The sequence below is a fragment of the Pedobacter aquatilis genome, assembly GCF_030409415.1.
In the GTDB taxonomy this organism is placed as follows: Bacteria; Bacteroidota; Bacteroidia; order Sphingobacteriales; family Sphingobacteriaceae; genus Pedobacter; species Pedobacter aquatilis.
This window is the reverse complement of sequence record NZ_JAUFPW010000030.1, coordinates 57,672-115,342: the sequence shown is the minus strand read 5'-3', so window position 1 is coordinate 115,342 and position 57,671 is coordinate 57,672. Positions and strand designations below refer to the sequence as shown.

Sequence of the window (57,671 nt, the reverse complement as noted above, 5' to 3'; positions counted from 1 at the left end):
CACTCTGTTTCAGCTGGTTTGGATTATCCTGGCATTGGTCCGCAACATGCGCATTTATTTAAAACAGGCCGTGGAAAATATGTTTCCATTACCGATGAGGAAAGTTTGGATGCAGGCTTATTGCTTACTCAATTAGAAGGTATCATTCCGGCAATTGAAAGTGCACACGCTTTGGCTTATCTAGAGAAAATGGAATTTAAAGGCGGCGAAAATGTAGTGATTTGCCTTTCTGGCAGAGGCGATAAAGATTTAGATACTTACATTAAATATTTTAATTTATAATTAAAGTCGTCATTGCGAGGCACGAAGCAATCTCTGTATGAATATTGCTTCGTAACTCGCAGTGATGGAATGATTGAGGTTTTATGAACAGAATTAAACAACTTTTCCAACAGAAGAAAAATATATTATCGATTTATTACACCGCTGGTTATCCTAACTTAGGCGATACCATTCAAATTGCAGAAGCTTTGGAAAAGTCGGGTGCAGATATGCTTGAGATTGGTTTTCCATATTCAGACCCAGTTGCCGATGGTCCTGTGATACAGGCCAGCAGCAAGAAATCTTTAGACCAAGGCATGAACTTAAAATTGCTTTTTGAGCAGTTAAAAGATTTGCGTAAAAACGTTACCATACCTGTTTTATTGATGGGTTATGTAAATCCGGTTTTGCAATTTGGTGTAGAAAATTTTTGCAAAGCTTGTGCAGAAGTAGGGGTAGATGGCTGCATCGTGCCCGATTTGCCAATGGTTGAGTACGAAGAATTTTACCAGACATGTTTTGAGGAACATAATTTAAGCAACGTGTTTCTAATTACGCCACAAACGGCCGAAGAACGTATTCATAAAATTGATGGTTTAACAAATGGATTTATTTATTTACTGTCATCATCAGCTACAACTGGTAAAAATCTGGAGGTAGGCGATACAACGGAAACATATTTCAGCCGCATTCAAAATATGAATCTGAAAAACCCAACCATGATTGGTTTTGGCATTAGTGATAAGAAAACTTTCGATAAGGCTTGTACTTATGCTAACGGAGCCATTATCGGAACTGCTTTTGTTAAGGCAATTGCTGATGGAAATTTAGAAGAAAGTGTGAGTAGTTTTATGAAAGAATTCAAGGGTTAGTTAGGGCGCTCGTCATTGCGTGGTGCAGCTCGCTCCGATATAGGATAAGCAATCTAAAAATGACAGATTGCTTTGTGCCTTTTGATTTTAAAAATTATTGAAGCGCAAAACCTGTGTATTTTGGGTTGCGACAGTCCCGCCACCGCTTCAAGTCCTCATTTCGCTGCGCTACATTGTGGGCTTTCCGCTTTGTCGGGGCTACTTAATTTAAAACTGTGCAAATTTGTAAAGCGAAAAAGTGTTCATCATTGCGAGGCATGAAGCAATCTAATTGGAAACATGTTAAGCGTTGGCTTCGTGCCTTGTAATGAGTGAATGAACTACTTCACCCAATCCTCATAACACATCTCAAACTTTACTTCACCTTTGTTTACCATTCCAACATTCTTCCAGCCTTGTTGGGTGTAAAATTGTTCTGCTCTTGTATTTGGAGCAGTACCTAACCAAACCGTTTGCTTCGTTTGAATGAAATACCAATCTATCATCAACCGATGTAATTCTTTTCCTATGCCCTTTCCTTCAAATTCTGGACGGAGAAAAAGCGCCCAAATGTTGCTTTCTTCTAAATCGACAATAGAAAAGCCGACAATTTGATTATCAATTTCGCAAACCCAACCTTTGCCTTTTTTGGTGATAAATTCTTCGCAATCTGCATCTGTAACTAATGCCGGATTGGATAGGGTATTTTCCTTAACAGTATGCCTAACAATTTGGATTTGTGGTATGTCTGATATTTTTGCTTCGCGATAAATCATATACGAATATAAAGTTTATTTAAATATTTCGCCATTTCGATAGGAGTGAGAACCTCTATTGCTCAGTGAGGCTAAAATAATTTAGTTAGGTTCAAAGATTTCTCAGTTCCTTTGCGCTGCATTCGAAAAGACGACCGTCCTGAATATGAAATTTATTGTTAGATCTCACATTACCTAAGCCACTATAAAAGAGAAGATTCGCAAATTGCTTAGCAAACTTTGATGGTCAGCTCCCCTCCTTATTTTCAAGGAGGGGTTGGGGGTGGTTTTCTTTGTTTATCGGTTAAACGCGGGAATGGCTGGCGATATGATAGTTTGTAGTTTTAACATTCCATTTTTATATTCTAAACCAAGCCACCTAAACCCGACCGAAATGGAAATACTTTTTTATTTGCAGAACATTGGTTCATCAGCATTACAGTTGCCGTAAAAAAGATTGCAATAAAGGGCGGGGCTGCTGTTTCAAAAGGACTACAAATTTTGCTTTCCAAAATCTTAAAAATGTTAGCTTGTTAGGTTTTAGCTTTCAGAGAAAAAATAACCCGATGTAATCATGGCTTTCAAATAGCTTTAAAGTGTGTTTTTTGCTCGCTAAATTCTATTTGACAATAAAATGATTGTTGATTTCGGAATTGGTTATACATTTGCTTAACAGTGTTAAATTATTTATCACTAAATATTCCACATCATGGGAAGCAAAGAAAGAATTTTACGCTTAAAAGAAGAAACCAGAACAAGTATTCTGGATGCGGCCTTGAACATTGTTCAAACGGAGGGTTGGCAGGCTTTAAGTATGCGTAAAATTGCTGACCAGATTGAATATACTGCTCCAATTATTTACGAATACTTTTCGAATAAAGAAGGCATTTTGTTGGAGTTGACCAGAAGAGGTTACCAAATTTTAGGCAAAGATATTCGCGAGGCCCGCGATAAACACGAAAACGCTGAGGATAAAATGGAAGCCATGTGGGTTGCCTATTGGAACTTTGCTTTCTCACATAAAGAGTTTTACCAATTAATGTATGGGGTAGACATGGTTTGTTGCACTGTTAAAAATTCCATGCAGGAAGCAGAACAGGTTTCAAATATGCTTGGCGATGTAATTGAATCTTTATTTGTTAAAAAGCCGGTATCAGATGATGATATTTGCATGAAATATTATACTTATTGGTCGATTATTCATGGTTTGATTTCGATAAACCTAGTAAGGCCAAATGGTAGAACCACTGATGAATTAAACCAACAAATTTTAAAAGATGCTATTAAGGGCATCACATTATCAATAAACAATTAATTTTTTTTACAAAGTAATTTAACACTGTTAGATTATTTATACACTTTAAATCCACTATAATTTTTAATCATATGAATGCTATCCACCGCTTGTTTATTTTACTTAACACTGTTAAGAAATTTAATAGTGTTAACTCACTGATTCTAATTTCTTCGATTTCTATTATCCTTGCCAGCTGTAAATCGGCTCCAGAGCAATCTGCTGCAGCACCGCCACCGCCAGTTTTACCCGTGAGTATGGTTAACGAAAGCACGCAAACCACTTATATCGATTATCCTGCTGCTATACAAGGTGCGGTAGATATTGATGTTCGTCCGCAGGTTAGCGGATATTTGCAGAGCGTTTTGGTTAACGAGGGTGCTTATGTAACTGCCGGACAAACACTTTTTAAAATCAACGAAAATCCTTATCGCGAAGCTTTAAATAATGCAAAGGCAAGTTTACATGCGGCCGAAGCCGCTATTTTAAATGCTCAGTTAGAAGTAGATAAGTTAACACCACTAGTGCAAAACAAAGTCGTATCTGAATTTCAGTTAAAAACTGCAAAAACGGCTTATAAAATTGCCCAGGCAAATGCCGAGCAGGCAAAAGCCAGTGTTGCTTCGGCCAAAATTAATCTAGGCTATACCAATGTTAAGGCAACGGTAAGTGGCTACATCGGCCGTATTCCTAAAAAACAGGGAAGTTTGGTAGCACCAACCGACCAGGATGCGTTAACCCAATTGTCAGATATCCACGAAGTACATGTTTATTTTTCTCTAGCGGAGAACGATTTCAATAGTTTCAATGCAAACTATCCTGGCAAATCACCCGCTGATAGAATTAAACATTTGCCAGCAGTTGAATTGCTTTTATCGGATAATACGACCTATCCCGTTAAAGGAAAAATCGATATGATTGATGGTCAGTTTGACAAAAATACTGGTGCTATAACTCTAAGGGCAAGTTTCCCAAATGCTAATGGCGTGTTACGTTCAGGAAATACGGGCAAGGTTCGTTTAGGCTTACAGCATGATGATGCAATTTTGATTCCACAGGCTGCTACTGTAGAAATGCAGGATAAAGTCTTCGTTTTTTCAGTAAATAAAGATAATAAAGTAAGCAAATTGCCAATCACTGTAATAGGTAAAAGCGGTAGCAATTACTTAGTAAAAAATGGTGTAAAATCTGGCGACCAAATTGTATTAAGCGGTTTAGATCGTTTACAAGAAGGACAAGTAATTACGCCTGAGAAAGGAACAGATAAAGCAGCGAGTTTGAAGAAAGATTAAAGCTGAAAGACTAAAGTAGAAAGCTGAAAGTTGGGTTAGTCTGAGGACCGAAGTTGGGAGTCAAAAGTTGAAAAACTAAAGCTTAAAGCAAATAGCCAAAATATTCTCAATGCCTTATATGGTGAAAACCTAAAGCACAAAAATAAAATAATAGAAAAAATGTTCAAGATATTTATACAAAGGCCTGTATTGGCAACCGTTATCTCAATTTTATTGGTAATATTGGGTGTACTTGGCCTAACGAAACTGCCTTTACAACAGTTTCCTGATATAGCACCACCGTCGGTTTTGGTTACCGCGGTTTATCCTGGTGCAAATGCCGAAACGGTTTTACGTTCGGTTGCGCCATCACTCGAAGAATCAATAAACGGCGTAGAAAACATGACATACATGAGTTCTACCGCCAGTAATGATGGCTCATTGGCGATTACGGTTTTCTTTAAGTTAGGTACCAATGCAGACCAGGCCGCGGTTAACGTTCAAAATCGCGTGGCACAGGCAACCAGTCAATTGCCTGCCGAGGTTGTGCAACAAGGCGTAACTACGGCAAAGCAACAAAACAGTTTCATCATGGCAATTGGTATGTATACGGATGATGAATCGAAGTACGACCAGACTTTCGTGGCCAATTATGCACAAATCAATATTATTCCAGAGATTAAACGTATTCCCGGTGTTGGTTCGGCGGCTATTTTTGGCGGTGTGAAAGATTATTCAATGCGTGTTTGGTTAAATCCAACGCAAATGACTACTTATAAAGTTACCCCAAATGAAGTAATGAAAGCCATCCAAGATAAGAGTTTAGAGGCTGCACCTGGTAAATTTGGCGAGAAAAGTAAAGAGGTTTTTGAATACGTAATTAAGTACAAAGGTAAATTAACCAAACCCGAAGAGTATGAAAATATAGCTATACGTGCCAATGCGGATGGTTCTATTCTACATTTGAAAGATGTAGCGAGGGTAGAATTAGGCGCATATTCTTACAATAGCATTACGCGTATTAATGGTAAAAAAGCTATTGTAATTGGTATTATTCAATTGGCGGGCTCTAATTCGAATGATATTCAGGTGGCCATTAATAAGCTGATGGAAAAATCTGAAAAGAGTTTTCCGGCAGGGATAAAAAAGAATATTTTCTACAGTACAAAAGTAGCTTTAGACCAATCGATAGAGCAGGTAGAACATACTTTGGTTGAAGCTTTTATTCTCGTTTTTATTGTGGTGTTTTTGTTCCTGCAAGATTTCAGGTCGACCTTAATACCAGCAATTGCTGTTCCAGTTGCTATTTTGGGCACATTTTTCTTTATGCAGTTATTCGGTTTCTCGATAAACTTGTTAACTCTTTTCGCCCTGATTTTAGCCATTGGTATTGTTGTGGATGATGCGATTGTGGTCGTTGAGGCGGTGCATGCAAAGATGGAGCATAAAGGCTTGGGTCCGAAAGCGGCTACGCATGAGGCCATGCATGAAATTACCGGAGCAATTATTTCCATCACTTTGGTTATGGCGGCCGTGTTTTTACCGGTAGGTTTTATGGAAGGTTCCACAGGTGTTTTCTATCGGCAGTTTGCCTTTACCATGGCTATTGCAATCGTAATTTCAGCAATTAACGCATTAACTTTAAGTCCTGCTTTGGCTGCTTTATTCTTAAAAGATAATCATGCAACGCATGGCGATAAACCAACGGTTAAACCAAATTTTAAACAAAGATTTTTTGACGGATTTAATCACAGTTTCAATTCCCTTACTAATCGCTATGTCGGTGGTTTGAAGTTTTTGGTTCGCCATAAATGGTTAAGCATGGGTGGTTTAGTGTTGATTACCTTGGCTACAGTTTTCATGGTAAAAACTACTCCAGCAGGATTTATTCCTACTGAAGACCAAGGGTTTATCGCCATTGCAGTAAATACACCATCGGGTACATCATTAGAAGGCACTCAGAAAGTAATGACGGAAGCTGAAAGTGTATTAAGCAAACTAGATGCTTCAAGAGATGTGACGGCGATATCGGGTTTTAACCTGTTAACCAATTCAACAAGTCCATCTTCGGCGGTGGTTTTCGTACTCTTGAAACCAAATGAAGAACGTGGTGCGGTTAAAAACATCGAAGAAATCATGAATCAGGTTCGCGGTACATTAGGGGCCATTTCGGGTGGTAGTTTCTTTGTGTTTAGCTTTCCTACAGTTCCGGGTTTTAGTAATGTTGAGGCTCTGGATATGGTACTTCAAGATAAAACAGGTGGAAAGCTGGATAAGTTTAGTGGTGTATCGCAACAGTTCATTGGCGAGTTAATGAAACGCCCGGAAATTGCCGTTGCTTTTACAAGTTTCAAAGCCGATTATCCGCAATTGCAACTGGATATTAACGATGAAAAAGCTGACCAGCTAGGCGTTAATGTGAAAGATATTTTGCAAACCATGCAAACTTATTTTGGTAGTGCACAAGCGTCGGATTTTAATCGTTTTGGTAAATATTATCGTGTTGTTGTTCAAGCCGATGTGCAAGATAGGGCAGACCCATCATCAATCGACCGTGTTTTTGTGAAAAGCAATCGTGGCGAAATGGTGCCGATTAATACACTGGTAAAATTGAGCCGTATTTATGGTTCAGAAACGGCTTCGAGATACAATCTATTCAATTCTATCTCTATAAATGCAATTCCTAAACCGGGTTTTAGTTCGGGGCAGGCCATTAAAGCAATTGAAGAAGTGGCTGAAAAACAATTGCCATCAGGCTACAGTTATGAATTTTCTGGACAAACGCGTGAGGAAATTTCTTCAGGTGGGCAATCTACCGTGATATTCTTACTGTGTCTGGTATTTATTTACTTCCTTTTGTCAGCTCAATATGAAAGCTACATTCTGCCTTTAGCAGTTATTTTATCAATCCCTGCCGGAATATTTGGTGTATTTGTAGCCATTGGTTTAACAGGTATTCAAAATAATATTTATGTACAAGTTGCGCTGATTATGCTCATTGGTTTGCTGGCGAAAAATGCGATTCTGATTGTAGAATTTGCCGTTCAGCGAAGAAGAAGTGGACAGCCATTGGTGGCTTCAGCATTAGAAGCTGCAAAATCGAGGTTACGTCCGATTATTATGACTTCTTTAGCTTTTATCGTCGGGTTAATCCCGATGATGAGTGCAACGGGTCCATCAGCACAAGGTAATCACTCCATCAGTATTGGCGCAGCAGGAGGGATGATTTCAGGCGTAATTTTAGGTTTGTTCATCATTCCGGTACTCTTTGTCATCTTCCAGGCATTACAAGAAAAAATTTCAAGAAAATCTAACGAGGTTGTTCATTACCATGAAGAAAAACCTTTAAATCATGTAGTTTATGAAACGGTTTAATATTTTAAGCATTCTGCTCCTTGCATTAATCTGGAGCGGATGTTCAGTATCTAAAAATTTAGCTTTACCACAAAGTTTAGCGCCAAAAATGTTTAGAAACACTGCACCAACAGATTCTTCGAGCATTGGCGATTTGCCCTTGAAGAACTTTATTAATGACTTAACTGTACAAAATTTAATCGATACAGCTTTGGTTCGCAATTACGATATGCAAATTGCATTAAAAAATATAGATGCTGCCGAAGTACTTTTCAAGCAATCGAAATTAGGTTATTTGCCAGAATTAAAATTACAGGTGGCGGCAAGTTCAAGTCGCCCATCTGATAACAGTTTAAACGGGTTGAGCCTGAACCAATTTACAGGTTCTACCCATATAGAAGATTATAATGCCAACCTTGGCGTATTTTGGGAAGCCGATATCTGGGGTAAAATCCGCAATCAAAAAGCAGGCGCTTTAGCTAGTTTTTTACAAACCGAGGAGGCTCGTAAAGCGGTTCAAACCCGTTTAGTTGCCAATGTAGCACAGGGTTATTATAATTTATTGATGTTGGATGCGCAATTGGAAATCGCCAGAAAAAACCTCAAACTGAATGATAGCACGCTGAGAATTATCAATTTGCAGTTTGATGCTGGTCAGGTTACATCTTTGGCAATACAACAGGCCGAAGCGCAACAGTTAAATGCATCGCAGTTAATCCCACGTTTGGAGCAAAATGTTACGATTCAAGAAAATGCTTTGAGTGTTTTAATTGGTACCTTGCCAAAGGCGATTAATAGGTCAAGCCGCTTAGATAAAATGGCTATTCCTCAGGATTTGAATGCTGGTTTTCCATCGTCATTATTAAGCAGACGGCCAGATATTAAATCGGCAGAATTAGCGCTTAATGTGGCAAATGCCAAGGTTGGTGTGGCTAAAGCAAGTTTGTATCCATCTTTGGTAATTACGGCCAGTGGCGGTATTAATTCATTCAAAGCCAGTAATTGGTTTAACGTTCCAGCTTCTTTATTTGGTTTAGTTTCTGGAGGGATTACACAACCTATTTTCCAAAGAGGACAGCTAAAATCTAATTTAGAACTAGCAAAAATAGACAGAGAAAAAACAGTTATAACATTTCGTCAGTCTGTTATTAATGCCGTAGGCGAAGTATCTGATGAATTAACCAAAGTTGAAAAATTAAAAACGCAGTACAGCATCGCTGAAAAAAGAGCACAAACTTTACAGCAAGCCTCTAAAAATGCCAGCTTATTATTCAAAAGCGGTATGGCAAATTATTTAGAAGTCATTACGGCGCAAGGTAATTTATTACAAAGTGAATTAGAATTAACTACCATAAAAACCGAACAACTTAATGCCGTTGTTGGTTTGTATCGCTCATTGGGCGGGGGTTGGAATTAAGTTTTTAACCTACATTAACCATATAAGAATGCTAATAATATTTAAGCTTTTGGCTTATACGTAGATTTAGTAGTCTTATATGGTTTTTAGTTTTACATAATCTGTGCATCAATTCTCCTTGAAATGTATTTGTTGAAGCGCTTAAAGTTTTATTACAAAAAATCTTCAATATTACCCTTACCCTCACGAATAATTTCAAACTCACCAGTTGTGCAATCTATAACAGTTGATGCTTCGTTATCACCGTAACCGCCGTCAATAACTAAATCAACTAATTCCTGGTATTTTTCGTAAATCAACTCCGGGTCAGTAGAATATTCTATAAGTTCGTCATCATCTTTAATTGAAGTTGATAGAATCGGGTTACCGAGTTCTTTAACAATGCAACGAGCGATGTTATTATCAGGTACACGAATACCGACTGTTTTTTTATTTGAACTTAATAATTTTGGTACATTATTATTTGCATTGAAGATAAATGTAAAAGGACCAGGTAAGGCTTTTTTCAAAATTCGAAAAGTTGTATTGTCGATTGGTTTAATGTAATCTGCAATGTGACTTAAATCGTGGCAAATAAAGGAAAAGTTAGCTTTTTCAGGTTTTATTCCGCGAATTCGGGCAATTTTTTCAATAGCTTTCGGATTGGTAATATCGCAGCCCAAACCATACACCGTATCCGTTGGATATATGATTAAACCGCCTTTTTTTAAAACTTCAACAACTTGTTCAATTGCCTTTTCATTTGGGTTTTCTGGATAAATCTTGATAAGCATAGCGTAAAAATAACAATTTATTAGTGTCAGTTGTTTAATAATCCTAATCTTTGTACTAACAAAACATAACGCTAACCCATTTAATATGAGAAAAGCTTTCGTCGCAATTGCCGCATTTTTAGTTGCCCTTACCATCATGTTAGGTCTGTATCATCCATTTTTATGGTGGACATTCCTCTTCACAGGCCCATTTGTAATTTTAGGTATTTATGATTTATATCAACCTAAGCATAGTATTGTCAGAAATTATCCTGTTTTTGGTCGATTGCGGTATTTTATGGAAGAATTACGGCCAAAAGTATATCAGTATTTCGTAGAAAGTGATACCAATGGAACGCCATATAACCGATTAAATCGTTCGTTAATTTACCAACGTGCTAAAACTGATAACGATACTATTCCTTTCGGAACACAGTTGAATGTTTACGAAAATGGATATGAGTGGTTAAGTCATAGCATTTCGGCTATTTCTCACCATGAACTAAATTTAGATCCTCGTGTTTTAGTTGGTGGGCCGGACTGTAAAAAGCCTTATTCTTCGAGTATTTATAATATTTCGGCTATGAGCTTTGGCTCTCTAAGTCAGAATGCAATTTTAGCTTTAAATGGTGGTGCCAAACTCGGTAATTTTGCACACAATACCGGCGAGGGTGGTATAAGTGATTATCACCGTGAGCCAGGAGGCGATTTGATCTGGCAAATTGGTACCGGTTATTTTGGTTGTAGAAATAATGATGGTACGTTTAATTTTGATGCTTACGCAGAACGAGCAGTTGGAGAACAGGTTAAAATGATTGAAATTAAGTTATCGCAAGGTGCTAAACCAGGTCATGGAGGTATGTTACCCGCGAAAAAGGTTACACCTGAGGTTGCTCGTATTCGCTTGGTTCCGCAAGGGAAAGATATTTTATCGCCCCCGGCACATTCTGCTTTCAGCACGCCGATAGGTTTATTGGAATTTATAAAGAAATTAAGAGATTTATCTGGCGGTAAACCGGTTGGTTTTAAACTTTGTATTGGTAGAAGAAGTGAATTTTACGCCATTTGCAAAGCGATGATTGAGACCAAAATCTATCCCGACTTTATTACTGTGGATGGGGGTGAAGGTGGAACTGGTGCTGCTCCACAAGAGTTTTCAAACTCAGTAGGGATGCCATTGCGTGAGGGTGTTGCTTTTGTTTACGATGTTTTAAATGGTTTCGACCTGAAAAAACATATTAAAATTATTGCTTCTGGTAAGGTAGCAACAGGCTTCGATTTAGTTAAAAATATAGCACTTGGAGCAGATATGTGTAATACGGCTCGTGGTATGATGTTCGCTTTAGGCTGTATTCAAGCCTTAGAATGTAATAGCAATACTTGTCCGACAGGTGTGGCTACGCAAGACCAAAGTTTAATGAAAGGACTTGTAGTTGATGATAAAAAAGTTAGGGTTAAGAATTTCCACAATCTAACGGTTGCCAGTGCGGTTGAGCTTTTGGGTGCTGCGGGATTGAGAGAACCTCATCAATTGAGTAGAGCATATATAAATAGAAGGGTTAGTTCAAATTTAATTCAAAGTTATTTAGAAAGTTTCCCTTATATCCCTGCCGGAAGTTTATTGCAAACCCCTTATCCTACACGTTTTGAATTGGGAATGGCTTTAAGTAGCTCGGCAAGTTTTGCACCAACTGATTATAAAGTTTCTGCAGTGGATTATGCACACGCAAATCCGTTTAACGATACGATACACGATGATGGTAGGTTGTAAGTTAGCTGGTTAATTGTTTAAGCGTAAATAGTTTATTAAGAGGATAATTCAAGCTTTGCAAGAGAAGTTTAGAAGTCGTAGCCTTTGGTTACAACTTTTTTGTTTCAGTTAATTTATTCTGACTTTCGTTTGAAGAATTTTTGGAATGCTCCATATATCGTCCTTACCGGACAGGCTTGTTTCTTTTGACAACAAAAGAAACAAAATTGCCGGCTCGCTAGATTTCTATTGAAGTAAGAGGTAAGGCTAGTTAGTGCATCCCAAAATCTAGACCATGCCGATTAAAAAGTTGAACGGAGATTGAGTGGTTTGGCTTAGCTGGATGAAAAAAGAGAGTGTTTAGTTAATTGTTTGAACCATTAGATACCTGTATGATTGTTGAATTGATTAATTGTGTAACTGATTAACTGGTAATTGCTGAGTTGTTGAAAGGGTAACCAAACTATTGTCTTTAATCTGCGAATCTGTGGCTAAGTAGTCATATTGAGCTTATCGAAATGCAAGCCGATCTTCTTGGGCAGAAACTCATAATAAGAAAAAAAAGGTCAGATTTTTTTTAAAACCTGACCTTTTTAATATTGTAAGTTGTTTACCCTAAACCCTAATTAAAACTCTGCGTTTTTAGGGAATCGAGGGAAAGCAATAACATCACGGATATTGGTCATGCCAGTTACGAATAAAACTAAGCGTTCGAAACCTAAGCCAAAGCCTGCATGTGGCGCAGAACCGAAACGACGGGTATCTAAATACCACCAAAGTTCATCCTGTGGTATATCTAAATCTTCCATACGTTTTGTTAAGCGATCTAAACGCTCTTCACGTTGCGAGCCACCAATCATTTCGCCAATACCTGGAAATAAAATATCCATCGCTGCAACAGTTTGTCTACCTTCTGCATCTGGCTCATTCTGGCGCATGTAGAAAGATTTAATATCTGCCGGATAATCAGTTAGAATAACTGGTTTTTTAAAGTGTTTCTCTACCAGATACCGTTCGTGCTCACTCTGTAAATCTGCACCCCACTCATCAATTAAATATTTAAATTGTTTTTTCTGATTTGGTTTAGAAGACTTTAAAATTTTGATGGCTTCTGTATAAGTTAAACGCTCAAAATCGTTCGCTAAACAGAAATCTAATTTCTCAATCAGCGTAAATTCACTACGTTCATTTTGTGGTTTCTGTTTGTCTTCTTCTGCTAAACGTGTATTTAGGAATTCCAATTCATCTTTACAGTTGTCTAAAGCATATTTAATTACATACTTCATCATATCTTCTGCAAGCTGCATGTTATCTTCTAAATCTGCAAATGCAACTTCAGGCTCAATCATCCAAAACTCAGCTAAATGGCGTGTTGTATTTGAATTTTCAGCTCTGAAAGTTGGTCCAAATGTGTAAATCTGTCCGAAAGCCATAGCTGCTAATTCACCTTCCAATTGCCCTGAAACTGTTAAGTTTGTTGCCCTTCCGAAGAAATCTTGAGAAAAATCAACTTTCCCATCATCAGTGCGTGGGGTGTTGTCAAAATCAAGTGCTGTAACTTTAAACATTTCGCCTGCACCTTCCGCATCACTTGCTGTAATTACTGGTGTATGCATATAGACAAAGCCACGCTCGTTGTAAAACTGGTGTATTGCAAATGCCAATGCATGACGAACTTTAAAAACTGCATTAAAAGTGTTGGTACGGAAACGCAAGTGTGCAATTTCACGTAAAAACTCTAAACTGTGTTTTTTAGGTTGTAAAGGAAATTTCTCCGGGTCGCTATCACCTAAAATCTCAACTGTTGTAGCTTTAATTTCTACAGATTGACCTTTACCCAAAGACTCTACCAGCTTACCCGTTGCAGAAATTGCTGCACCTGTAGTAATTCTTTTTAACAGCTCCTCTGGTAAATTATTGAAATCTAACACCACCTGGATGTTGCTCATGCAACTCCCATCATTTAATGCAATAAACTGATTATTACGGAAAGTTCTTACCCATCCCATAACCGTTACTTCTGTGTTAAATGCAGTCGATTTTAATAAATCTCTAATTTGCTGTCTCTTAATCATATTGTTATTTGTAAAAGGCGCAAATTTAGGAAAAAAATTGAGGTTAAATATTGGATTTGCTTAATTGTTTAAATTGTTTCACTGTAAGCTTTGGCTTATTGAATTTATAAAATTTACCATTCATTTATTTCTGCATAGATTTGTCTCTTGCCGTTTTAAACTCCGAACCATTTTTCCATCCGGGAAATGTCGTTTCATTACTTAGCTTATATCCAACCGTAAATAGTATGTTAGCGATTTGAGTGATTCCATCCGCATTCATATTTTTATTATATTCATCAGATGGTTGGTGATATTGCTTTTCGTTATACTCTTTTTTCTGTTTTTGTCCCCAATCAGCCCCATGTTCTACACTTGCTAAACCGTTAACAATATCGATTGCTGGTACGCCAACTTTTGCAAAATTAAAGTGGTCTGAACGATAATAACTTCCTGCACTTGGTCTTGTATCGCCAACGGCCTCTAATTTATTATCCGCTAAAACCTTCAAGATGTAATCTTCTACATCATTTTGGCCTTTTCCTTTAACAGAAATATCTTTCGTTGCACCATAAAAACCCAATGCATCCATATTCAGGTTAGCAACGGTTTTGTTTAGCGGGTATATTGGGTTTAAGGCATAATATTCAGAACCCAGTAAACCTTGTTCTTCTCCAGTAACCGCTAGAAACACAATAGAACGCTCTGGTTTCTCCTTCGTATTTTGGAAAGCTTTAGCAATGGAAAGCATTGCAGCAACTCCACTTGCATTATCTACAGCACCATTGTAAATAGAATCTCCATTTATTTTTGGTCCGATACCAAAATGATCCCAATGTGCAGTATAAATAATTGTTTCATCTGGTCGTTTACTGCCTTTAATAATGCCGATAACATTTTTTGATGTGGAATATTTTATTCTATTGCTCAGGCTTACCGTTAAGGATTGTTTTAAGGGCACTGCTTTAAAATCTTTTTTGCGGGCATATTCTCTTATGTCGCCGGTGATACCTGCATTTGCCAAAAGTTTTGTCGCTGCATCTTCTGTCATCCAGCCTTCTAGTTTGCACCTCGATACATATTTGTCTTCAGCTTGCAAATACAACCTTGCTCCGGTATTACTGTTTGTAATAACCGACCAGCCATAACTTGCAGGCTCAGTTTGGTGCACAATAATCACGGCAGCTGCACCTTGTCGGGCAGCTTCTTCGTATTTGTAAGTCCATCTACCGTAGTAAGTCATCGTATCACCTCTAAAAACAGTTTTATCTTTTGATTTGAAACCAGGGTCGCTGATTAAAACCACAACTGTTTTACCTTTTACATCTAAATCTTTGTAATCGTTCCACTTAAAGTCTGGCGCAACAATTCCATAGCCTGCAAACACAATTGGTGAATTTTTTATTTGGATAGTATTTTGGGCTCTTCTACTAAATGCTACAAATTCTTTTACGGCTTTAAAATTTAATTGCTCTTTGCCGCCAGATATTTCCATGTTTTCTGATGGGGTTGTGGTTACTTCCATCATTGGCACTTCTTGTATATATGAATCTGCATTGCCAGGTTCTACACCGGCATTTTTTAATTCGGTGGCAATATAATTCACGGTTTTCGTTTCTCCAATGGTAAAAGGACGTCTGCCCTGAAGTGAATCATTGGCTAATACGGCTATGTGAGATTTAATTTCTTCTGGCAATATTGGCCCAAGTTTGGTGGCTTTATCGTTTTGCCTACATGCAGTTAATGTAAAAATGGCTAATGCCATAGATAAGCAAGCATTTAAAATTTTCATAATGTTTATTTTATAAAACGAAAATTATGAAAATAAATAATAAATCTTATTCGGTTGAATTATTAGTATCATTTTGTTCTAATAAATCTTGTCTTATAAACACAATAGACATTTATAATACTTTTACTAAATGAAAAGTTTTTTAGCCAGCTCTTCCTTTTTGTTTAAGTTCTCGAAAGATTCTTTTGAGAAGTTTTTAATGAATTTTGTATAGTAATTTATGAAATTATCACCATAGAAATAAGATTTCACCTTATTTTTGGATTATTTGTGTAATTATATTTAAAATATAATATAGTTTAACTTAAATTTTCAATTATTGATGATTTTTAAGAATATAAATTAACTTATTTTATATAAAACCTTATTATTTTATAATTTATTTTCAATTATATTTAATTATTCGTGTTGAAATATAGAATGTTATGATTTTTTAAATAAAAAATACTAAATAAATGACACTTTTATTTGTAAATGTGTGAAATGTTCGTACATTTGTAATGCTCGTTAATTATTATTATATATTTGGTTTAAAAAAAGCGCTGGTAACGGCGCTTTTTTTACAAAAAAAAAGCTTATCCATAATCAACATAAACCAAACAAACTAAACAAAAAAGAAGCTTCCTTTAGAAATATCGGAAGCTTTCTTATTTATGATTGATTATTTGCAAAAAAAAAAGCTACCCAAAGGGCAGCTTCTATATTTGTTTTGTTAAATGTGTTCTGATTTAATCTTCAGAGTAAGTGATTTTATTAACGTGCTTATCAATTTCCCATCTTCCTGTACCTTCTTCGCCAATTACCTCAAATAATTCTAATGCACGACGGGCTTTGTATTCTTCTTCACGTTGTTCTTTCAAGAACCAGTTTAAAAATTCCATTGTAACAAAATCTTGTTCTTTATGGCATTTAGAAGCTAAATTTTTGAAACTTTGTGTAATAGCGATTTCTGCTTCAAGTGCATCTTCAAAAACCTCTCTAAAACCTGCAAAATCAGTTTTAACTCCAGTAACTTCAGGTGAAATTGCATTTCCGCCCATATCTAAAACATATTTGAATAGTTTTAATTGGTGCATCCTTTCTTCTTCAGATTGTTTTAAGAAGTAATCTGCAGAAAAGTCAAATCCATTTTGGTCACACCAGGATGACATTGCTAAATATAGTGATGAAGAGTGAGCTTCTTTTTTTATCTGCTGATTTAAAAGTGTTTCTATATCTTGAGATATTAAACATTTAATACGCATTAAATCTTTCATAATTTCTGTGCTTTAATAACTATACAAATGTAGTATGTATTTGTTTAGCTAAATAAATTATTTGCTATATGAAATTAGTCTAAATTGCTGATAATTAGTTATTTGTAATGAGTTTAAATAATGACAAGAAGATGTAAAATGGAAGATGTAAAATGTGGAATGGGTTCGATCAACGTTAAACGGATACTTATTGAAAGTTAATTAGATAGGAGGAGATTTTGAGTGAAAATACCTTGCAATTGGTTTTGATTAGCCTAATGAACTAAAAAACCAAACAACTAAAAAATTAATAAACCAAACGATAAAGGCAGTCGCTAATCAGGTGATTTAACTTAAACATGGTAAAAGTACCTTGTAATAAATCTTTCAAAGCAATAATTTCTAATGCGCTTAATAGATAAATATGTTCGCAGCCATTAAAGGTTACTAATTCGAAATCGGCCTTTTTAGTATTCAAAAGAAGTGATTCAATATCAATATCCTCTACAACCTTTTTTAATTTCTGAAGGGACAGGCAATTGTAGCGTGCAAACTTTCCACCAAAATCAACATAAAAACAGTTCAATTTATCTGATTGATAAACAGAGCCATAATTATTTGAGAATACGTTAACCAGTTCGTTAATATCAACACACGCTTTTTCCATTGATACAAAAGTTGCTATTATTTAGATTAAATACAAATAAAATCTAAAATAAATTGTCAGAATTTGGTATTTATTGGTTGAGGAGGATTGTTAGTATTGTTGAATTGTTGAAACTGGTGAATTGTTTGAATTTATGAATTGCTAATTGATAATTAAAATTTGAAATTCTCTCGCCCTAAATTTCACTTAACTTAAATGTTTCATTAACCCGAATTCCTTTTTCGGTTCTCCGTAAGGTGCAACATTCATTTATCGGGTCATGCTCTAAGAACAGAATGTAATTATTGTTTACAGCTTCTTCTAAAAAGGCCTGTTTTTCTGTTAAAGTTTTCAATGGAAACATATCATAAGCCATAACATAGGGTAGAGGGAGATGTCCTACTGATGGAAGTAAATCAGCCATGTAAACAATCGTGCTGCCATTATAATTAATTTTTGGTAGCATCATCGCATCTGTATGCCCGTAAGCAAAGCTGATGTTAATGTCAGGCTGAAATGCGATATTTTCTTGCTCTTTTACAAATTGAAGCTGACCACTTTCATGTATAGGCAAAATATTTTCTTTTAAAAAAGATGCTTTTTCTCTTTGATTTGGTTCAATAGCCCATTGCCAATGTTTTTCGTTGCTCCAGTAATTGGCATTTCTAAAAGCCGGAACTAGTTTTTCTCCATCACGAACAATTGCACCACCAACATGGTCGAAATGTAAATGCGTTAAAAATACATCGGTGATATCCGCACTGCTAAAGCCTAAGGAAGCGAGTGATTTTTCCATTGAATCATTACCATGCAAATAATAATGACTAAAAAACTTATCATCTTGCTTATTGCCAATCCCCGTATCAATTAAAGTAAGTTTATTATCGTTTTCTATTAAGAGGCAGCGCATTGCCCAGGTACAAAGATTATTTATATCCGCAGGATTGGTTTTTTGCCAAATTGCTTTGGGTACTACGCCAAACATAGCGCCACCATCTAATTTAAATAAACCTGTATCTATTGTGTGTAATTTCATCGCTTTGCTCGTTAGTCGTTGCTCATCATTTCGTTTAATGCTGAGTGGTGTGACGTTAAATCCGCTCAACCGATCAAATTTAAAATGTTTTAAGCGATGAGCAAAATTCTATTTGATTAAGCAGATTTATCTGGCGTAACCATTTTTAATCCAACAATAGATAGAATTAGTAATCCGATAAAGAAAATACGCCAGAAATTGGCATCTTCTTTAAAATAGAGTATTCCAACTAAAACCGTTCCAACTGCACCAATACCCGACCAAATTGCGTAAGCGGTTCCAAGTGGAATTTGTTCAATAGCCTTAGTTAAAAAAACAAAACTAATGATAACGCAAACCACAAAACCTGTAGCCCACTTCCAATTTGTAAAACCTTCTGATAATTTTAATGATGTAGTAAATCCAACCTCGAAAAGTCCGGCAATAATTAGTAAAATCCAATGCATAACGTGCTCCTTGTTTTTAATGAAAATTTTGTTAGTTAATTATCGAACAGATTGCACCGCTAAATGTTTCAGGAATAATCTAGAAAGCGGCCTATAGTTTATGTATTACGTCATTAGGAACCGCGAAGCAATGGCGCTGTAGCTAATTTAATTTCAATGATATATAGTTATTTGAAAATGAATGTTCAGTTTGTAATGGCGGCTTCCAGTCCCGCCAATCACTTTACTCATCCCGAAGAAAAATCGGGATTCGTGTTCGTTTTTGTCGGGTTTAGATACAATGGTTTGTGAGCTGATTACCCCTCAAAATGGTTACTGAATTAAGTAAAATAGACCCGGCATAACGAAAATCCTTTTGGTAAAACTTAAGAACTATACTTTATAATCACTCTTCGTAAGTTTTAAAACCAAAAGATTGTAGTATTGGCGGGCCTGCTGTAAGTGAAGAGCACAGGTTTTGCGCTACAAAATATTCTCAGCTTCATTCGAATGGTATTTTTCGTTATTGCGCAATACTGCTTGTACCAATAATTCTAGTAAGCAATTTCTCTTTGTAAAAGATTTCTCCACTACGGTCGAAATGACGGTAATGTCTATAAACAAAAAAGGAAGTTCATTAACTGAACTTCCTTCTCAATATTAATGAGATGAAATGTTACAAGTGAATCACTTCTCCGTAAGCATCAGCAGCAGCTTCCATAATGGCTTCGCTCATGGTTGGGTGAGGGTGAACTGATTTAATCATTTCATGACCTGTGGTTTCTAATTTACGGGCAACTACAATTTCTGCAATCATTTCTGTAACGTTTGCACCAATCATGTGTGCACCTAACAACTCTCCGTATTTAGCATCAAAGATTAATTTAATGAAACCATCTTTTGCACCTGCTGCACTTGCTTTACCTGATGCTGAGAATGGGAACTTACCAATTTTTAATTCGTAACCCGCTGCTTTAGCTGCTTTTTCGGTGTAACCAACAGATGCAATTTCTGGTGTGCAATACGTACAACCCGGAATGTTATTGTAATCCAGTGGTTCAGCATGTTGACCAGCAATTTTCTCTACACAAATAATACCTTCTGCAGATGCAACGTGCGCCAAAGCTTGTCCGCCAACAACATCACCAATTGCGTAATATCCTTTTACCGATGTGTTGTAAAACTCATCCGTAACAATTTTACCTTTTTCAGTTTTGATACCAGTTTCCTCTAAACCAATGTTTTCGATGTTTGCAACAATACCAGCCGCAGAAAGCACGATATCGGCTTCGATGGTTTGCATACCTGAAGCCGTTTTTACCGAAACTTTGCAACCTGCGCCGCTTGTGTCAACAGATTCAACAGAAGCAGATGTCATTACATCGATACCAACTTTTTTCAAACTGCGTAACAATTGTTTCGATACATCTTCATCTTCAACCGGAACTACATTTTCCATAAATTCTACAATCGTCACTTTTGTACCCATTGTTGCGTAGAAATATGCAAATTCAACTCCAATTGCTCCAGAACCAACAACAACCATGCTTTTTGGTAATTCTGGTAAAACCATTGCCTGGCGGTAACCGATGATTTTTTTACCGTCTTGTTTTAGGTTCGGTAACTCTCTAGAGCGAGCACCAGTTGCAATAATAATATTTTTAGCGGTTAATTCTTTTTGAGATCCATCAGCACCTTTAACCTCTAATTTGTTACCAGGTTTAACTTTGCCAGTGCCCATGATTACGTCAATCTTATTCTTTTTCATCAAGAATTGAACGCCTTTACTCATGCCATCTGCAACACCACGGCTACGTTTTACTACTGCAGCAAAATCGGCAGTTGCTTCGGTAGTTGTAATTCCGTAATCGGCAGCGTGGTTAATATATTCGAAAACCTGCGCACTTTTTAAAAGCGCTTTAGTAGGGATACAACCCCAGTTTAAACAAATACCACCTAAAGATTCACGCTCTACAATTGCAACTTTCATTCCTAATTGTGAAGCTCTAATTGCAGCTACATAGCCACCTGGGCCGCTGCCTAAAACAATAACGTCGTAATTCATCTGTTTTTATATTTATATTCTATCTGCCAGATTGTGCATACTATAACTAATGTCATCAATAAGATGAAGGGATAACTAAAGTTGTTTCACATCTATTTCAAATAGCTTTTGCTTTTTAGTTGTTCTATATTTTTTGGTAAGCTCCGAATCGGAGGAGGCTCTTATGAGAAGATTTCCCTCGCTTTGCAGGATTGCTGCATTAGCATTACACTTTAAGGGGATGTTAGTTCCCTTTCAATGCCAAAACTAAAAAAATGTTTGTTAATAAACGACTATTGAAAAATTCGTTACAATAAGTTTATAATGACATAAATACAATCATTTGAAACTGCATTATTTACGAAATGTATTTAATTGCTATCAAGTTATTGATAAAGTGAAAGTTAAATATTAAAGATTGAAGTTAATTGTTGAAAAGTTTTGACATAATTAATAATAATTTAACATTGGATGTTAAAATGTGTTAAAAATTAATAATTACATTTGCGCCATAAAATCTTTCCCCGATTTATTATTCAACAAAAAACAAATTTAAAAAACAAAGTATGAAGAAATCTTTACTTTTAAGATTAGTACTCGTTGTTGTGGCTTTTGTGGGTATTACTTTTGGTGCTAATGCACAGGTAACCACATCGTCAATGACAGGAACAATTAAGGATAACCAGGGTGCGCTTCCTGGTGCTAGTGTAAAAGCTACGCATACGCCTACAGGAACTGTTTACAGTGTATCAACCAACAACGACGGTCGTTTTACGATTGGCGGTATGCGTGTTGGTGGACCATACACCATCGAGATTAGTTTTGTTGGTTACAACCCTGCAAAACAAACTGAGGTTTACTTAAAACTTGGTGAGCCTTATGTAGTAAACACTACAATGGTTGATAACAGCTCTACTTTATCTGAGGTTAAAATCGTTGGTACTGGTACAAGTACAATTTTAAATTCAAATAAAAACGGAACTTCAACTGTTATTAACAAGGCTCAAATCCAATCATTACCAACCATTACGCGTAGTGTAAACGATTTAACGCGTTTAACGCCACAAGCTAACGGTACTTCAATTGGTGGTGGTAACTACCGTTCGAACAACTTTACGGTAGATGGTGCTAACTTTAACAACCAATTTGGTATTGGTGGTAACATTCCTGCTGGTGGTTCTCCAATTTCAATTGATGCATTGGAGCAAATCTCTATCAATGTAACGCCTTATGATGCTCGTCAGACTGGTTTTACAGGTGGTTCGGTAAGTGCTGTTACTCGTTCAGGAACGAATACTTTTTCTGGTAATGCTTTTTATACGATGCGTGGCGAAGAGCAACAAGGAAAAAGAATTGGTGATTTCAGAATTGGTACACTTCAAAAATTGGATGAGAAAAACTACGGTTTCAGTTTAGGTGGTCCGATTATTAAAGATAAATTATTCTTCTTTGTTAACTATGAGAAGAAATTAACTATTGCTCCAGGTACACAAAGAATTGCTTCAACTCCTGCAACCCTTTATTCGGTTGCAAATCCAAATGTTGTTCAAGCATCAGAAAGTTTCTTAAACGAAGTGAGTTCTTATCTGTTAAATAGATATAATTATTCAACTGGCCCTTACCAAGGATACCAAAATAGAAGTGATAACGAAAAAATGTTCGCCCGTTTAGACTGGAACATCAATAAAAATCACCGTTTTAGTGTTCGCTACAATCAGGTTGAGAGTAAATCTCCATCACCAGCTAGTACTTCAACTACGGGTTCTCCAATCGGTTCGATTACTGGATTTGCATATGCAAACTTAAGATCTGGAACGGCAAGAACTTCTGGTTTACCATTCTTCAACTCAAATTACTACCAAGCAGCAAATCTTTATTCAGGTGTTGCTGAATTAAACTCAAACTTTGGTAGTAAAGTTACTAATGTTTTAAGAGCGACTTACTCTCACCAAAACGATCCTCGTACAAGTGACGGAAATCCTTTCCCATTAGTTGATATCTTAGATGGTGTTCCGACTGGTAACAACTTTGGTAGTGTTTTAACAACTTTTGGTTATGAACCATTTTCTTACGGTAACTTAAGAGATGTTAAAACTTATACTTATAGTGATGATTTGAGTATAGCTTTAGGCAAGCATAATTTAACTTTAGGTGTTCAAGGTGAATTCAGTACAACTAAAAATGGTTTCCAACGTTTCGGAACAGGTTTTTATACTTTCAGAACCTGGAGTGATTTCATTAACAATCAGAGAGCACTTCAATATACTGTTACATACCCATTAACTGCTGATGGTTCACAAGCTTATCCTAGCTTCAAATTCAACCAATACTCAGCATATTTGCAAGATGAATTTACAGTAACTGACCGTTTAAAATTAACTGCTGGTTTACGTGTAGAACAAGCTACATATCCTGATGTTACTGAAGTTAGAACACACCCATTGGTTGCGGGCTTAAATTTTGGTGGACAAAAAATTAATACTGGCGTTTTACCAGAAAACAAAATTTCATTCTCTCCGCGTTTTGGTTTTAACTGGGATGTAATGGGTGATCGTTCATTCCAAGTGCGTGGTGGTTCAGGTATTTTTACTGGCCGTATTCCATTTGTTTGGATTGTTTCACAATCAGGTGATGCTGGTTTAATTCAATATACTCAAAGTTACACAGGTACCGCTGTACCATTATTCAATCCATCAATAGCACCACAATTATCAACTGCTGCTCCTGCTGCCGGAACTTCAATTCCTTCATCTGGTATTAGTGTGATGGCGCCAAACTTGAGGTTTCCTCAAACCTGGAAATCAAGCTTAGCCTTTGATGTTAAATTACCAGGTGGTATAGTAGGTACTTTAGAAGGTATTTATGGACGTGATTTAAATGTTGCAGTTGCTAAGAACTTAAACTTAATTAATCCAACTGTTCAGATTACTGGCTATCCAGATGGTAGATTCTTTTATCCTGTAAACAATACTGACAAATATATCAATCCAATTAATGGCTCTGGTCTGCCAGTTGCTAATGGTACTCCAAGTGGTGGCGCTAATGGTACAGTAACAGGCTTCAACGCAATCCAAATGGAAAATGTTAAAGGTGGTTACAACTGGATGGCTACAGCTCAATTAACAAAACAATTTAGCAATGGTATTTCAGCTATGATTGCATATACACGTTCTGATCAACGTAACTATGGTGATCAAAGTGGTGACCAATTAGCTGGTTTATGGAATGCTCCACAAACTCAAAATATTGCTAACATTCCAACTTTAAGTTATTCTAGCAACTTAAATCCTGATAGAATTGTTGCTAACGTATCATATAAAAAAGCTTACTTTGGTAATTTAGCTACTTCATTCTCATTATTCTATGAAGGTGCTCAGCAAGGTAGATTCTCATATGTTTACAATGGTGACTTCAACCGTGATGGTGTTTCTGGAAACGATTTGATCTATATACCTAATCAAGGTGAGTTAACCGCAGCTTCGTTTGTTGCAATTCCAGCAAATACTACCAACTATTTAAGAGCATATAGTGCGCAAGAGCAAGCTGATATTTTCGAAGCGTTCATCGCTCAGGATAAATATTTAAGCAAAAATAGAGGTAAAGTTGCAGAACGTAACGGTGGTGTATCTCCTTGGAGAAACCAATTTGATTTCAGATTAACTCAGGAAGTTTTTAAAGATTTTGGTAAAACTAAAAACTCTTTCCAATTTACTGTTGACATCTTTAACGTAGGTAACTTATTAAACCGTAACTGGGGTAATGTAAACTTTGTTAATAATTCTCAAGTTTTGGTTCCTCAAAATGTTAATTCAATTAACGCAACTACCAGACCAACATTTAGAGTTGCTAATGCATCTGGCGATATTGTAAGAGAAACGTTTGGTACTTCTCAAACAATTTCTTCTACTTATTACATGCAGTTTGGTGTACGTTATAACTTTAATTAATACTTAATTTAGTATAAATGAAAAGTCCCGATGCAAATCGGGACTTTTTTGTTTATATAAGGTTTTTGGTTATATAATTGATAATCTGAATTGGGTAACTAGAATCTAATATACAATTTAGTACTAATACAATACACCAATCTATACTTGAACTATACTTCATCTATTTAGTGGGATGAGCTAGTTGGTCAGCTGTAATATTGGTTAGTTGAAAAGTTGTGTGTCACAGTTAAAGAGCGGAAATTATGCGGTGATGCATTTGCTATTTTTGTAAGAAGAAAGAAAGCTGGGATATGAGAAAGCATCTTCAACGCATTCTTGTAAATGCACCCGTATTGCCTAAAGATGTAAGTTTGTAAACAGAGAAATCCTTGCTTTTCAAATTACAAAGATTTCTCGGCTTCGCTCGAAATGACGGTTGACAATTGTTTTAATTACAGATATGTTGAGCAATCTTTGTTCTCGCCTTCGCTCGAAATGACGGAGTGGAACTAATTATATATAAAAGTTCCTTTTTCGCTGTTGATGGTTACTTGTTTTTTATCGCTCTTTTCTACACGACCAATAATTTGTGCATCAATGTTAAAGCTTTTTGAAATTGCAATAATATCATCAGCAATTTCCTGTGGCACGTATAGTTCCATTCTATGTCCCATATTAAATACCTTATACATTTCCTTCCAGTCCGTTCCAGATTCTTCCTGAATCAGTTTAAATAGTGGTGGTACAGGAAACAGGTTATCTTTAATTACATGCACATCATCGTTAACGAAATGAAGCACTTTAGTTTGTGCGCCACCGCTGCAGTGTACAATGCCGTTAATTTTGTTTCTGTGCTGCTCAAGAATTTTTTTAATTACAGGTGCATAAGTACGGGTAGGAGATAACACCAATTTGCCTGCTGTGATTTTGCCAAAGCCTTCAATTTCAATTTCATCTGTCAATTTCTGGTTTCCAGAAAATACTAAATCAAAAGGAACAGCCGGGTCAAAACTTTCGGGGTAATTGTTGGCGATATATTTATCAAAAACATCGTGACGAGCAGAAGTTAATCCGTTTGAACCCATACCGCCATTGTATTCCGTTTCATAAGTTGCTTGTCCGTAAGAAGCTAAGCCTACTACAACATCGCCTGGCTTTATGTTATCATTGCTGATGATATCTTTACGCTTTAAGCGGCAAGTTACAGTAGAATCTACAATTATGGTTCTTACTAAATCGCCAACATCGGCGGTTTCGCCACCTGTAGAATATATAGAAATTCCTTGTTCACGTAAATCAGCTAAAATTTCTTCCGTTCCATTAATAATTTCGGCAAGCACTTCACCAGGAATTAAATTTTTATTACGACCGATAGTAGAGGATAAAAGAATATTGTCAGTTGCACCAACACAGATTAAATCATCAATATTCATAATGATTGCATCTTGTGCAATGCCTTTCCAAACAGATAAATCGTTGGTTTCTTTCCAATAAACATAAGCTAAGGAAGATTTCGTTCCGGCACCATCTGCATGCATGATGTTACAATATTCTTCATCAGCTCCTAAAATATCTGGAATGATTTTACAAAATGCTTTCGGGAAAATTCCTTTATCAATGTTTTTGATGGCATTATGCACATCTTCTTTTGAGGCAGAAACACCCCTTTGATTGTACCTGTTATCACTCATGTTGGCGCAAAGATAATGATTAGAGGTAGAAGGTAAAAGGTAAAAGGTAAAAGGTTTTTAGTATTGAGTAAAAAGTGGGGAATTAGTAGACAGAAGCCAAAAGGTTTAGTGCATAATGAGTAGAAATGAGCTGTAAAAAGGTGAAGGTAGAAAGTTATTTAATAACCATATTTCAAATAACAATTTCAACTTATAAATGGCATTATCAAGAATCAATTATCAAATAACAATTTTCATCGTACGTTCGAATCCCGACAATTTTTAAATCCTAAAAACCCTGCTACAAAAAAAGGGCGTAAAGTTAAAAACCTTACGCCCTATAACTTAAACCTCGCGGCTTAAAATCTATTTCATGAACAATAATTCTCTGAATTTTGGTAAAGGCCAAACGCTATCGTCAACAATTTGCTCTAATTTATCAGCATGGTAACGAATGGTATCGAAGTAAGATTTAACTTTCTCATCGTAAGCAATTGCTTTTTCGCGAGTATCTTCGATTTTATTAGTCACCTTACGTTCTTCAAGCATCGCATCAATATTCGTCTTAACGATATCCAAGTGCTCAGATAATTTTTTAACGATCTCTAATGATGATTTACTATCTACACCAATTTCTTTTAATCCTTTTACGTTAGCGATTAAAGAATTTTGGTAAGCAATTGCAGCAGGAATAATTGCCGTGTTAGCAACTTCACCCATTACACGAGCCTCGATTTGTAATTTTTTGTAGAAATTCTCTAACATAATCTCATGACGGGCATGGATTTCGCGTTTGCTGTAAATGTTAGTCGCTGCAAATAAATCAGCAGATTTTTCAGTTAAATAAGCATCCAAAGCCTTAGGTGTAGTTTTGATGTTTGATAAACCGCGTGCTGCAGCTTCATCTTCCCACTCTTGACTATAACCATTACCTTCAAAACGAATCGATTTAGATTCTTTGATGTATTTCTTGATTACTGTTAATAATGCGATATCTTTTTTATCACCTTTCTTGATTAGTTTATCAACTTCAGCTTTAAATTTAACCAACTGCTCTGCCATGATAGCATTTAGGATGGTCATTGGTGCTGAAGAGTTTGCTGATGAACCAACTGCTCTTAACTCAAATTTATTACCGGTGAATGCAAATGGAGATGTACGGTTACGGTCGGTGTTATCTAATAAAATTTGTGGAATTTTAGGAATACCTAACCAAAGTGCGTTATCTTCTTTAATTTTTTTGCTGATTCGTGAGTGCTCAATTTCATCTAATACATCGTTCAACTGAGAACCTAAGAAGATTGAAATGATTGCTGGCGGAGCTTCGTTAGCACCTAAACGGTGGTCGTTGCTTACAGATGCAATACTTGCGCGTAATAAATCTGCATGTTCGCTAACTGCTTTAATTGTGTTAACAAAGAAAGCTAAGAACATTAAGTTGTTTTTTGGCGTTTTGCCTGGTGCCAATAAGTTTTTACCAGTATCTGTAATTAAGCTCCAGTTATTATGTTTACCAGAACCGTTGATGCCTGCATATGGTTTTTCGTGTAATAAAACACGGAAATGGTGGCGACGAGCAACTTTTTCCATCAAATCCATCAATAATTGATTGTGATCGATTGCTAAGTTGATTTCTTCGTAAATAGGCGCACACTCAAACTGAGATGGTGCAACCTCATTATGACGGGTTTTTAAAGGAATGCCTAATTTTAAAGCTTCGTTTTCGAAATCTACCATGTAAGTGAAAACACGCTCAGGAATAGAACCAAAATAATGATCTTCTAATTGCTGGCCTTTAGCAGACATGTGTCCGAATAAAGCACGACCAGTTAATAATAAATCCGGACGAGCGTTGAATAAGGATTCATCAACAAGGAAATATTCTTGTTCGATACCTAATGATGCATTTACTTTAGTAATGCTTTTATCGAAATATTGGCAAACATCAACAGCAGCTTTATCTAATGCAGCTAATGCTTTTAATAATGGTGCTTTATAATCTAATGCCTCGCCAGTGTAAGAAACAAATACAGTCGGAATACAAAGTGTTTTACCAGCTTTGCTTTCCATAATGAAAGCCGGAGAAGATGGATCCCAAGCGGTGTAACCACGCGCTTCGAAAGTATTACGAATACCGCCGTTAGGGAAACTAGATGCATCTGGCTCTTGTTGAACTAATGCGCTACCTGCGAATTTTTCAATAGCACCTTCGCCACTTGGCTCAAAAAATGAATCATGTTTTTCTGCCGTTGTACCTGTTAAAGGCTGGAACCAGTGTGTGTAGTGAGTTGCGCCAGCACTCATTGCCCAAGCTTTCATAGCTGTTGCAATCTGGTTTGCGTCCTCAGTGTTGATTAATTCACCTTGGTTGATAGATGAAATTAATTTTTCATACACGTCTTTAGATAAGAAATCTCTCATTTTTTTCTTATCAAATACATTAGCGCCAAAAAAGTCAGAAATTTTTGTAGATGGTGATTTAACTTCTGGTGAAATTCTGTTTTGAGCCTCTTTTAATGCGATGGTTCTTAAGCTTTTCATTAATTTGTTATGTTTTTTGTCAAAAATAGTATATTTTATTAATTTTTATGAAACAATTGTTAGAAATATCTCAATTTTATCGAAAATGAAATATAAAAATGATTTTATGATTGAAAATTTCATTTTTAGCAAATAATTTAGATTTTTTAAAGTTTTATGGAATTGATGGTTTTATCACATCATGCTACTAAAACTCAAAACTATGTTCAACTCATCATTTAACATTTACAAAACCGAGTGGCTCGATCTTGTATTTTCTGGAAGAAACAAAAATTATGGTGCTTACACATTAAGGGCACAATCGTCATCAACTTTAACTAAATCCTTATTTGCTGCAGGCGGCGTTTTTATACTTTTAAGTGTATCGCCATTAATTTATAACAAGTTAAAACCTGCAGAGATAGTAGAAACCGGCATTCCTGTAAATATCCCTGACGATAAGATTTTTAAAATCGAAGAACCTAAGCCAGAGAAGAAAGAGGAAATGAAGAAAGAAGAACCTGCTAAAGTGAAAAGCATTAATATGCCTTCAAAAATTGAGGTTGTGAATGATGCAATAGCAAAACCAGCGCCAACGATAGACGATACTAATGATGCGGTGATTAGTAACATCACTCAGGATGGAGATATAAATCCAAACATTGTTTTGCCAGCTAAAATAGATGAGGGCAATGGAAACGGAACTAAGGTTGATGGAGATATGCCAGATGGAAATGCAATTACTGATATTTCAGGCGTTGATGAATATCCTGAATTTGAGGGTGGAATGAAAGCCTGGGCGAAATACATTCAGCGTAATTTAAGATACCCATACCAAGCGCAAGAAGCAGGTACACAAGGCAAGGTGTATATTAGCTTTGTGGTAGAAAAAGATGGTTCGATAAGCAATGTCAATTTAATAAAGGGTATTGGATTTGGTTGCGATGAAGAAGCGATAAAAGTAATTAAGAAATCTCCAGCTTGGAATGCGGGTAAAAATAAAGGGAACCCAGTTCGCGTTCGCTTTAACTTGCCTATAACTTTCACTTTAAATAATTAAATTGCTTCCTATGAAAGCCATAACAATCATTTTACTAAGCTTCCTTTTTACAAATCAGTTAAAAGCTGCTGATGTTGTAAATGCTGATACCACTATAAGCCATAGTATTAAACTGGCTCAATCTGATATTAAGAAAGGAAATATTAAATTTTTAATTATGGGAGGCTTTGCGCCAAAACATTATAAGGGAGAAAATCTTTTCGCAAAGAAATATGGTATTAAGTATTATCAGTATGGTTGCGTTTTACCCGCCTCTATTTCAATTGTACATTATAATAAGGTTGTAGCTAATTATATGGATGGTAAATATGGTAAGGGATGGCGAAAGGAAGTAAGGAATGATGTGGTGATGGAAGATGTGAGATTTAGGATGTGAGAGGGGAAGTGTGAGATTGAAGAAGTTAAATGATGATGGAAAAACCCACCGGTTTGTGATGTTATAGCTTAAAGTGAAATTGTCAGGTTGAGCTTGTAGAAACACCTCTTAATTCACGTTGAAGGAATGATGGAAAATGTGAAAAGTAAAAGGTAAGATCGAGTGAATAAGGGGTGTAGAGGAATTCTATTAACCATTGGTCATGATTTTTTTTAGACGGTAAATTGAAAACGGCTTAAGCATTTGCTCAAGCCGTTTTTTATGAATTAAATGTAGAATGGAGGGAAATGAATTCAATTTTCCATCTTACATTATCCATTATTTTTTTACATGTTCTCTATCCATTTTCTTGCGTTTACGAAAGCTTCCATCCATGGCGAAACTTCGTCTTTTCTTCCTTTCGGATAATTTGCCCAGTGCCATTGGAACAATGAACGTTCAATGTGTGGCATCATTACTAAATGGCGGCCGGTTTCATCACACATCATCGCTGTATTGTAATCAGAACCGTTCGGACTTGCAGGATATTGCTCATAAGCATACTTAGATACAATCTGGTATTTATCCTCTGTATATGGTAAGCTAAATTTTCCTTCGCCATGCGATACCCAAACACCTAAAGTTGCGCCTTCAAGTGTAGAAAGCATTACCGATTTGTTTTTGGCAATGGTTAATGAGGTGAAAATACTTTCATGTTTATGGCTATCGTTATGCAACATTTTTGGTTTTTCTTCATGGTCCTTGTTAATCAGGCCAAGCTCAATAAATAACTGACAACCATTGCAAATCCCGACAGATAAAGTATCTGCTCTATTAAAGAATTTTTCTAAAGCAATTCTGGCTTTATCGTTGTACATAAATGCACCAGCCCAACCTTTAGCCGAACCCAAAACATCAGAGTTTGAGAAACCGCCAACAGCTCCGATAAACTGAATATCTTCCAAAGTTTCACGTCCGGTAATTAAATCAGTCATGTGTACATCTTTAACATCAAATCCGGCCAAATACATTGCATTAGCTAATTCACGTTCAGAATTACTTCCCTTTTCGCGGATAATTGCAGCTTTTGGTCTTGGTTTACTGTTGTCGATAACAGGTTTTTTACCATCAAATTGTGTTGGGAAGTTATATTTTAAAGGCTGGTTTTTATAATTATCAAAACGCTCTTTGGCTTTAACATCGCCACTTTGTTTTTTATCTAATAAGTAAGATGTTTTAAACCAAGTATCGCGTAATTCGCTAATGTTAAAATTGTAAGCAGTATCATTGTGGTTAATTTGCAGAATGTTTCCATCAATAACACTTCCAATGTTGAAAAATTCAACACCATTCGCTTTTAAAGTTTCTTCTACTGAAGCATCTGCCTGGAAAACAACACCAATATTCTCTGCGAAAAGAAGTTTAACTAAATCACTTTCTTTTATTTTTTCCAGATTAATGTTTGCTGCCAAATCATTATCTGCAAAACACATCTCTAATAATGTGGTAATTAAACCACCACTACCTATATCATGTCCAGCCTGGATTTTACCTTCTTTAATTAATTGCTGAATCGTGTTGAAAGCAATTTTAAATGCCTCAGCGTTTTTAACATCAGGTGTTTCCGTTCCGATTTTATTTAAAATCTGTGCGAAAGATGAGCCACCCAATTTATATTCATCATTAGAAAGATTGATGTAATAAATTGAACCACCGTTTTTTTGCAGCACTGGTTCTACAACTTTAGTAATATCATCGCAATTGCCACCAGCCGAAATAATAACTGTACCAGGCGCAATTACATCGCCATCCTTATATTTTTGTTTCATTGATAAAGAATCTTTTCCCGTTGGGATATTGATGCCTAAATCAATAGCAAAATCTGAACAAGCTTTAACTGCATTATACAAACGGGCATCTTCACCCTCGTTTTTACAAGCCCACATCCAGTTTGCAGATAATGAAACACTTTTTAGGCCATCTTTTAATGGAGCCCAAACGATATTCGAAAGCGATTCTGCAATTGCATTTCTGCTTCCGGCAGCGGGGTCGATTAATGCAGAAATAGGTGCGTGACCAACCGATGTAGCAATACCTTCTTTTCCAAGAAAATCTAAAGCCATTACGCCACAGTTATTTAAAGGTAACTGTAATGGTCCGGTAGTTTGTTGTTTTGCAACGCGACCACCAACACATCTATCTACTTTATTTGTTAACCAATCTTTAGAAGCTACTGCCTCTAATTGAAGCACTTGATTTAAATATTCACCTAATTTTTCTGCATGGTAGCTTAATTCTTCATATTTTCTGTCGATGGTTTTATCTTCCATCACCACTTTTGGCGAGCTGCCAAACATATCGTTCAATTCGAAATCCATTGGTTTTGCACCTGTGGTTTCAGATTTGAAAGTAAAACGATGGTCGCCTGTTACCTTACCAACCGTATACATTGGAGCACGTTCTCTATCTGCAATTTTTTGCAAAGTTTCGATGTGCTCATTTCCAATAACCAATCCCATGCGTTCCTGAGATTCATTACCGATAATTTCCTTTGCCGATAGGGTAGGGTCGCCTACTGGAAGTTTGTCCAAATTGATTAAACCACCATTTTCTTCCACCAGTTCTGATAAGCAGTTTAAGTGTCCGCCAGCACCATGATCATGTATAGATATGATGGTGTTGTACTCACTTTCTACCATTCCGCGAACAGCATTAGCAGCTCTTTTTTGCATTTCAGGGTTGGAACGCTGGATGGCGTTTAATTCAATGCCAGTTCCAAATGCACCAGTATCTGCCGATGAAACAGCAGCACCGCCCATTCCGATTCTATAATTTTCACCACCTAAAACTACTATATTGTCGCCTTCTTGTGGTTTTTGTTTTTTAGCCTGACTTGCTTTTCCATAACCTACGCCACCGGCAAGCATAATCACTTTATCAAAACCTAACTTACGGTTGTCTTCTTCGTGCTCGAAAGTTAAAACAGAACCGGTAATTAATGGCTGACCGAATTTATTGCCAAAATCAGTAGCCCCGTTAGATGCTTTGATTAAAATATCCATTGGTGTTTGATAAAGCCATGCCCTTTCTTCAACACCCTTTTCCCATGCTCTATTTTCTTCCAAACGCGATAATGCAGTCATGTAAACTGCTGTTCCGGCTAAAGGTAATGAGCCTTGTCCACCCGCTAATCTATCTCTAATTTCTCCTCCAGAACCTGTTGCTGCACCATTAAAAGGTTCTACAGTTGTTGGGAAATTGTGTGTTTCTGCTTTTATTGATATTACCGATTCAAAATCACTTGTTGCGTAATAATCAGGCTCATCTGCACGTTTTGGCGCAAATTGCTGTACCACCGGACCTTTAATAAAAGCTACGTTATCTTTATAGGCCGAAACAATATCGTTCGGATTTTCTTCTGAAGTTTTACGGATAAGTTTAAAAAGTGATGTCGGTTTCTCTTCTCCATCGATAACAAATGTACCATTGAATATTTTGTGGCGGCAATGCTCTGAATTTACTTGTGAAAAGCCAAAAACTTCCGAATCCGTTAAAGGTCTTTCCAGTCTATCAGCAAGCTTAATCAAGTAATCCACCTCATCATCACTTAAAGATAAACCTTCTTGTTTGTTGTAGGCTGCAATATCCGTAATTTCTAAAATCGGTTCAGGTTGAATATTTATCGTGTAAACCTCTTGATTAAGGGCCTCATACTTTTGTGAAAGCATAGGGTCGAAATCAGAAAAATCTGCCGCAACCTTTTTAAATTCTTCAATTCTTATAATCCCCTGAATATCCATGTTTTGGGTAATCTCTACCGCATTTGTGCTCCAAGGTGTTATCATTGCAGCTCGTGGACCAACAAAAAAACCGCTTAGCGCAGTCTCATTTTGTAGTTTGGCACCGCCAAATAACCATTCAAGTTTTGTAACATCAGTTGAAGATATGGGATGGTCTGTCTGTAAAACAAAAACCGTATCGGATTGATTTAAGAAGAAATGAATCATGCTTTTTTTTTGAAGATGCAAATTTAGCTTTTTTAATTTTAATGATAGAAAGAAATAATGATTGATTTTGAATGAGTGAATGATTGAATGTTGAATGAGTGAATGTTGAAAACCGAAAGGTTGGAATGTTGGAAAGTTAGTGGATATTTGGGGTGTTTAATCATAATTCGTAAATCTAAAATCATAAGTTAAAAGATGTTTAACAGAATTCACCACATCGCAATTATCTGTTCTGATTACGAAAAGTCGAAGGATTTTTACGTAAATAAATTAGGATTTAAGGTTTTAAGTGAGGTTTATAGAGCCGAACGGAAATCTTATAAATTAGATTTGGCGATAGATAATAATTACCAGATTGAATTATTTTCATTCGAAAATCCTCCGGCAAGGCCATCAAGACCGGAAGCACAGGGTTTAAGGCATTTGGCTTTTGAAGTTGATGATGTTGAATTGGAAATAAAAAGATTGAATGGTTTTGGTATTGAAACAGAGGCGATTAGAGTTGATGAATTTACGGATAAGCGCTTTACCTTTTTTACGGATCCTGATGGTTTGCCATTGGAACTTTACGAAAAGTAATAAAAGCAAAATAGCCAACAATTTGGTTGTTGGCTACTTAGATACCGATCGAGTATTCTTTTGTTTTAACAATTCAAAGCCCGGTCGAAACTCGGTTCATTCAAATTGCTAGTGCAAACTTATAATTTGCAGTTCATCAAGTAAAACAAACGTTTGATGTATTTATTAACAGGATAATCAAATGATCTGATGATCATATTTATTTTTGTTTAAATTATTGATTTATAGGTTCTTATTATATTTTTTTATGTGGATAAAATTTATATTTTTTTAGATAAGTATTTTGAGTAGAGATAAATCGCAGGTTTTTAAGTTTAAATCTTTTGAGGTTGATCAAACGGATTGTGCCATGAAAATTAATACGGATGGTGTATTACTTGGGGCAATGGTTCAGCATGAAAGTCCAAATTCGATATTAGATATAGGCACTGGTACTGGAGTGATTGCCCTGATGCTTGCGCAGCGTTTTCCAGAAGCTCAGATTTATGCAATAGAAATTGATGAGCAGGCATCACTTACAGCGAGCAAGAATTTTAAAAACTCCAAGTTTAACAACAGATTAACTTGTGCCCATACATCAATTGAAAATTTTGAAACGAAGGATAAATATGATTTGATTGTTTCTAATCCTCCGTATTTCATCAATGATTTAAAAAATGAAGAACAGCGGAAAGGCTTAGCCCGACACGCAAGTATTGAATTTTTCGAAATGCTTGTTGCTAAATCTGCACTTAATTTAAAGCCGTTTGGTAAAATCTACTTTATTCTTCCAGTTAAGCAGGCAAATATGGTTATCGAGACTGCTAAAAAATACAGTTTAAACATTTGTGAAATAATAAATCTTCATTCTGATAAAAATAAAGAAACGTTTAGGGTAATCATTTGTCTTTCATTTGAAATAAATATTTTGGAAGAATCTGATTTTTATATCTACAAGAGTTTAAAAGAACATACCGATGAGTACAAAAAATTATTAAAGCCTTTTTTTCTGGCTTTTTAAACGATTTAGTATAAATGTATAAGGAATGAAAAATAAATAATGAAAAAAATAGGATTAATTTCTGACACACATGGGTATTTAGATGATGCAGTTTTTAAGCACTTCGATGCGGTAGATGAAATTTGGCATGCAGGCGATTTTGGGCCGAATGTTGTGGAACCGCTTGAAGCTTTTAAGCCACTAAGGGGGGTGTTTGGAAATATTGATGATTCAGAGATTAGATCTCAGTATCCTGAGCAAAATCGATTTAGTTGCGAGGGAATAAACGTCTTAATGACGCATATTGGTGGTTATCCTGGTCGATATTCGTCATACATAAAAAAAGAAATATACACTAACCCTCCAAATTTATTTATTGCCGGACACTCTCATATTTTAAAAGTTATGTTCGATGAAAAGTTAAAATGCTTGCATATAAACCCCGGTGCAGCAGGTAAACATGGCTGGCATAAAGTGAGAACTTTGATTCGTTTTTGCGTTACTGATGAAAATATTCATACCTTAGAGGTTATAGAGTTATCGGGTAGATAATGTAAAAAGTACACTAAGTATGGTTTGTGGCGTTAAAACACTAGGGCAATTTATCATTGAAAAACAGTCGGATTTCCCATATGCCAAGGGAGAATTATCCCGATTATTAAGGGATATTGGCATCGCTGCCAAAATTGTAAACCGAGAGGTTAATAAGGCTGGTTTGGTAGATATTCTGGGCGATGTTGGAACCACAAATATTCAAGGAGAAGAACAAAAAAAACTGGATGTTTATGCAAATGAACAGTTTATTGCGGCCCTAACCAGTGGCGGCGAATGCTGCATCGTGGCCACTGAAGAAGAGGATGAAATCATACATATTGAATCTCCTGTTTCTCAAAATGCCAAATATATTGTTTGTATCGACCCATTAGATGGCTCTTCTAATACAGATGTTAATGTAGCAGTTGGGACTATCTTTTCGATTTATCGCCGAAAAACTATAGATGGACGAGCTGGTTTAGAAGATGTCCTTCAAAAAGGAACTGAGCAGGTTGCGGCAGGATATATTATTTATGGTTCATCAACCATGTTAGTTTATACAACTGGCAAAGGTGTTAATGGCTTTACTCTAGATCCTTCTATTGGTGAATTTTGCTTGTCGCACCCAAATATGCGTATTCCAGAGTGCGGTTATATGTATTCTGTTAATGAAGGAAATTATGTGCATTTTCCTGATGGTGTGAAAAAATACATTAAATATTGTCAGGTAGAAGATGAAGCCACCAAAAGACCTTATACTTCAAGGTATATTGGTTCGATGGTAGGCGATATTCATAGAAACTTAATTAAAGGCGGGATTTATATTTATCCAACTACATCACGTTCTCCAAATGGAAAGCTAAGATTACTTTATGAGTGTAATCCTATGGCTTTTATTATTGAACAGGCAGGAGGAAAGGCTACTACTGGTTTTGATCGTATTTTGGATATTATTCCAACTGAATTACATCAACGTGTGCCCATTTTTATTGGTTCGAAAAATATGGTTGAGAAGGCTGAAGAAATGATGTTAGTATATACAAATCCGTCTTCTACAGAAAAATATACTGTGGATGTAAAGCTTGAAAACTTAGGAATAGTTGGAGGTATTGATTAAATTATAGCAGGGTAGCCTTATTTCGCTCTACTTCAAAAAAGGTGTCTATAGCCAGGTTTTGCTTATCATGCGAAGCCGCCACAGCCAAACGGTCGCAACGTTCATTTTCAGGATGGTCGTTGTGGCCCTTTATCCAAATAAATTTTACTTTATGTAATTTGTAGAGTTCTAGAAAACGCAACCACAGGTCTTTATTTTTCTTATCCTTAAAGTTCTTTGCTACCCAACCAAATACCCATTTTTTTTCGACTGCGTCTACAACATATTTAGAATCAGAATATACTGTTACCTGTTGATTTAAACTTTTGAGCGCTTCCAAACCCTTTATTACGGCAAGCAATTCCATGCGATTGTTGGTTGTCATTCTGAAACCACCGCTTAGTTCCTTGTAATGCTGTCCAGCCCTTAAAATGGTTCCGTAACCTCCAGGGCCGGGATTTCCGCTTGCTGCTCCGTCTGTGTAAATTTCAATCATAAACAGTATAAAGGTAGGTTTTTAGTGCTAATTTATGAGTTTAAAGTGTTTTGGAATTATGTTTTAAAATTAAATTAATTGATTATTAGTTATTTAATTGATCGTTTTAATTCTTTCGAAAAAAATATTTGCAAAAATTATTTAAAGTCGTACTTTTGTGACACTAAAAAATACGGTGGCTGTAGCTCAGTTGGTTAGAGTATTGGTTTGTGGTACCGAGGGTCGTGGGTTCGAGCCCCATCAGCCACCCCCTGTTGGTCCAAAGTCTTTTTCGAAGACTTTGGACCATTTTTTTTGTTCCTAATTCTTTGTTAGATCCCATTTTGGATATTTTATAAGTCCTCTTAGGATTAGTGCTACAGTTATTGATATTTGTTGACTCATCACTTTTCTTCCGTTAAGGATATTTTGAATATTAAGAAATACAGCTTCACTAATTTAGCGTTTTCATTGTATAAATATTGATGCTGTCTCTTTCAAGGCAGGCTACCCGCTTTATCTTTTGTTGCAAAAGAATACTGCCAATATCCTTGACAGAATTAAAAGATATTTTGTTACTACATAATGCTATTTCATAATGAGCATTGGGTTTTCGCCGGGGGAACATAGGAGAATCGAGTATAATCTACTTAGAATAAACTTATACTTTAATTTAACAGCACTAAATTTTGAAACTATTTTTTATAGATAGTTGTTAGTAGTGCTAATTAAATGAACACAACAAAATATGGTTGACAACCGAAAATCTAATAGTTTCACCCAAATAATCAGGAAATTGCTGATGATCTTTCTGGTTTTTACATTTATTATTGCCGGTGGATCATATATTTTACGTCATACTATAAATCTAAAATTAAACAGACTTAGTGGCCAACTCAGTAACCCTGGTTATCAACCTAAAATCAGCAAATTATTATTTGATTTAAATTTATCAGAAAACAGTTTTAGGCAAGCCAGTTCTAATGGAAATGAGAGTGAGTTAATAGCTTATAAGCAACAGCTTGACTCAATTTTCTCTAAAATGGGCGTCATTATAAATCATTACAAACCAAATGATAATAATGATAATTCGCAAAGCAAGGCACAAATTGCTTATGCGCTGCAGCAAAAACTTAAAGTTTCTCAGCAGTTGTTTGATCTGCAAAAAAGGTTTACATTTTTGCTTAATAGAACAAACGTTAATACAATAAGAGATTATGCCTCCAATCCTTCAGCAACTATTGCTGCAGATACAGCTGTATCTGTGCGAAAAGAATCTGCTAAGAGTGGCCTTATAGAACGACTTAAAGATGCCGTACAGAACAAATCCAAAGTTAAAGTTGTAACCATACGTACTCAACAGGAGCAAAATAGAGTTAATGCTGAAGATCCTGCATCGGTTAAGCAACTTGGGCAGCAATACGGTCGGCTGATGCATTCGAATCAGGAATTAATCTTGGCTAACTTAAGCCTATTAACCCAGTTGAGACAAGTACTGTTAGACTTACAGGCTATAGATCGTATGGCTTTCGAACAAAGTCGGGAAAAAATTCTTGACGAATATAAATCAACTTCACGAGACTTAAATATTTATACCGCAGTTGCAACAGCTTTTGTATTACTATTTATCATTTTATTGCTTATCTACATTCGCAAGGCTGCATTAGCAGAAAGAAGATATATCAGAGAAAACTTAAGGGCGGTTCGATTGGCTGGTCAGCGATCTGAAATATTAGCTATTATGAGCCACGAAATACGAAACAAACTTATGGCAATTAATGGTGCAGTTTTTATGCTTAAAAGGACCCAATTAAAAGAAGACCAAGAAAATAAGGTTACTTCCATTAATTTAGCTTCATCTTTATTATTGGAAACAGTAAATAACGTACTCGATGTAAGTAAGTTTGAGCAAAACCCAGATGAAGCTAACTTATCTATATTTTCTCCATATGAAGCAATTAGTGATTCTGTAGAAGCCATGCGATTTATGGCAGAGCGAAAAAATCTTGAATTAAATTTCAAATTTGAAGGAAATGATATAATACAAGTTCAGGGTGATAGTTTGCGACTTAAGCAAATACTTATTAATTTATTAAGTAATGCAATAAAATATACAGATAAAGGCTCAATTGATTTATATGCTAAAATTCAACAAGAAAATAATCTTCCTCTGTTAAGTGTAGTCGTTAAAGATACCGGATTAGGTATTTCTAAGAGCAAGCAAGGGAAATTATTTACGCAATTTTATCAGGCGGGTGGTAAAAAACCAGGCACTGGATTAGGACTCTATCTATGCCGTCAACTTATTAATCAGCAAGGTGGTAGTATAGCCCTTGAAAGTGATGAAGGCGAGGGTTGCACAGTAAGTTTCTTCATTCCCTATAAATAGATTTTCGAGAATTTTGCAAATAAAAAATTGAATAATTGAAGAGATTTTTTTGTAAAACGATTTTAGCTTTTATTTTCAATACATTGGGAAATAGCATGGTCTTGCCAATAATCAGCATGGTAAATAATCGTATATACATCGCCACGCAATTAGTAAAATAGGTATTCAGATTTTTAATTTCCAAAGATAAAGTTACCTTTGAGGCATAATAAATCCCTTAATGCTCAGTTACAAACCAAATCCAACAACTTCATCTAGTCCAGCAATATTATGAGGACTAAATTAAATTGTATAATCATTGATGATGACCCGGAGGTTAGTAATTATGTAGCTGATTTCGTTCGGGAAACATCTTTTCTCGAGCTTTTATCTGTCCACAGCAATCCTGTCGAAACCATTGATTTAATCGGAAAACTAAGTATTGATCTTATCATACTAGATATTAATCTTCCTGGCATTGATGGGATGAGTTTCGCCAAATCTCTCTATGACCAATATGGAAAGGACATGCCAAGAATAATTTTCATTAGTGGCTCTGGCGATTATGCAACTGAAGGCTATAAAGTTGATGCTATAGATTATCTTTTAAAGCCCTTTACCTACGAGGATTTTTTTAAGGCTGCTTTCAAAGCTAAAAATCACTCATCAGCAATTAGTCAAAAGCAGGGTACAGAAGAATTTGTTTTTCTCAAAGTAGAACATGAGCTTATCCGTGTTCCATTTAATGAAATTCTTTATGGCGAGAGTCAAAAAGATTACATTAGGGTTTTTACAAAAGAGGGTAAAATGATTACAGCCTTATCTACTATGAAAACGATGGAAAGTCTTTTGCCTGCAAATCGTTTCATGCGCATTCATAGATCTTTTATTGTCGCGTTAGATAAAATTGATGCTATCCAGCACTATACGGTTAAAATCGGAAAAGCCATTATTCCAGTATCCAGCCAATACAGACCGCAATTCAGATCGCATTTCAAAACCTGGCTCTAAGCTAATTCAACTTTTCTCTTAACGATTAAAATCAACCTTCTGTCGGATGGATTGGGCTTTCTGTCGAACCCATTTCCCGACCATAATCCTTATTCTTTTCTTTGGTCATTATTATTTAGCAATGCGATGGTTTATCAAAAATGAAAATGCTGATAGGCTATCTTTTGCAGCATTAATTTAATAAAAAATATTGCCATTGAGTGCGCCATGATACGGATTGTTCACTTGGCAATTTTAAAAGGTATTAAACCTTTAAGTTTTAGACGCAAATAATAATTAACAAAGAAAAATAAAATGAATATGAATTTTACAAAATCGATGATGGCTATTGGCTTTTTAAGCCTTTCAAGCCAGTTGTTTGCACAAGATGAGCCTAACGCAGCAGGTAGGTTTGGCAAGCAATCTTTAAGAACGTGGAGTATTGGTGCACATGGTGGTATATTAAGTCAGAATACCTTTTTGGGTGGGGGAAGTGTAAAGGCCGATGAATTTAAAAGCATTGGGTATGGAGGTTTTATTAAAAAGCAAATTTTACCAGCATTGGGTCTTCAAGCCGATTTTCTTCGCGGAGAAATCAAAACATTGAATACAACCAGTACAATTGAGCAAAGAAATAAAATTAACTGGTCGGGCTCTTTAACAGCGGTTTTAAATATTGCAAACTTTAGCTTAAATACTGAAAATGCCGTGCTTATACCTTACTTAAAAGCTGGTGCAGGCTATATGTCATCAGATTCCAAATTAGCTAACGTTGATGTTTTCACTGAAAGAGAAGGATGGTTTATTCCAACAGGTGTTGGTTTTAAGTTTGGTGTAGCTAAGGGAATCAATATCGATCTTGGTTACGATATCAACTTTATAAAGTCTTCACCAACGGTTAAAAATGTTTACCACGAAAGCAGATTTTCTTATGCACATGCAGGACTTGAATTTTCTCTTGGAAATAAAGAGAATTCTCAACTACAAAACTATAGCGCTGTAGCAGATTTGCGCAAACAAAGTGCTGAAGAAAGTGCCGAGTTGAGAAATGCTTTATCTACAGCTGAGCAAAACGCTGCCAGAGACCGTGAACAATATGCTAAAGATCTTGCCGATGATGATAATGATGGAGTAGCAAATAAGTTTGATAAGTGCCCTGGAACTCCGACTGCAACTGTTGTTGATGGTTCAGGTTGTCCATTAACAGTTACTCAAACCATTTTAAAAGAAACAACAGTAGTAACCGAGGCCGACCGTAAAATTGTAAAAGATGCAATTTCGAATCTGGAATTCGACCTTGGCAAATCAACAATTCGTGCTAAGTCATACGCAACATTAAACAGGGTTGCATCGCTATTAATCGAGAAAAATTTTAGTCTTAAACTAGCTGGTCATACAGATAATACGGGCGGAAGAGAACTGAACTTACGTTTATCGAAAGAAAGAGCAGAATCAGTTAAAACATATCTTGTATCTCAGGGTGTAAATGCATCAAGAGTAGAAACAACTGGCTACGGGCCAGATCAACCAATTTCTTCAAATAAAACTGCAATTGGCAGACAAGAAAATCGCCGTGTAGAATTCACTTTATACTAATCAATAATCATCAATCATGAAAAAGTTTTTAGCAACAGTTATTATATCTGCAACAACAATTCTTGCAGCTAATGCCCAAATACAAAAAGGAAATGTAATGGTGGGTGGAAACCTAACCAACATTAATCTAGGATTAGATGATCCAAAAATTTTCAGTGTAGACATTACTCCAAAAGCTGCCTGGTTTATACAAGATAACGTAGCATTGGGTGGTTATGTAAATTTCGGCTTAGAAACTGCAAAAAACTCTAACACAACAACCAGTTATGGGGTAGGTGCATTAGGTCGTTATTACACCGGAAAAGATGTTGAAGTACTTCGCCATGGTCGCCTGTTCGCAGAAGCAACGGTTGGTATTGGTGGTGTTAATGTAAGCAAAGGCGGTGGTAATACCAATGGTCTAAACCTAAGCGTTGGGCCAGGTTTTGCGTACTTCATTACACCAAATATCGGTTTAGAAACCTTATTGAAATACAATGGTTTGGTAGGTTTTGGTAGTTCAACCACGCAAAACAATCTTAATCTATCATTCGGATTTCAAATTTATTTACCAGGCCAAAGAACTGCCAACAAAGTTAAGAGTGACATCAATAACTAATATAAAAATTTAATAAGCTGCTTCTATGGGAGCAGCTTTCTTGAAAGAGAAATTTTACATTCATCATTACCTAACCAATTATAATAAAATGGAAAAAAATATTCGTACTACAGAAGACAGATCTGTATTGGGATTTATCAATCGTCTTTCGTGGGGAGCAATAATTGCAGGTGTATTCATAGCAATTGCAGTTCAAATTTTGTTAAGCTTTTTAGGCCTGGGTATTGGTTTTGGAAGTATTAACCCAATGGATGAGGCGAAGCCGTTTAGCGGATTAGGCATTGGCGCATTAATCTGGTGGATTGTAAGTATGCTAATCTCTGTTTTTACAGGAGGTTGGGTTGCAGGATGGTTTTCAAACCATATCCAAAAAACTGATTTAGTGCTTCATGGCTTACTAACATGGTGCTTGCTTACCTTTCTAAACATGTATTTAATCACCTCATCAGTAGGAAAAATTATAGGTGGCGCTGGCTCTGTAATCACTAAAGGGCTTTCGCTTGCAGGAGAGGGCATAAAAGCGGTAGCACCAGAAGCTGGTAATATGATTAAAGACCAATTGGGTGTAGATGAAAGTACTTTCGGAAAAATGAAAAGAGAAGCTGAACTTTTATTGAAGCAGACTGAAAAGAAAGAATTACAACCTGCCAATTTGGATAAAAAATTAGATCGGGCCTCAGGTCAAGGCAAATCTACAGGAAAAGCTATCTTGGAAAATCCACAGGAAGCAGAGCAGCGAGTAGATGCATTGTTTTCGAAACTGTTTTCTCAGAATGATTCTACATTTGAAGCAGCAGATAAAGAGGCTTTGGTAAATATCGTGAAAAATAGAACTGGAAAAAGCGAGGCTGAATCTGAACAAATCGTAGGTAACTGGATAACTACAATTAAAACTGCCAGAGAAAAGGTTCAGGAAGTTAAGGTGCAGGCAGAGGCAAAAGCCAGAGAAGTTGGTGATGAGATGGCGTCGGCACTTTCAAAATTTGCATTATTCTCTTTATTCGGAATGCTGTTAGGAGCGGTAAGTGCAAGTTTCGGGGCCATCGTTGCTTCAAATAAGAGGCTTACAATTGTTCAAGAAATACCAAAAGAAAGCATATAAAACCTTAAATCTTAAATTTTAATTATGACCAGAGGAAAAAAAATTGGAAGCATTTTCGCAGTAATAGCGCTGCTGGTAATTGGATTCATAATCTACTACAAATACTTCTTTGTTTTTGGTGAAGGCGTAAAAGCCGGTGAACTAAATTACATTGTTAAAAAGGGTTATATCTTCAAAACTAATGAGGGAAAGCTTATCCAAAGTGGAATCCGCTCCAGGCAAACCGGCACCTTGGAAAATAACGAATTTGAATTCTCTGTTTCGGATGAAAATATAGCGCAGCAGATGATGGGCAATAGCGGAAAATTTTACGAATTGCACTACAAGGAATATAAAAATAACTTGCCATGGCGAGGTTTCAGCAGATATGTTGTAGACAGTGTTTACGCTTCTAAAGATATTCCGAAATAATATTTAGAATTTAATAAGCTAACGAAAAATATTCAACCTAAAATAAAAAAACAATGGACAAATTAGAATTAAAAGGCGCTTGGAATGAGCTTAAAGGAAAAGTAAAACAAGCTTACGCAGATTTAACTGATGATGATTTGAAGTATGAAGATGGTAAAGAGGATGAGCTTTACGGCAAACTCCAGCAAAAAACAGGTAAAACCCGTGAGCAGATTACCGATTGGTTAAAATCATTGTAGAGAGTAATTAACAGGCTTCCATTAACTTGGAAGCCTGTTTTTGCTTGGTTTCACAGGTTAGTACTATAATCACTTATATCCTAACATTCTTTTATTGTTTCTTTCATTCATAGCTTTTTTAAAGGCCCGTTACCATACTTTCATATACCGTCCATTTTTAATTTTAGTTTTCGAATCCAAGGTTAGGCCTACCTGCATCTTTACAGATAAGGCCAGTTCAAAATGGTTAAGAAATTTCTATCGCTTTTTCCCTTCTCAGCATTATGCCGATTGTCAGTAAGGTACTGTCGATATAAATAAACTTGAAAACCAAAATTTATTTATATGTACAAGATTCTCATTGGTATAATGTACAGGCAATTTGGTATAAATTGCTATAGATTTTGTTTGGATAGGCATATATTTGAGATGATGACTGTACTTTTTATTGTTTTAATAGGATTTTAAAAAGAGAATCAGGACTAATTTTTGTTATAACGAATGATAAATAAAGCCATTTTTGATAAACTTTCAGAAATCACCAGTAAAAATACAACAAGGCTTTACAGTACCAGTTTTTCTCTGGGAATAAAATTCATTGATAAATCATTAAGGCAACCCATTTACAATATTTATGGTTTTGTGAGGCTGGCAGACGAGATTGTTGATAGTTTTGATGGCTTTGAGCAATCAGCATTATTGTCTGAATTCAGAAAGGATTGTTATAAAGCAATCGAACGAAAGATCAGTTCAAATCCCATTCTAAATGCTTTTCAAAAAACAGTTAACGAATATAATATCGACTATGAGTTAATCGAATGTTTTCTAAATAGCATGGAAATGGATCTTTCTCCAGTTAATTTCAATGAAAGTCAATACGATCAATACATTCTTGGATCTGCACAGGTTGTGGGTTTGATGTGTTTAAAGGTTTTTATCAATGGGAATAATAATCGATACGAGCAGCTCAAGCCATCGGCGATGCTGCTTGGTTCTGCTTTTCAAAAAGTAAATTTCCTGCGAGATTTAAACGCAGATTATCAGCAATTGAACCGTTCATATTTTCCAGCAATAAATTCGGCACAGTTAAACAAAGCAGACAAGCTAAATATAGAAAGGGAAATTGAAACTGAATTTGATGCCGCTTTAAAAGGAATAAAGGCTTTGCCAGTATCTTCTGGTATGGGCGTTTATCTGGCCTATATCTATTACCTCAAATTATTTTTGTTGATAAAAAAGGAAAAGCCAGATCAACTATTATCAAGAAGAATCAGGATTTCTAACTGGAAAAAATTATTACTGATGGTGGAAGCCCGCATCCGTTATTCTATCAAAATATTTTAAAAAAGCTATTTGTTTTGTAATTTATCTACTCAGCAAATCCTTTTTAATAATGTCAAAAAAGAATTCGCGATAAGAATTTCCTATCGGAATCTCATGTTGCTCTATGTAAACCGTATTGTTGTCAAAATAATCAATATTTCCTTTATTGATTAGATAAGATTTACTTATTCTGATGAAAATATCTTTCGGCAATTGACCTTGTATGGTTTTGATATTCATCGCCGTTATAATTTTTTGTGATTTCGTGTGCATGATAACGTAATCTTTTAATCCTTCAACGAAAAGAACATCAGCAAAGGAAACCTTCATTATCCTTTTTTCAGATCTGATGAAGCAATATTCCTGATTTATCTGATCAACCTGGGCTGCATCGCTTTTTAAAAGGTTTTGATAGGATATGGACTTTTCTACCGCCTTTTTAAATCTTTCGGGTTTAATGGGCTTAAGCAAATAATCTACTGCATCAAGCTCATAACTTTCCAGTGCATATTGACTAAAGGCTGTTGTAAAAATAATCTGGGTTTCACCGCTAATCGAACGGGCAAAGGAAAGTCCATCCGCTCCAGGCATTTGTATATCTAAAAAAATGAGATCAATAGTATGGGCTTTTAAATAGCTTCCTGCAGTTTCCGCATGGGAAAATTCAGCTTCAAACTGGAGCACAGGAATGTTGGCTATGAGCTGCTTAATCGCTTCCCTGGCCAAAGGTTCATCATCAACAACTATACATTTCATAATTTAATAGCAAGTTTAACCGTGTATATATCTTTGGTTTCAGAAATTTTAAGCTTATGATGTGCACCAAAAATAAGCTCAAGACGACGCCTTACATTCACCAGTCCCAAGCCACCAGCATTATTGTTGCTTATCAAATTTATAGGTTTAGAATTGACACATTTGAAATTAATCCAGCCATCTGTTGTATCGAAATAAACTTGCACATAAGAAGGTTTATCGGCATCCTGACTGTGTTTGATGGCATTTTCTACAAATGTAATAAACAAAAACGGCGGAATTTGAATACCACTCAGATTTCCTTCTTTAGAAATGATAAAATCAAAATGATCCCTTCGGATCATTTCCAGATTTAAACAGTCATTTAAAAAATTGATATCTGAAGTTAGCAATACCTCAGGCCTTGCGCTATCATACAACTGGTAACGTAACAAATCGCTCAAACTCATCAATACCTGCGATGCTTTATGAGGATCTTTGCCAATCAGCACATTTGCATTATTTAGCATGTTGAACAAAAAATGTGGGTTTACCTGATTTTTAAGCTGTTCCAGTTCTGAACGGATGTTAACCTGGGTAAGTTCCGTGATTTCACGCGTGTCTTCAATCCAGCGTTGGAAAAATTTTATAGCCGATGATGCTGCCACAAAAACTAATGCAAATGCAAAATACATTGTTGGCTTTGGGTCAAACAGTTGTTTTGGGGCATATTTAAGTTCGAGCTCACGCATTAGAAATCCTGCCAGACCAATAATTAAACTGAAAGATATGAGCATGACTAAAAGAACGGTCAGATAAATAACAAATTTCTTCCTGAATAGATAAACAGGCACCAACCAGTACATATTTAAATAAGCCTGAATAAATAGGGTAAAGGATATGCCGATTTTAAAATAAGTGGCATAAGGTTCAACTGCATTCGGACTTTCGTAGCTTATGATAAAAATCAGCCAGTAAGTTATCCATATACCGATATGCCTGTAATAGCTATATTTACGGTGTGTAAATAAATCCAATCGGGAAGAAATCTGGTCTAAATGTTCCTGGTTGCTGATAATCATATTCCTTATAACAGCATAAAAGTATTATTAATATCTATATGATTTTCGATTTTCATATCAACTGCCCAACTGTTTATACCAAGTTCAATATCCAGCATATTTAGTTTCAATGTAAAAATTTAGTATGTTCTTAACACGGATTAATATAATAAATCGCTGGTTTGGTATAAAAAGCCAGTTTATCATACACTCAGAAGTTAGATTTGGAAGACAAAAAATAACCTAATCTCATTTTCAGTGAAAGTATCATATATCTTCTTCAGTTTACTGATGTTAATAAGTTTAAATCTCTTTGCTCAAAGAACTGGGGTAATTATCGGTACAGTTCAGGATAGAACAAATGAACTTTTAAGCAAGGTAACCATCAGTTTAAACGATTCGCTTGTTAGCGCCAGTTCTGATTCGACAGGGAAATTCAAAATAACAATACCTGTAGGTACTTATAAACTATTAAGTTTAACCGAATCTGTATTGACGCTTGAAGGTCCGCTTTCCAAAAAAAAAACGACCTTTTTGGCTTCTTTTCTAACGCACTGAAGATAATTATGCCTTTGCGACTACCAACGGGCAGCCTTTACGAACCAATGGAATAATGGCATTCCAAAAAAACTTAACCCCGATTCTGGGAACATTATTCCTTCATTTGGAGTCTTGTTTGAATTTTATTGGGTTCATTGATCTTTCTATTGTTTTATAAGGAGTATTTTAAGTTGTTAATCAGTCCATTCTGAGCAAGCATCAAAAATAGGTTTGTTGTAAGTTTCTGACTTCAGAAATAGTAAATTATGGAGAAGGGGTTATAAGGCTTAATGTGACCAGATTTTCTAGATACTGCTTTATGCAAATACTTTGGCTCGAAATTTTAAAAATGTGAAAGGATAATAATGGTTATCATATCTTGGAACAATCATCATCCATGCTATTGAAATTTAGCATTATTTTACCCCAAGTCATAAAACCCGAATAAATAGATATCAACGGTCAGAAATCAGTCTAAAATCAAATCCTATTTTTGTTATTCGTTAGGATTATTAACCAAATTGCAGCTACTTAGCATGGTTAGATTCTTTGTTAAAGAAACATCAAATTTTGAAGACAATTTTAGGTTAAACCATTTTGCAGATTATTTTTTAAATTTTTAATATTTTCATCAAAACTTAAAATTGTCTTCAATATCTTAATACATATTTGATATTATGAAAATTCTCCTTGTAGAAGACGAACTTAGCCTTCAAAATAGCATTGAACGTACTTTTTGGAGGTATTACATGGATAACTGGGGAATCCGAGCGCATACAGCCGAACTTGAAGTTCCGATAAAGATTAATGCTTTCTTTTCAGTAAGTCCATTCTACAGGTATAATAATCAGGTTGGCACTAAATACTTTGCGCCTTATGGTCAGCATCAAGCTTCGGAACAGTATTTCACCAGTGATTATGACCTATCTACGCTAACCAGCGACTTCTATGGTGCAGGCATTAAATTTTCTCCGCCTAAAGGAGTTTTCGGCTGGCAGCGACTAAATACGCTTGAGCTTCGATATGGGCATTATTCCCGATCTACTGCCTTGACATCAAATATTATCTCCTTAAATCTCAAGTTTAAGTAGCTGTATATTTAGTTCTAAGGGAATAGAGCATAAATAATCTAACAGGCTTCACAAAATATATCTTGTGATGCCTGTTGTTTCAGACAAACCGTTTAGGCTCTCACCAATAATGATTTGTTTAGGTTTAATAAATCTTTTCAAGACTACTTACGGTTTATATTCTTCTATGAACTACGGAAGTAAATTTGCAACATTGCTAAAGGAAAGTATATTACTAAAATGCCCAGAGAGACCATGTTCTTTGGTAAATCCCGCTGGCGTTTCTGCAAAATCTGTCCTATTGTGTAAATAATAAATGGCCACATTTTCCTTCAGTTTGGAAATTGTATCTTAATGCCTCCAAGGAATTAAGCATCTTAATGGATGAAATTCCTCCGGCGTCCAGTATCACAAACTTGGTTTATGAAAAATCCCCAGTTATGTTCTCTTACATTGTAGTTTACCAAATGAATATTCTTGAATTGTGGTGGTTTTGGTGGTGTTAACTCTTATGTCTTCATAATTCTATACCGTCACGTTAAATGATTTAGGAAATCAAATTGTTAATTTAGTGGCCATCTAAGCAATAATATTCTCCTTCTAAAACCAATTGTTGCTGTTGTTTGCAAATAAGGGATGCATTTATTTTGTATCTTCGACTTTAGCCAAATTTGAATCCCTCTATCAAAATCCAATGTTAAAGAATTTTTTCTTTTTTCTTTTTCTGATATTTTATGCAGCACAAAGTTATGCTCAAAATAATGCTCCATCAGTTAAGTATATCAGTATAGAAAATGGTCTATCCAATAACATTGTAAATTCCTTGTACCTTGACCGTTTTGGATTTATGTGGATGGGTACATATGATGGCTTAAATCGTTACGATGGTTACAATTTTAAGGTTTTTAGAAATAATTGGGAAGTCGAAAATTCGCTGGTTAACAACCATATAACCGCACTTAATGGTGATAAAAACAAGGTTTGGGTTGGTACGCAGAAGGGAGTTTCATATTATAATTATTCAGATTCAAAATTTCATACATTAAAATATCTGGCAAATGGCCAAAGTTTAAATTTCTCTTTTTCTGTAAATGCCATCGCGGTTGATAATCATGCAAATGTTTTTATAGCAACCGATGAGCATGGGGTTTTTGTTTTAAGAAAAGGGAAAGATGTTGCAGAAAGTGTTACTATCAAGTCAAAAAAATCATTTTCTATAAAAGCACTGTGTGTTGATGAACAACAAACGATTTGGTTTTTTGCAAAAGATTACGGTTTGTGTAACTACAATCTACATACTAATAAAATTAATTTGGTTAATGCTACTGTTAGAAACGCAACCAGCATTATAAAAGGGAAAGATGATTGGCTGTGGATCGGTTCGGAACATGGACTGTATCAATTTAATAAAATTACAAAGGTTCTAAAACCTGCAGCACATTATTCGCTAGCAGATAATATTATGAGTTTGATGCTAGATGCAGAAGGAAAGCTTTGGGTATCTACCGATGGGAATGGATTAAGGGTATTAAATACAAATAACAATGTTTTGAAAAGTTTACCCGTTGGTCGGGAGAAAGGCTTTATGACCAGTAATTCGATTGGGCAGGTTGTGCAAGATAATCAAAATAGAAAATGGATTGCAACACTTAGGGGCGGCGTTAACATTATAGACCAGGAAAGTGCGCAGTTTCAAACCATTAAAAGAGACCCGCTAAACAAAAATTCTTTAATAAATAATTTCGTGCTTTCTTTTAGCGAAGATAGCACTCAAAATGTTTGGATTGGTACAGATGGTGGCGGCTTAAGTGTATGGAACAGAAAGCTCAACACCTTTACAAATTATAATAAAACTGCTGATGCAGGTTCGCTGAAAAGCAACTTTATCACAAGCATTCTTTGCGATTATAATAGCAATATTTGGGTAGGTAGCTTTAGCGGAGGTATCGACCGGTTTAACAAGCAGTTAGGCAAATTTAAACATTACGCCTGCCACAATACCGAAAAGGGTTTTGATGATATAAATATCTGGAAGTTATATCAAGATAAGAAGAAGAACATTTGGGCTGGTACAACAAGAGGAGGCGCTTTATATTTGTATAATAATTTATCAGATAAATTCGAACTGTTTGATAATCGCCTGAAAGATATTCATGCCATCTTTGAAGATGATAAGGGAAACCTTTGGGCTGGAAATTATACTCAACTTATTAAAATAGACAGAACTTATAAAAAACATACCTATTTTAATATGAATATGGCAATCCGGTCCATCATCCAGGATGCTAAAGATATGCTATGGATTGGTACTGAAGGTGGTGGGTTAGTGTGTTTCAATTCCCAAACTGGAAAATTCACACGTTATGCTCAACAGGATGGCCTGCCAAGTAGCTCGGTTTTAAATATTCTACCCGATGGTAATAACAACCTATGGTGCAGCACTTACAATGGCATTTCACAGTATAATTTAAAAAGCAGAAATTTTAAAAATTATTACACTTCTGACGGTTTGCAAAGTAATCAGTTTAACTATAATGCAGGTTTAAAACTAAAAGATGGCGCATTATTATTCGGAGGTATCGATGGATTTAATCTTTTTTATCCCGAAAAAATAAAACAAAACCGTAGAATACCAAGAATTGTATTAACAGATTTCAGAATCAATAATATTCCCATTGATAAGGATTCTGCTTACAAAAATGTATCGGTTGTAAATCTTCAACAAATATCAATTCCTTATAATGTAGCGGTGATTTCTGTAGATTATGCTGCCATCGAATTTTCATTTCAAGACCAAATATCTTACGCCTATTATCTGGAAGGTTGGGATAGAACCTGGAATTATGTTAATAAAATTTCTACCGCTTACTATTCAAGGCTTGATGAAGGCGAATACAAACTCCACATAAAAAGTACCGATACCGAAGGCAACTGGACTAACAATGAGCGTATAGTTATCATAAATATCTTGCCTCCATGGTATAGAACCTGGTGGGCTTATTCATTATATTTGATTATTTTTTCTGTAGCACTTTACGTATTTCAACGCTACAGAAACAAACAGCGTAATTTAAAGCACGAGGTAGAGATTACCAACCTTAAAATGGAGCGTGAGAAGGATTTGAATGAAAAGAAACTTAATTTTTTTACTAATATTTCTCACGAACTCAGAACGCCGCTGACGTTAATTGTAAATCCGATTAAGGATATTTTAACCACCAAAGAAGCAGGGCAGGAAAAGAATGATTTGAGTATGGTTTACCGAAATTCGAAGCGTTTGTTAAGCCTCGTAGATCAATTATTGCTTTTCAGGAAGATGGAGAATGAAAGTGATGCTTTAAATCTGGTTAAGATTAGCCTGAATAAGTTTGCCAAAGAAATTTTTCTGTGTTTTGGATACATGGCAAAGAACAATAACATAGATTATACGTTCGAGTGCGATGAAGAACCCATAGATATTTATGCCGACCGCGATAAACTTGAAATTGTTTTATTTAACCTATTATCAAACGCAATGAAATTTACGCCACCAGGCGGAATGGTGAAGTTAAAAATTTTTAGAAATGGTATGCATGTTAAAATCGATGTTAGCGATAACGGTGCAGGAATATCGAAAGAGGTTGGCGAAAAACTATTTGATAAATTTTACAAAGCTGCGGGTAAAGAATCGCTCAAAATAGGTTTTGGTATAGGTTTATATTTGGTTAAAACTTTTGTCGAATTACATAAGGGTAAAATATATTTTTCATCTGTGAAGGATAGAGGTACAACTTTCTCTGTTGAAATGCCATTAGGCTATGCTCCAGGTGTTAATTTGCCAGAAGATGAAACTAATGGTTTGGTCTATGTAAATGAATTAATGGCGCATGATGGAGAAATTAGCGAAACTGCTGAGGCAGAAAGTAAAAAAAATATAGAATTATTAATATCCGATTTGCACTCTATTTTAGTGGTTGATGATAATACTGAAATCATCGATTATATCAATCAAATCTTTCAGGATAAGTTTAAAATTTACAAAGCCTCGAATGGTTTAGATGGTTTAAAAATTTGTAAAGATTTTCTGCCAGATATCGTAATATCTGATGTTAATATGGACGGACTTAATGGGATAGAGCTTTGCAAAGCAATAAAGGAAGATTCTGAATTAAGCCATATACCCGTAATACTGCTTACCGCCGACCCAAGTGATGAAATACGGTTAAGCGGAATAGAAGTAGGTGCTTATGATTTTATAACCAAACCCTTTGATAAAGAACTTTTTTCGGCAAAAATTAACGGCATAATCAAGAACAGGCAAAATTTGCAATCTTATTTTTATAACGAAATCACGTTGAAATCAGATGCACAAAAGGTATCTCAGGAAGACAAAGTTTTTTTGCAGAAATGTATTAATATAATTGAAGATAATTTAATGGAAGAAAACTTCAACGTTAAGATATTAGCATCGGCATTAGGCATGAGCCATTCAAACCTTTATAAACGAATCAGAACTACTTCAGGTCAATCCATTAGTGGCTTTGTTCGGTTTATCAGATTACGAAAGGCTGCAGAATTATTGATAAACACAAACTTAAACATTAACGAAGCTGCTTTTAGAGTTGGAATAAACGATGTGAAGTATTTTAGAGCGCATTTTCAGAAATTATTTAATTTAACGCCTTCAGAATTTGTTAAAAAACACCGAAAGACATTTCATAAGTACTATAATCTAAATTCTCTTATGTGAAATAAAAGGAGCGGAAAAATGCTTTTTACCAAAATACCCCCTGTAAAGTATGATTTAACCCCCTATTTTTGAGGTTTAAAATATAGTACTTCGAGTAACCAAATATAACTGGAGAAAAATCAGTATCACATCAGAAGTGCTCATTTTCTCAACCTCAAAAATTATGTTCAAAAAGTTTACCCTCTTATTTTTTTTATCAATACTTGGAAATAAATTCCTACAAGCGCAGAATAAATATTTAATTGCAAGTCCTGATAATAATCTCTCTGCTACCGTTGCGGTATTAAACGGAAAAGCCTTATATACGGTTAATCATCAAAATAAAACTGTTTTAGAAAATTCGGCTTTGGGTTTAGTTAGAAACGATGAAGATTTTTCTCAGAAATTGTCGATACTCTCTGTTTCAAACATTAGTACGGTTACAGATACCTACACTTTACAAAATTCCAAGAGATTGCAAAATCAGTATAATGCAAACAAAAGAATCTTTCATTTAAAAACTGCTTTAGGTAAAAAAATCGATGTAATTTTTCAGGTTTCTAATGATGGAGTGGCATTTCGCTATTATTTTCCAGAAAAAGATGCAGCGACCAAACAGATTTTATCAGAAAAAACATCCTTTAATTTTTTAGATAGCACAAAAGCCTGGTTACAGCCAATGAGCGTGGCAAAAACAGGTTGGGAAAGTACAAATCCATCTTACGAAGAATATTACAAGAAAGCAATTAATGTTGGCGAAGCTGCTCCAACAACTGCAGGTTGGGTTTTTCCTGCGCTTTTTCATACTCAGGATAATTGGGTATTAATTTCTGAAACTGGACTTGATGAAAATTACTGTGCCACACGTTTAAAGCAAAATTCTCCCAATGGGAATTATGAAATTGGCTTTCCAGATAAACGTGAAGCATTTACAGGCAGCAACGTGAATCCAGAATCGGCTTTGCCCTGGTTTACGCCGTGGAGAATTATTGCCGTTGGACGTTTAAAAACAATAACAGAATCTAGCTTAGGAACCGATTTGGCTTACCCACAGAAACCAAATATTAATCCTGCCGATTTTAAATTGGGTAAAGCATCTTGGAGCTGGATAATTTTAAAGGATAACTCGATTACTTACGATGTGCAAAAGAAATTTATAGATTTCGCTGCCGATATGAAATGGGAATATTGCTTAATTGATGTGGATTGGGATACTAAAATTGGCTACGGGAAAATGGAGGAACTTGCTAATTATGCAAAATCTAAAAACGTAGGTTTAATTTTATGGTATAATTCTGCTGGCGATTGGAATACTGTAAAATACACGCCAAAAAATAAACTTACGACAAAAGATAACAGGCTTAAAGAATTCGCTTTGCTTCAAAAAATGGGCATCAAAGGCATTAAGGTCGATTTTTTTGGTGGCGATGGGCAATCAATGATTAAGTATTACCTGGAGATTTTTGAAGATGCAGCAAAATTTGGATTGAGCGTAAATTGCCACGGCGCAACCCTGCCAAGAGGTTGGCAACGAACTTACCCAAATTTAGTTACCATGGAATCGATAAAGGGGATGGAATTTATAACATTCGACCAAAATAACGCAAACGAAGCACCATACCATGCCACCACAATTCCATTTACACGGAATGTTTTCGACCCTATGGATTTTACACCCATGACGCTTACCAAAATCCCGAATATCAACAGGAAAACAAGCAGCGCTTTCGAACTTGCCTTGCCTGTAATTTTTCAATCTGGTGTGCAACATTTAGCCGAAACACCCGAAGGAATAGCAACTGTTCCTGATTATGTAAAAACGCACCTTCAAAATTTTCCTGCTTCTTTTACCGATGTAAAATTTATTGATGGCTATCCAGGTAAATATGTGATTATGGCTCGCAAATCGGGCGATAAATGGTATTTGGCTGGTATTAATGCAGAACAGGAAAACAAAACTGTAAAGATTGATTTTTCAAAATTTGGGAAAATTGGAGCAACGCTAATAACTGACGGGGCTACTGAATTTTCTTTCAAGAAAACTGCACCATATTTAAAAACTACTGAAATTACAATTAAACCATTTGGTGGCTTCGTTGCTGTTGTAGAGTAAATTGCATCAGTCGAAATCAAATACTAACATATAATGAAGAATTTAATTAAAATAGCAGTTTTTCACCTTTTAACGGGATTTGGTGTGTTTTCGGTTAATGCCCAGCAAGTTATAACAGCTAAAGGAAATCCTATAATTACGGATAAATATACCGCAGACCCAGCAGCTTACGTTTATGGCGACTCTGTTTATCTGTATGCGGGGCATGATGTAGCGCCTAAAACCAAGAACAACTATGAAATGAATGAATGGCTTTGTTATTCATCAGCAGATATGATTAATTGGAAAGCGCATAAATCGCCTTTAAATTATAAAGATTTTAGCTGGTCGAAAGGCGATGCATGGGCATCGCAGGTTATAGAACGGGATGGGAAGTTTTTTTGGTTTGTAGCAACAGAACATGCCACTATACCTGGTAAATCAATAGGCGTTGCTGTAGCAGATAATCCTCGCGGACCTTTTAAAGATGCCATTGGCAAGGCATTGGTAACTAATGATATGACTACTGCAACCAAAATTACCTGGGATGATATAGACCCAAGCGTAATTATTGATGATGACGGGCAGGCATATCTTTTTTGGGGGAATACACAATGTTATTACGCTAAACTAAAACAAAACATGGTAGAATTTGATGGACCAATTCAATTGGTAAATTTGCCAGCATTTACCGAAGCACCTTGGGTTCATAAAAGAA

General features: G+C 35.7%; 42 protein-coding genes and 1 tRNA gene (2 of these 43 cut by a window edge). 28 read left to right on the top strand and 15 right to left on the bottom strand.

The annotated features are described in order from the left end of the window. Together trpB and trpA are read left to right on the top strand one after the other, a co-directional pair. A protein-coding gene (gene trpB, locus QWY86_RS13145; RefSeq protein WP_290242787.1) for a tryptophan synthase subunit beta crosses the window boundary here: on the top strand, positions 1–282 show its final stretch. Its footprint begins 900 nt before the window's first position; the window shows 282 of its 1,182 coding nt (coding positions 901–1,182); its start codon lies beyond the left edge, outside the window; it ends in the stop codon at positions 280–282. 83 nt (positions 283–365) lie between these two features. Beyond that, on the top strand, positions 366–1,133 hold the full coding sequence (gene trpA / locus QWY86_RS13140) for a tryptophan synthase subunit alpha (RefSeq protein ID WP_290242786.1): 768 nt from the start codon (positions 366–368) through the stop codon (positions 1,131–1,133). Positions 1,134–1,453: 320 nt separating this feature from the next. Here the strand turns inward: trpA and QWY86_RS13135 are convergent, their stop codons facing one another. After that, positions 1,454–1,888: a GNAT family N-acetyltransferase gene (locus tag QWY86_RS13135; protein ID WP_290242785.1), complete on the bottom strand. Its 435-nt coding sequence runs from the start codon at positions 1,886–1,888 to the stop codon at positions 1,454–1,456. A gap of 688 nt (positions 1,889–2,576) precedes the next feature. On the opposite strand from QWY86_RS13135, the gene QWY86_RS13130 reads away from it, so the two are divergent. The 4 genes from QWY86_RS13130 to QWY86_RS13115 all read left to right on the top strand — a co-directional run bounded on the left by QWY86_RS13130 (position 2,577) and on the right by QWY86_RS13115 (position 9,203). Beyond that, the gene (locus QWY86_RS13130) at positions 2,577–3,182 is read left to right on the top strand and encodes a TetR/AcrR family transcriptional regulator (RefSeq protein ID WP_290242784.1); all 606 of its coding nucleotides are present in this window, start codon (positions 2,577–2,579) and stop codon (positions 3,180–3,182) included. A 71-nt stretch (positions 3,183–3,253) separates the two neighbouring features. Further along, complete coding sequence (locus tag QWY86_RS13125; RefSeq protein WP_290242783.1) at positions 3,254–4,453, top strand: efflux RND transporter periplasmic adaptor subunit; 1,200 nt, start codon at positions 3,254–3,256, stop codon at positions 4,451–4,453. Between the two features lie 159 nt (positions 4,454–4,612). Continuing rightward, entirely contained in the window at positions 4,613–7,807 is a 3,195-nt protein-coding gene (locus QWY86_RS13120) for an efflux RND transporter permease subunit (protein WP_290242782.1), read from the top strand. Next, on the top strand, positions 7,794–9,203 hold the full coding sequence (locus QWY86_RS13115) for a TolC family protein (RefSeq protein ID WP_290242781.1): 1,410 nt from the start codon (positions 7,794–7,796) through the stop codon (positions 9,201–9,203). The genes QWY86_RS13120 and QWY86_RS13115 overlap by 14 nt, the downstream gene beginning before the upstream one ends. Before the next feature lie 152 nt (positions 9,204–9,355). Here QWY86_RS13115 and QWY86_RS13110 read toward each other — a convergent pair whose 3' ends face one another. Continuing rightward, the gene (locus tag QWY86_RS13110; protein WP_290242780.1) at positions 9,356–9,976 is read right to left on the bottom strand and encodes an L-threonylcarbamoyladenylate synthase; all 621 of its coding nucleotides are present in this window, start codon (positions 9,974–9,976) and stop codon (positions 9,356–9,358) included. 85 nt (positions 9,977–10,061) lie between these two features. Here QWY86_RS13110 and QWY86_RS13105 point away from each other — a divergent pair, with 85 nt between their 5' ends. Continuing rightward, on the top strand, positions 10,062–11,726 hold the full coding sequence (locus tag QWY86_RS13105) for an FMN-binding glutamate synthase family protein (RefSeq protein WP_290242779.1): 1,665 nt from the start codon (positions 10,062–10,064) through the stop codon (positions 11,724–11,726). A gap of 605 nt (positions 11,727–12,331) precedes the next feature. On the opposite strand, the gene asnS is transcribed toward QWY86_RS13105, so the two are convergent. The 7 genes from asnS to lpdA all read right to left on the bottom strand — a co-directional run bounded on the left by asnS (position 12,332) and on the right by lpdA (position 20,958). Next, a complete protein-coding gene (gene asnS / locus QWY86_RS13100; RefSeq protein ID WP_290242778.1) occupies positions 12,332–13,780 on the bottom strand; it encodes an asparagine--tRNA ligase in 1,449 nt (482 codons plus the stop codon). Between the two features lie 124 nt (positions 13,781–13,904). Then, entirely contained in the window at positions 13,905–15,551 is a 1,647-nt protein-coding gene (locus QWY86_RS13095) for a M28 family metallopeptidase (protein ID WP_290242777.1), read from the bottom strand. A gap of 728 nt (positions 15,552–16,279) precedes the next feature. After that, positions 16,280–16,807 carry a ferritin gene (locus QWY86_RS13090; RefSeq protein WP_290242776.1) on the bottom strand — a complete coding sequence of 176 codons (528 nt, stop codon included), beginning with the start codon at positions 16,805–16,807 and terminating at the stop codon, positions 16,280–16,282. Positions 16,808–17,093: 286 nt separating this feature from the next. Next, complete coding sequence (locus tag QWY86_RS13085) at positions 17,094–17,453, bottom strand: hypothetical protein (protein WP_290242775.1); 360 nt, start codon at positions 17,451–17,453, stop codon at positions 17,094–17,096. A 175-nt stretch (positions 17,454–17,628) separates the two neighbouring features. Further along, on the bottom strand, positions 17,629–18,468 hold the full coding sequence (locus QWY86_RS13080; protein WP_290242774.1) for an MBL fold metallo-hydrolase: 840 nt from the start codon (positions 18,466–18,468) through the stop codon (positions 17,629–17,631). A gap of 116 nt (positions 18,469–18,584) precedes the next feature. Next, positions 18,585–18,914, bottom strand: a complete 330-nt coding sequence (locus QWY86_RS13075) for a DMT family transporter (RefSeq protein ID WP_290242773.1) — start codon at positions 18,912–18,914, stop codon at positions 18,585–18,587. Between the two features lie 655 nt (positions 18,915–19,569). Next, entirely contained in the window at positions 19,570–20,958 is a 1,389-nt protein-coding gene (gene lpdA / locus QWY86_RS13070; protein WP_290242772.1) for a dihydrolipoyl dehydrogenase, read from the bottom strand. Between the two features lie 545 nt (positions 20,959–21,503). Between lpdA and QWY86_RS13065 the strand changes: the two genes are divergently transcribed. Continuing rightward, entirely contained in the window at positions 21,504–24,884 is a 3,381-nt protein-coding gene (locus tag QWY86_RS13065) for a TonB-dependent receptor (protein WP_290242771.1), read from the top strand. 491 nt (positions 24,885–25,375) lie between these two features. Here the strand turns inward: QWY86_RS13065 and QWY86_RS13060 are convergent, their stop codons facing one another. Both QWY86_RS13060 and QWY86_RS13055 read right to left on the bottom strand, forming a co-directional pair. Then, a complete protein-coding gene (locus QWY86_RS13060; RefSeq protein ID WP_290242770.1) occupies positions 25,376–26,557 on the bottom strand; it encodes an AIR synthase related protein in 1,182 nt (393 codons plus the stop codon). Positions 26,558–26,902: 345 nt separating this feature from the next. Beyond that, positions 26,903–29,077, bottom strand: coding sequence for a glutamine synthetase III family protein (locus tag QWY86_RS13055; protein WP_290242769.1), 2,175 nt, complete (start codon positions 29,075–29,077; stop codon positions 26,903–26,905). A gap of 202 nt (positions 29,078–29,279) precedes the next feature. On the opposite strand from QWY86_RS13055, the gene QWY86_RS13050 reads away from it, so the two are divergent. Together QWY86_RS13050 and QWY86_RS13045 are read left to right on the top strand one after the other, a co-directional pair. Beyond that, complete coding sequence (locus QWY86_RS13050; protein ID WP_290242768.1) at positions 29,280–30,116, top strand: energy transducer TonB; 837 nt, start codon at positions 29,280–29,282, stop codon at positions 30,114–30,116. Positions 30,117–30,126: 10 nt separating this feature from the next. Then, positions 30,127–30,492: an FEKKY domain-containing protein gene (locus tag QWY86_RS13045; RefSeq protein ID WP_290242767.1), complete on the top strand. Its 366-nt coding sequence runs from the start codon at positions 30,127–30,129 to the stop codon at positions 30,490–30,492. 326 nt (positions 30,493–30,818) lie between these two features. Here the strand turns inward: QWY86_RS13045 and purL are convergent, their stop codons facing one another. Further along, positions 30,819–34,478, bottom strand: a complete 3,660-nt coding sequence (gene purL, locus QWY86_RS13040; protein WP_435406637.1) for a phosphoribosylformylglycinamidine synthase — start codon at positions 34,476–34,478, stop codon at positions 30,819–30,821. A 195-nt stretch (positions 34,479–34,673) separates the two neighbouring features. On the opposite strand from purL, the gene gloA2 reads away from it, so the two are divergent. The 4 genes from gloA2 to fbp all read left to right on the top strand — a co-directional run bounded on the left by gloA2 (position 34,674) and on the right by fbp (position 37,687). After that, entirely contained in the window at positions 34,674–35,057 is a 384-nt protein-coding gene (gloA2, locus tag QWY86_RS13035) for an SMU1112c/YaeR family gloxylase I-like metalloprotein (protein WP_290242766.1), read from the top strand. Between the two features lie 283 nt (positions 35,058–35,340). After that, the gene (locus QWY86_RS13030) at positions 35,341–36,057 is read left to right on the top strand and encodes a tRNA1(Val) (adenine(37)-N6)-methyltransferase (RefSeq protein ID WP_290242765.1); all 717 of its coding nucleotides are present in this window, start codon (positions 35,341–35,343) and stop codon (positions 36,055–36,057) included. A gap of 39 nt (positions 36,058–36,096) precedes the next feature. Further along, positions 36,097–36,588, top strand: coding sequence for a metallophosphoesterase family protein (locus tag QWY86_RS13025; RefSeq protein WP_290242764.1), 492 nt, complete (start codon positions 36,097–36,099; stop codon positions 36,586–36,588). A gap of 19 nt (positions 36,589–36,607) precedes the next feature. After that, positions 36,608–37,687 (top strand): class 1 fructose-bisphosphatase, encoded by a 1,080-nt coding sequence (fbp, locus tag QWY86_RS13020; protein WP_290242763.1) that lies wholly within the window; start codon positions 36,608–36,610, stop codon positions 37,685–37,687. A gap of 1 nt (position 37,688) precedes the next feature. Here fbp and rnhA read toward each other — a convergent pair whose 3' ends face one another. Continuing rightward, entirely contained in the window at positions 37,689–38,162 is a 474-nt protein-coding gene (gene rnhA, locus QWY86_RS13015; protein ID WP_290242762.1) for a ribonuclease HI, read from the bottom strand. A 175-nt stretch (positions 38,163–38,337) separates the two neighbouring features. Between rnhA and QWY86_RS13010 the strand changes: the two genes are divergently transcribed. The 9 genes from QWY86_RS13010 (at position 38,338) to QWY86_RS12970 (ending at position 46,768) form a co-directional block, all read left to right on the top strand. Then, positions 38,338–38,411: transfer RNA gene (locus QWY86_RS13010), tRNA-His, on the top strand. A gap of 478 nt (positions 38,412–38,889) precedes the next feature. Then, entirely contained in the window at positions 38,890–40,530 is a 1,641-nt protein-coding gene (locus QWY86_RS13005) for a sensor histidine kinase (RefSeq protein ID WP_290242761.1), read from the top strand. Positions 40,531–40,800: 270 nt separating this feature from the next. Beyond that, the gene (locus QWY86_RS13000; protein WP_290242760.1) at positions 40,801–41,520 is read left to right on the top strand and encodes a LytR/AlgR family response regulator transcription factor; all 720 of its coding nucleotides are present in this window, start codon (positions 40,801–40,803) and stop codon (positions 41,518–41,520) included. 300 nt (positions 41,521–41,820) lie between these two features. Next, positions 41,821–43,095 carry an OmpA family protein gene (locus QWY86_RS12995; protein WP_353958920.1) on the top strand — a complete coding sequence of 425 codons (1,275 nt, stop codon included), beginning with the start codon at positions 41,821–41,823 and terminating at the stop codon, positions 43,093–43,095. 16 nt (positions 43,096–43,111) lie between these two features. Next, complete coding sequence (locus QWY86_RS12990; RefSeq protein ID WP_290242758.1) at positions 43,112–43,693, top strand: hypothetical protein; 582 nt, start codon at positions 43,112–43,114, stop codon at positions 43,691–43,693. A 25-nt stretch (positions 43,694–43,718) separates the two neighbouring features. Next, a complete protein-coding gene (locus QWY86_RS12985) occupies positions 43,719–44,795 on the top strand; it encodes a hypothetical protein (RefSeq protein WP_290242757.1) in 1,077 nt (358 codons plus the stop codon). A gap of 24 nt (positions 44,796–44,819) precedes the next feature. Beyond that, on the top strand, positions 44,820–45,206 hold the full coding sequence (locus QWY86_RS12980) for a hypothetical protein (RefSeq protein ID WP_290242756.1): 387 nt from the start codon (positions 44,820–44,822) through the stop codon (positions 45,204–45,206). A gap of 53 nt (positions 45,207–45,259) precedes the next feature. Next, complete coding sequence (locus tag QWY86_RS12975) at positions 45,260–45,445, top strand: CsbD family protein (protein WP_290242755.1); 186 nt, start codon at positions 45,260–45,262, stop codon at positions 45,443–45,445. Positions 45,446–45,925: 480 nt separating this feature from the next. After that, positions 45,926–46,768 carry a phytoene/squalene synthase family protein gene (locus tag QWY86_RS12970; protein ID WP_290242754.1) on the top strand — a complete coding sequence of 281 codons (843 nt, stop codon included), beginning with the start codon at positions 45,926–45,928 and terminating at the stop codon, positions 46,766–46,768. Between the two features lie 21 nt (positions 46,769–46,789). Here the strand turns inward: QWY86_RS12970 and QWY86_RS12965 are convergent, their stop codons facing one another. Both QWY86_RS12965 and QWY86_RS12960 read right to left on the bottom strand, forming a co-directional pair. After that, entirely contained in the window at positions 46,790–47,503 is a 714-nt protein-coding gene (locus tag QWY86_RS12965) for a LytR/AlgR family response regulator transcription factor (RefSeq protein WP_290242753.1), read from the bottom strand. Further along, positions 47,500–48,564, bottom strand: a complete 1,065-nt coding sequence (locus QWY86_RS12960) for a sensor histidine kinase (protein WP_290242751.1) — start codon at positions 48,562–48,564, stop codon at positions 47,500–47,502. The genes QWY86_RS12965 and QWY86_RS12960 overlap by 4 nt, the downstream gene beginning before the upstream one ends. 237 nt (positions 48,565–48,801) lie before the next feature. Here QWY86_RS12960 and QWY86_RS12955 point away from each other — a divergent pair, with 237 nt between their 5' ends. The 5 genes from QWY86_RS12955 to QWY86_RS12935 form a co-directional block, all read left to right on the top strand. After that, positions 48,802–49,101, top strand: coding sequence for a peptidase associated/transthyretin-like domain-containing protein (locus QWY86_RS12955; RefSeq protein ID WP_290242750.1), 300 nt, complete (start codon positions 48,802–48,804; stop codon positions 49,099–49,101). 659 nt (positions 49,102–49,760) lie between these two features. Continuing rightward, a complete protein-coding gene (locus QWY86_RS12950; protein ID WP_290242749.1) occupies positions 49,761–50,174 on the top strand; it encodes a DUF3570 domain-containing protein in 414 nt (137 codons plus the stop codon). A gap of 673 nt (positions 50,175–50,847) precedes the next feature. After that, positions 50,848–54,882 carry a hybrid sensor histidine kinase/response regulator transcription factor gene (locus QWY86_RS12945; RefSeq protein ID WP_290242748.1) on the top strand — a complete coding sequence of 1,345 codons (4,035 nt, stop codon included), beginning with the start codon at positions 50,848–50,850 and terminating at the stop codon, positions 54,880–54,882. 163 nt (positions 54,883–55,045) lie between these two features. Beyond that, positions 55,046–56,974, top strand: a complete 1,929-nt coding sequence (locus QWY86_RS12940; protein WP_290242747.1) for a glycoside hydrolase family 97 protein — start codon at positions 55,046–55,048, stop codon at positions 56,972–56,974. A 33-nt stretch (positions 56,975–57,007) separates the two neighbouring features. Then, positions 57,008–57,671 carry the 5' portion of a glycoside hydrolase family 43 protein gene (locus QWY86_RS12935; protein ID WP_290242746.1) on the top strand. Its footprint extends 308 nt past the window's final position, so the window shows 664 of its 972 coding nt (coding positions 1–664); it begins with the start codon at positions 57,008–57,010; the stop codon falls past the right edge of the window.

Excerpts from the sequence above, each read along its gene's own strand:
- trpA (WP_290242786.1), top strand. The coding sequence starts at position 366 with ATGAACAGAATTAAACAACTTTTCCAACAGAAGAAAAATATATTATCG.
- QWY86_RS13135 (WP_290242785.1), bottom strand. The coding sequence starts at position 1,888 with ATGATTTATCGCGAAGCAAAAATATCAGACATACCACAAATCCAAATT.
- QWY86_RS13130 (WP_290242784.1), top strand. The coding sequence starts at position 2,577 with ATGGGAAGCAAAGAAAGAATTTTACGCTTAAAAGAAGAAACCAGAACA.
- QWY86_RS13125 (WP_290242783.1), top strand. The coding sequence starts at position 3,254 with ATGAATGCTATCCACCGCTTGTTTATTTTACTTAACACTGTTAAGAAA.
- QWY86_RS13120 (WP_290242782.1), top strand. The coding sequence starts at position 4,613 with ATGTTCAAGATATTTATACAAAGGCCTGTATTGGCAACCGTTATCTCA.
- QWY86_RS13115 (WP_290242781.1), top strand. The coding sequence starts at position 7,794 with ATGAAACGGTTTAATATTTTAAGCATTCTGCTCCTTGCATTAATCTGG.
- QWY86_RS13110 (WP_290242780.1), bottom strand. The coding sequence starts at position 9,976 with ATGCTTATCAAGATTTATCCAGAAAACCCAAATGAAAAGGCAATTGAA.
- QWY86_RS13105 (WP_290242779.1), top strand. The coding sequence starts at position 10,062 with ATGAGAAAAGCTTTCGTCGCAATTGCCGCATTTTTAGTTGCCCTTACC.
- asnS (WP_290242778.1), bottom strand. The coding sequence starts at position 13,780 with ATGATTAAGAGACAGCAAATTAGAGATTTATTAAAATCGACTGCATTT.
- QWY86_RS13095 (WP_290242777.1), bottom strand. The coding sequence starts at position 15,551 with ATGAAAATTTTAAATGCTTGCTTATCTATGGCATTAGCCATTTTTACA.
- QWY86_RS13090 (WP_290242776.1), bottom strand. The coding sequence starts at position 16,807 with ATGAAAGATTTAATGCGTATTAAATGTTTAATATCTCAAGATATAGAA.
- QWY86_RS13085 (WP_290242775.1), bottom strand. The coding sequence starts at position 17,453 with ATGGAAAAAGCGTGTGTTGATATTAACGAACTGGTTAACGTATTCTCA.
- QWY86_RS13080 (WP_290242774.1), bottom strand. The coding sequence starts at position 18,468 with ATGAAATTACACACAATAGATACAGGTTTATTTAAATTAGATGGTGGC.
- QWY86_RS13075 (WP_290242773.1), bottom strand. The coding sequence starts at position 18,914 with ATGCATTGGATTTTACTAATTATTGCCGGACTTTTCGAGGTTGGATTT.
- lpdA (WP_290242772.1), bottom strand. The coding sequence starts at position 20,958 with ATGAATTACGACGTTATTGTTTTAGGCAGCGGCCCAGGTGGCTATGTA.
- QWY86_RS13065 (WP_290242771.1), top strand. The coding sequence starts at position 21,504 with ATGAAGAAATCTTTACTTTTAAGATTAGTACTCGTTGTTGTGGCTTTT.
- QWY86_RS13060 (WP_290242770.1), bottom strand. The coding sequence starts at position 26,557 with ATGAGTGATAACAGGTACAATCAAAGGGGTGTTTCTGCCTCAAAAGAA.
- QWY86_RS13055 (WP_290242769.1), bottom strand. The coding sequence starts at position 29,077 with ATGAAAAGCTTAAGAACCATCGCATTAAAAGAGGCTCAAAACAGAATT.
- QWY86_RS13050 (WP_290242768.1), top strand. The coding sequence starts at position 29,280 with ATGTTCAACTCATCATTTAACATTTACAAAACCGAGTGGCTCGATCTT.
- QWY86_RS13045 (WP_290242767.1), top strand. The coding sequence starts at position 30,127 with ATGAAAGCCATAACAATCATTTTACTAAGCTTCCTTTTTACAAATCAG.
- purL (WP_435406637.1), bottom strand. The coding sequence starts at position 34,478 with ATGATTCATTTCTTCTTAAATCAATCCGATACGGTTTTTGTTTTACAG.
- gloA2 (WP_290242766.1), top strand. The coding sequence starts at position 34,674 with ATGTTTAACAGAATTCACCACATCGCAATTATCTGTTCTGATTACGAA.
- QWY86_RS13025 (WP_290242764.1), top strand. The coding sequence starts at position 36,097 with ATGAAAAAAATAGGATTAATTTCTGACACACATGGGTATTTAGATGAT.
- fbp (WP_290242763.1), top strand. The coding sequence starts at position 36,608 with ATGGTTTGTGGCGTTAAAACACTAGGGCAATTTATCATTGAAAAACAG.
- rnhA (WP_290242762.1), bottom strand. The coding sequence starts at position 38,162 with ATGATTGAAATTTACACAGACGGAGCAGCAAGCGGAAATCCCGGCCCT.
- QWY86_RS13005 (WP_290242761.1), top strand. The coding sequence starts at position 38,890 with ATGGTTGACAACCGAAAATCTAATAGTTTCACCCAAATAATCAGGAAA.
- QWY86_RS13000 (WP_290242760.1), top strand. The coding sequence starts at position 40,801 with ATGAGGACTAAATTAAATTGTATAATCATTGATGATGACCCGGAGGTT.
- QWY86_RS12995 (WP_353958920.1), top strand. The coding sequence starts at position 41,821 with ATGAATTTTACAAAATCGATGATGGCTATTGGCTTTTTAAGCCTTTCA.
- QWY86_RS12990 (WP_290242758.1), top strand. The coding sequence starts at position 43,112 with ATGAAAAAGTTTTTAGCAACAGTTATTATATCTGCAACAACAATTCTT.
- QWY86_RS12985 (WP_290242757.1), top strand. The coding sequence starts at position 43,719 with ATGGGAGCAGCTTTCTTGAAAGAGAAATTTTACATTCATCATTACCTA.
- QWY86_RS12980 (WP_290242756.1), top strand. The coding sequence starts at position 44,820 with ATGACCAGAGGAAAAAAAATTGGAAGCATTTTCGCAGTAATAGCGCTG.
- QWY86_RS12975 (WP_290242755.1), top strand. The coding sequence starts at position 45,260 with ATGGACAAATTAGAATTAAAAGGCGCTTGGAATGAGCTTAAAGGAAAA.
- QWY86_RS12970 (WP_290242754.1), top strand. The coding sequence starts at position 45,926 with ATGATAAATAAAGCCATTTTTGATAAACTTTCAGAAATCACCAGTAAA.
- QWY86_RS12965 (WP_290242753.1), bottom strand. The coding sequence starts at position 47,503 with ATGAAATGTATAGTTGTTGATGATGAACCTTTGGCCAGGGAAGCGATT.
- QWY86_RS12960 (WP_290242751.1), bottom strand. The coding sequence starts at position 48,564 with ATGATTATCAGCAACCAGGAACATTTAGACCAGATTTCTTCCCGATTG.
- QWY86_RS12950 (WP_290242749.1), top strand. The coding sequence starts at position 49,761 with ATGAAAATTCTCCTTGTAGAAGACGAACTTAGCCTTCAAAATAGCATT.
- QWY86_RS12945 (WP_290242748.1), top strand. The coding sequence starts at position 50,848 with ATGTTAAAGAATTTTTTCTTTTTTCTTTTTCTGATATTTTATGCAGCA.
- QWY86_RS12940 (WP_290242747.1), top strand. The coding sequence starts at position 55,046 with ATGTTCAAAAAGTTTACCCTCTTATTTTTTTTATCAATACTTGGAAAT.